We start from the raw sequence: 49,590 nt of genomic DNA, 5'->3' as shown, positions 1-49,590 counted from the left end.
GCGGCTGTCGCCGCGCCCCCTTGACTCAAGGGGGCTTGCAGATAGGTGGTTGGCTGGGGCGCTGCGCACTAAGTGATCAACTCCCTTCTACCGCTTGCAGCGGTAGGTGCTCGGCTCCCTTCCACCGCTTGCGGGGGAAGGTGCCCGAAGGGCGGATGGGGGCGAGCTTTTCGCTCTGGCGTCCTAGCGTCAAAAAAATCGGGCGTCACGCGCTGGGATGCTGGATCAGCCGATGCTTCAGCGTGCGCAACCTGCCGTGATCTGCGTCATGAGCGTCTCGCTCACGCTGCAGTTGCCAGCGTGCTACCTAACCGAACGAGCGGGTGAACAGCTCGTCCAGGGCGTCGACGATGCGTTGCCCTTCGTCCCTCAACGAGCCCGCCAGGTGGGTGAGTACCGAGAGCGGTACCGAGGTCATTTCCAGTGGTTGCAGCACGACGCGGTGGCCGGCGACGACGAATTCGGGGGTGAAGCGGGAGGGGGTCGGGGAGTGCGTGGAGGCGATGACCAACGGGACGACGACGCGGCGGGGGGAGGCGTCGAAGATTTTCGATTGGACGACCACAACATAAGGAATGTTCTTGTTGCGTCCGACGTTGGCGTACACATCGAACTGGTCGGTCACAGGGTGGAGAACTCGTCGGCGAAGGCGCCGTGCGCGTCGGTGAAGGCCTTCCATTCGCTTGCGGCGCGTTGCAACGCCATTGCCCGGGCGCTGTGGCTGTCGCGCTCCTTCGTCACGTACTCGGCCAGCAGTTCCTCCACCTTTGCCGACAGGTTGCCGGTCATGGCGCGGGCCTGGGCGGCCAGGTCGGCATTGATGGTCAGGTTGAGGGGCTTTTTTGGTGCGGAGCTATCGTAATAACGGCTCATGACGGGCCTCCTGCGGTCATGCGCACGCTATGCGCATGATTCCGGCTTGTCAATGCGTGCCAGAGATGTCCAGCCGTGTTTCGCCTTGGAAGATGCCGTTCGGGCCGAAGCGGCGTTCGTGGATGAGGCCGCGGCCTTGGTGGTCCACGGCAACGATCGTGCTGGCGCGGGTGCCGTAGGCGACGCCACTGATAAAGGCCGCCGAGAGCAGGCCTCGGTGGCCAGGTCCACGCCGGTGTGGGGAAGGGCGCGGTCGGGCGCAGTGTCCGGGTTGCCCAGGGCCGTCCACAGCGGCTGCAGATCGCCGCTGGCGTCGTCGCACCAAGCGCGCAAGGCATCGGTCAGGGCGTTGGTCTTGGGCCAGTGCGCGTCCAGCGGCCCGTTGGACATGCCGTGGATACCGGGTGCCAGGTGGCGCGCCAGCGGCGGATGGTTGCTGAGGTGCTCGCAGTGCTCGGCATCGCACAGCAGCAGGTTGAACGGTGGGAACTCGTGCGCCGCGGCGGCCAGGTCGCCCGCGTAGGCGCGGGCATCCAGGGTACCGCCCAGGTAGTCGGCAATCAGATGTCCGCGCGAGCGTCCCGAACTGCTGGCCAGCGGGTCGCGCACATTGGTCACCACCGCGACACGGCCGTCGCTGCCCAGCCCGACCCAGCTGCCGCCCGAGCGCAGATCGCGACCGGCCAGCACGCCGTCGGCCGGTGCGGCCCAGCGCGCCAGGGCCGCAGTGGGACGCTCATGGAATTCGTCGCGGTTGCCGGCCAGCAGCAGGCGCCAGCGCGGGTGGATTTTCCAGGCGAGAGCGACCAGGCACATGGCGCCAATTGTTCTCTGTTTGCGCAGTCGAGATATGCAGCTGGCGCGATGTGAAGTGAGACGAGGGTCGGGTTTACATGCCCTTCACGCCCCTGAATTTTTGTTCAATCTCAAAATCTGAGACGAAACAGCAACTTGTGGATAAGCTTTGAACAAGTCTCTAAAGAGTGCTGCAACTCATTGATGCGACTGGCGATTTGTGACCCGGAAAACTGTTGACAACCTTTGACGCGCTGCTAAGGTGGGCATCGGAGGGAAAACCAGGTGTTTTGTGGTTTTTCGTGGTTCAATGATCCCCCAGCGGGTATTCGAGGTTGCATTCGGTGTTTCAGGGCGAGACTGCCATCACGGTGGACGACAAGGGACGCATGGCGGTGCCAACCGCATATCGCGACTTGGTCGCGCGCGTGAGCGGCAACCGCCTGGTACTCACCTACAACCCGTTCGAAGCCGGTTGCCTGTGGCTGTACGCGGAGAAGGAGTGGGAGCGGGTGCGCGACGATGTGATGTCCAAGCCCAACACCCAGCGCGTGGTCCGCACGCTGCAGCAGAAACTGGTGGGTTCCTCGGCCGTGCTGGAGTTGGACGCCAATGGACGTCTGAGCATCCCGGCCAGCCACCGCAACGCGGTCGGCATCGAAAAAAAGGCCGTGCTGTTGGGCATGGGCGACAAGTTCGAACTCTGGAGCGAGCAGGCACATCGCGCACTGATCCAGCAGACATTGTCTGACGGGGATCTGGGCGATGAATTGCTCGATCTCAGGTTGTGAGCCGGGGTGCCCGGATGCGCGGTGAAGCGCAGCCCGGTCACCCGGTGTCGCAGCCGCCGGCGGCCCATGTGCCGGTGCTGTACACGCAGGTTCTGGATGGCCTGCAGGTGACCGAAGGCGGAACCTATCTCGATGGCACGTTCGGGCGTGGCGGACACGCACGCGGCGTGCTGGAACACCTTGGCCCGGGAGGTCGACTGCTGGTGATGGACAAGGACCCTGAAGCGATCGCAGTGGCCGAACAGGCGTTCGGTGGCGATGCGCGCGTGTCCATCCATCGCGGCAGCTTTGCCGGCCTCGGCCAGGTGGTTGCCGCAGCGACCGTCGACGGCATCCTGCTGGACCTGGGCGTGTCCTCGCCGCAGCTGGACGTGGCCGGGCGCGGTTTCAGTTTCGGCAAGGACGGCCCGCTGGATATGCGCATGGACCCGGACAGCGGCCAGAGCGCAGCCGAGTGGCTGGCCCACGCCAGCGACCGCGAGATCGCCGACGTGCTGTGGACCTATGGCGAAGAACGCCAGAGCCGCCGCATTGCGCGCGCTATCGTCGCGCGTCGTGCCGAACAGCCGCTACTGCGTACCGCGCAGCTGGCCGACCTGATCGCCTCGGTGATGCCGCGCGGCGACAGCAAGACCCACCCGGCCACACGCAGCTTCCAGGCGATCCGCATCCACATCAATCGTGAGCTGGCCGACCTGGAAGCCGGCCTGGACGCTGCGCTGGGCGCGCTCAAGCCGGGCGGCCGGCTGGCGGTGATCAGCTTCCATTCGCTGGAAGACCGCATCGTCAAGCAGTTCATGGCCCGCTACGCCAAGGCCCCACCAAGCAATCGCCGCCTGCCCGAAGCGCAACCCTTCGTACCGACGCTGCAACTGGTCAGCGGCGCGATCAAGGCCGACGATGCCGAACTGAGCATCAACCCGCGCGCGCGCAGCGCGGTGTTGCGGGTAGCCGAGAAGCTGGGAGTCGGGAGTCGTGATTCGGGATTGGAGGAGCGCTCTGCGCGAATCCCCAATCCCCAATCCCCAATCCCGGCGTCTCAAGGAGACGCCGCATGAGCCGCTTGCTGCTCATCGTGCTGCTGGCCTGCAGCATCGCCTCGGCGATCGGGGTGGTGTACATGCGCCACATGCATCGCAAGCTGTTCGTGCAGTTGTCCAAGCTCGAACACACGCGCGATGAATTGAACATCGAATTCGGCCGGCTGCAGCTGGAGCAGGCCACCTGGGCGGAAAGCAATCGTGTCGATCAGGTCGCGCGTGCGCGCATCGGGATGAAGTTCCCGGAGACCAACGACATCGTGGTGGTGCGCCCATGACGAATTCGCGCGACAGCCGTTTTGCACGGCCGAGCTGCCTGCGGGGAGGTGCGCGGTGAAGGCCGGTCGCAACCGCCCCCGCAGCAATTTCAACCTGCGCGGCCGCCTCACCTTGGTGGGCGTGGCGCTGGGGCTGTGCTCGGTCACCCTGATCGGCCGGGCAGCCTATGTGCAGCTGGTCAACCGCGATTTCTATCAGCGCCAGGGCGAAGCGCGTTACCTGCGCGAGCTGCCCATCGCCACTTCGCGCGGCATGATCACCGACCGCAACGGCGAGCCGCTGGCGGTGTCCACGCCGGTGGAATCGATCTGGGTCAATCCGCAGGAACTGCTGCGCAACCCGGACCGCATTCCCGAGCTGGCCAAGGCACTGGGCCAACCGCTCGATGAGCTGAACGCCAAGCTGGCCCAGAAGGCCGGCAAGGAGTTCATGTACCTGCAGCGCCGGATCAATCCGGACAAGGCGCATGCGATCGTCGATCTGAAGATCCCGGGCGTGTTTTCGCAGCGCGAGTTCCGTCGCTTCTATCCGCAAGGCGAAGCGATGGCCCACGTGCTGGGCTTCACCAACATCGACGACCGCGGCCAGGAAGGACTGGAGCTGGCGTTCGACGAATGGTTGCGCGGCAAGCCCGGCTCCAAGAAGGTGGTGCGCGATGCGCGCGGCGCCATCGTGGAGAGCGTGGATCTGGTGCGTCCGGCGCAGCCGGGCAAGGACCTGACCCTGAGCATCGACCGGCGCATCCAGTTCCTGGCCTACAAGGAACTGCGCAACGCGCTGGTCGAAAACAATGCGGCCGGCGGGTCGATGGTGGTGATGGACGTGGCCACCGGCGAAGTGCTGGCCATGGTCAACCTGCCGACCTACAACCCCAATTCGGTGACCGGGATCAACCCGTCGGCGCGGCGCAATCGCGCCGTCACCGACCTGGTGGAGCCGGGCTCGACGATGAAGCCGCTGACCGTGGCCACCGCACTGACCGCCGGCGTGGTGACCAAGGACACCGTCATCGACACCAACCCCGGCTTCATGTCGGTGGGGCGCTTCACCATCCGCGATGTGCCGCGCAACAACGGCGTGCTCAACGTCACCGGCGTGATCACCCGCAGCTCCAACATCGGTGCGGCCAAGATTGCCGCCAAGGTGCCGGACCAGACCTTCTACCAGTCGATCCGCAACTTCGGGTATGGCAGCGCACCGCACAGCGGGTTCCCCGGCGAATCGTCCGGTGTGGTGCTGCAGCCGGCACGCTGGAGCGGCCCGTCCAAGACCACGATGTCGTACGGCTACGGCCTGTCGGTGACGCCGCTGCAGATCGCGCAGGCCTACGCCACGCTGGGCAACGGCGGCAAGCTGACACCGCCGACCTTCGTGCGCGGCCAGCACAACGAAACCCGCCAGGTGGTGACGCCGGAAGTAGCGCGCCAGGTCATCGACATGATGGAAACCGTGGTCACCCAGGGCGGCGCCAAGGGCGCGGCGATCCTGGGCTACCACGTGGCCGGCAAGACCGGTACGGCACGCAAGAACGGCGCCAACGGCTACGAACGCGGGCATTACAACGCGCTGTTTGCCGGCCTGGTGCCGGCCACGCGCCCGCGCTTTGCCACGGTGATCGTGATCAACGATCCGCAGGGCAAGGTGTATTACGGCGGCCTGGTCTCCGCGCCGGTCTTCCATCGCGTGATGGAAGGTGCGCTGCGCCTGATGGACGTGCCGCCGGACGATATCCAGTCGTGGCTGGCCGCGCAGGCCGCCGGCAAGACCGGCCAGCCGATCGTCAAACCGCAGCCGGTCGATCTGGATCCGGCGCTGGTGCCTGATCCGGTGGATGAAGTCTCGGCCGGTATTCCGACCGCCGTCGCGCCGCCGCCGGCAGCGCCTGCATCCGCGCAACCCGCGCCGCTGCAGGAGAGCCGCCAGTGAGCCGCTCGCTGCCGCTGTCGCAGCTGTTGCCGGACCTGACGCTGGCGCACGACGTGCAGGTGTCGGGCCTGGTGATGGACAGCCGCGCGGTCCGTCCGGGCGATGCCTTCGTGGCCATCGCCGGTTTCGGCGCACACGGGTTGGGCTTTGTCGAACAGGCGCGTGCCAATGGCGCGGTGGCGGTGTTGTTCGAGCCGCCCGCACCGGCCGATCTGCCGGCGCCGGCCGATGCGATCGCCGTGCCGGGCCTGCGCGCGCGGCTGGGCCGCATGGCCGACCAGTTCCATGGCCATCCGTCGCGCGCGCTGCGCATGCTCGGCGTCACCGGCACCAACGGCAAGACCTCCACCGTGCAGCTGCTGGCGCAGGCGCTGACCCTGCTCGGCACACCCACAGGCACGCTCGGTACGCTGGGCGTCGGCCTGTACGGCGCTGCCGTGCCCACCGGCTTCACCACGCCGCTGGTGCTGTCCACGCATGCGCTGCTGGCGCAGCTGCGCGATGAGGGTGCGCAGGCGGTGGCCATGGAAGTCAGCTCGCACGCGCTCGACCAGGGCCGCGTGGATGCGGTGCATTTCGACGTGGCGGTGTTCACCAATCTCACCCGCGACCATCTCGATTACCACGGCGACATGGCGCAGTACGGCGCCGCCAAGGCCAGGCTGTTCACCCGTGCCGGGCTGAAGGCGGCGGTGGTGAATCTGGACGATGGCTTCGGCCGCACGCTGTTTGCCTCGCTCGATCCTGCGCTGCGCGCGATCGGTGTGAGTTCACGCGGGCAGGCCGATGCCGGCGTAAGCGCCAGCGATCTGCAGCTGGACCACACCGGCATCAATTTCGCGCTGCACATCGCCGGTGGGGCGCATGCGGTGCGCTCACCGTTGCTGGGGCGCTTCAATGTGGACAACCTGCTGGCAGTGGCTGGCGCGTTGTCTGCGCTGGACCATGCGCCAGCGCGGATCGCCGATGTGCTTGGGCAGCTGCAGCCGATCCACGGCCGCATGAACCGGCTCGGCGGCGCCCACGGCGCGCCGCTGGTGGTGGTGGATTACGCGCACACCCCCGATGCGCTGGAACAGGCCTTGGCCAGCCTGCGTTCGCATGCGCAGGACCGGTTGATCTGCGTCCTTGGTTGCGGTGGCGAACGCGACACCGGCAAGCGCCCGCAGATGGCGGCGATTGCCGAGCTCAATGCCGATGTGGCGATCGTCACCGACGACAACCCGCGCGGCGAAGACGGCGATGCGATCGTGGCCGACATCCTGCGCGGCTTTGCGCACCCGGACGCGGTCATCGTGCAGCGCGATCGCGCCGCCGCGATCCATCAGGCCATCGGCATGGCCAGCGCCGCCGACATCGTCTTGATCGCCGGCAAGGGCCACGAGCCTTACCAGGAAGTCTCTGGCGTGCGGCATGCGTTCGACGATGCCGCCGTGGCCGCGCAGGCCTTGCTGCCGCGCACCACGCTGGGAGTGCGCGCATGAAGCTCACCCCGTTGTCGTTGATTGCGCACTGGGCGGGCGGCGAGCTGCAGGGCGACGACGCCATGATCGATGCGGTGAGCAACGACACGCGCACGCTGTCCAACGGCAGCCTGTACGTGGCGCTGCGTGGCGAGCGTTTCGATGGGCACGACTTTGCCGCAGAGGCAGTGGCGCACGGCGCCAGCGGGTTGCTGGTGGAGCGCCTGTTGCCGGCGCTGCGCGTGCCGCAGGTGGTGGTGGAAAATGCCGAGCTGGCGTTGGCGCGGATCGCCGCCGGGATGCAGCGCGACCGCGCCACCCGCGTGGTCGCGCTGACCGGTTCCAACGGCAAGACCAGCGTCAAGGCCTTGCTGCTGTCGATCCTGACCGAAGCCGGGCGCGTGGACGGCACCACCGTCTATGCCACGCCGGGCAACCGCAACAACGAAATCGGCCTGCCGCTGGCGGTGATCGCCGCGCCGGACGATGCCGACGTGGCGATCTACGAAATGGGTGCCGGCAAGCCGGGCGATATCGCCTATCTCACCGACATCGCGCGGCCGCAGGTCGCCCTGGTCAACAATATCGCGCCAGCGCATCTGGAGCGCCTGGGCAGCCTGCTCGGCGTGGCGCAGACCAAGGGCGCCATCTACGCCGCGCTGCCGGCCGATGGCGTGGCGGTCATCAACGCCGACGACGCCTTCGGCGCCTGGTTCGAGCAGCAACTGCTGGCGCAGCCGCTGCAGGGCCGTCGCGTGTTGCGCTATGGCCTGCAGGCCAGCGCCGACATCAGTGCACGCCAGCTGCGGCTGCAGGCCGACGGTGCACACTTCACGCTGGTGACGCCGCAGGGCGAGGCGCAGATTGCGCTGCCGCTGCCCGGTCGCCACAACGTACTCAACGCCCTGGCGGCGACCGGCCTGGCGCTCGGCGCCGGCATCGCGTTGCCGGTCATTGCCGCCGGCCTGGCGCAGGCGCGCCCGGTGGCCGGCCGGCAGATCACGCATCGGCTGCCCGGCGGCGCGTTGTTGATCGACGACAGTTACAACGCCAACCCCGGCTCGCTGGACGCGGCCATCGATGCACTGGCTGCCGCGCCGGGCGATGGCTGGCTGGTGCTGGGCGACATGCGCGAACTCGGCCCGGAAGGCGCCGCGCTGCATGCCGCTGCCGGCCGGCGCGCACGCGCGGCCAAGTTGCAGCGTCTGTATGCATTGGGCGAACTCAGTGCAGCCGCCGCGCAGGCGTTCGGTGAAGGTGGCCGGGTGTTTGCCACGCATGCGGAACTGATCGAGGCGTTGCGGGCGGATCTTGCCGAAGCCGGGACCGGGGACCCGGGACCGGGGACCCAGGAACAGCAACAGCAACAGCAACAGCACGACGCATCAGAAAATGCGCAGGAACACGCTTTGATAGAACAACAACAGTCGCAGCCCGCGCCCGCTTCTACGGGTCCCGGGTCCCGGGTCCCGGGTCCCCGCGCCATCACGCTGCTGGTAAAGGGGTCGCGCGGCAGCGCCATGGACCGCATCGTCACCGCGTTGCTCGCACCGGCGGAGGATGCCTCCCATGCTGCTTGAGTTGGCGCGCTGGCTGCAGCAACTGGAGAGCCTGTTCGGGCTGTTCAACTATCTGACCTTCCGCGGCATCCTGGCTGCGCTGACCGCGCTGTTCCTGTCGTTGTGGATGGGCCCTGCGGTGATCCGCAAGCTGGCCCAGTTCAAGGGTGGCCAGCCGATCCGCCAGGACGGCCCGCAGACGCATTTCTCCAAGGCCGGCACGCCGACCATGGGCGGCTCGCTGATCCTGCTCACCGTCACCTTGTCGGTGCTGCTGTGGGGCGACCTGCGCAACCGTTATGTGTGGCTGGTGCTGGCGGTGATGATCTGCTTCGGCGCGATCGGCTGGTACGACGACTGGATCAAGATCGTCCGCCGCGACCCCAATGGTCTGAAATCGCGCTGGAAATACCTGCTGCAGTCGATCTTCGGCCTGGCGGCCGGCCTGTTCCTGTACTACACCGCCGACGTGCCGGCGGCGATCACCTTCTACATTCCGATGTTCAAGTCGATTGCGTTGCCGCTGGCCGGCGTGAGCTTCGTGGTGATCGCCTATTTCTGGATCGTGGGCTTCTCCAACGCGGTGAACCTCACCGACGGCCTGGACGGCCTGGCGATCATGCCGACCGTGCTGGTGGCCTGCGCGCTGGGCGTGTTCGCCTATGCCTCGGGCAACGTGGTGTTTGCCGAATACCTGAAGATCCCCCTGATTCCCGGTGCCGGCGAGCTGATCATCATCTGCTCGGCGATCGCCGGGGCAGGGCTGGGCTTTCTGTGGTTCAACACCTATCCGGCCATGGTGTTCATGGGTGATATCGGCGCGCTGTCGCTGGGCGCGGTGCTCGGCACCATCGCGGTGATCGTGCGCCAGGAAATGGTGCTGGTGATCATGGGCGGCGTGTTCGTGATCGAAACCCTGTCGGTGATGATCCAGGTGGCCAGCTTCAAGCTGACCGGCAAGCGCGTGTTCCGCATGGCGCCGATCCATCACCACTTCGAACTCAAGGGTTGGCCGGAGCCGCGGGTGATCGTGCGCTTCTGGATCATTTCGGTGGTGCTGGTGCTGATCGGCCTTGCCACGTTGAAGGTGCGCTGATGAACGACATGTCCCGCCAGGCCACGCGACTGGACGCCATCGGCGGTCGTTACGACCCGTGGTTGCTCGGCGCGGCCGCCACGCTCGCCTCGCTGGGCGTGGTGATGGTGGCCTCCAGCTCGATCGAGTTGTCGGATAACCCGTTCTATTACCTGACCCGTCACCTGCTGTTCCTGGGCATCGGCATCGGGCTGGCGTTCTGGGCGATGCGCACCGAGCTCAAGACCATCGAGCAATACAACCAGGTGTTGCTGCTGGCCTGCTTCGGCCTGCTGATGGTGGTGTTCGTACCGGGGTTGGGCAGCAGCGTCAACGGCGCCAAGCGCTGGATCAACCTGGGCGTGTCCAAGTTCCAGACCGTCGAGGCGGTCAAGGTGCTCTACATCGTGTGGCTGTCCAGCTACCTGGTGCGCTTCCGCGATGAAGTCAACGCCACCTGGCCGGCCATGCTCAAGCCGCTGGGCGTGGCCATCGCGCTGGTTGGCCTGCTGCTGATGCAGCCGGACTTCGGCTCGTCCACGCTGCTGCTGGCGATCACCGCCGGCATGCTGGTGCTGGGCGGGGTGAACCTGCCGCGCATGTCGATGCCGATCGTGTTCGGCCTGCCGGTGTTCGCCTTCATCGCGATCCTGGAGCCGTACCGCCTGCGTCGCATCACCTCGTTCCTGGACCCGTGGGCCGACCAGCTTGGCTCCGGCTATCAGCTGTCCAACGCCTTGATGGCAGTCGGCCGTGGCCAGTGGACCGGCGCGGGCCTGGGCGCCTCGGTGCAGAAGCTCAACTATCTGCCCGAGGCGCATACCGACTTCATCTTCTCGGTGATCGCCGAAGAGCTGGGTTTCGTCGGCGTCTGCGGTGTCATTGCGCTGTACGCGCTGCTGGTCGGCCGCGCGTTCTGGCTGGGCATGCGCTGCGTGGAAATGAAGCGCCACTTCTCCGGCTATATCGCGTTCGGCATCGGCCTGTGGATCAGCCTGCAGAGTTTTGTGTCGGTGGGCGTCAACCTGGGCATCCTGCCGACCAAGGGCCTGACCCTGCCGCTGATTTCCTCCGGCGGTTCGTCGGTGCTGATGACCTGCGTGGCGATGGGCCTGTTGCTGCGCGTGTCCTATGAAATGGATCGCGCCGAGCGCCTGCGCAGCAAGTTGTCGCCGCAGGGTGCGGGCACTGCGGCTGCCGAGCCGGCCGAACCTATCGCCGACGCGGCGGCGCCGACGTATTCGCCAGCGCGCAAGCCGCAGCGCGAGACCGCTGCGGCCGCCGCACCGGTCGCTGCCGCCTCGGTGGCACCGGCATCGGCGATCTTGCGCGGCACCAGCCGTATGCAGCCGCGTGTGGAACCGACGTTCGGGAGGATCGCATGAGTGTTGATGCGACTGCCTCGCAAGCATCCGCAGCGTCTGCCGGAGCTCGGCCTGTGATGATTCTGGCTGGCGGCACCGGCGGGCATATCTTCCCGGGGTTGGCCGTGGCCAAGGTATTGCGCGCGCGCGGCGTGCGGGTGACCTGGCTGGGCGCCGATGGCGCAATGGAAACCCGTCTGGTGCCGCAGCACGACATCCAGATCGACACCCTGGCCATCAGCGGCCTGCGTGGCAAGGGCGTGGTGAAGTTGCTGGGTGCACCGGTGCGGGTGATGCGCGCGGTGCGCGCCGCCGGCTTCGTGCTGCGCAAGCGCCAGCCGCGTGCGGTGATCAGCTTTGGCGGCTTTGCGGCCGGCCCGGGCGGCCTGGCCGCGCGCCTGCTCGGCACGCCGCTGCTGGTGCACGAACAGAACCGCGCGCCCGGCATGACCAACAAGGTGCTGTCGCGTTTTGCGCGCCGCGTGCTGACCGGTTTCCCGGGCAGCTTCGCCGGCGAGGAAGCGGTCGGCAACCCGGTGCGTGCCGACATTGCCGCACTGCCTGCGCCGGCTGCACGTCTGGTGGGTCGCGATGGCCCGGTGCGCCTGCTGGTGCTTGGCGGCAGCCAGGGCGCACGGGCATTGAATCAGGCCGTACCGGCCGCGCTGGCTACACTCGGTCACCCGGATGTCGAGGTGCGCCATCAGTGCGGCGAAAAGCTGCGCGCCGAAGCCGAAGCGTCGTACGCACAGGCAGGGGTCAACGCCAGTGTCGAACCCTTCATCGCCGACATGGCGGCTGCTTATGCCTGGGCCGATCTGGTCGTGTGCCGTGCCGGTGCATCCACGTTGGCCGAACTGTGCGCCGCCGGCATCGGCAGCGTGCTGGTGCCATTCGCCGCAGCGGTGGACGACCATCAAACCCGCAATGCCGAATACCTGGTCAGCGCCGATGCCGCCGTGCTGCTCAAGCAGGACGACAGCCTCGCGGTGCGTCTGCAACAGCTCCTGCAGACCTTGCTCAACGACCCGGCCCGTCGCCTGTCGATGGCGCAAGCCGCCCGCACCCTGGCCAAGCCGGACGCCGCCGAGCGGATCGCCGACATCATTCTCCAGGAGGCCGGGAGTGGGGATTCGGGATTGGGGATTCGTAAAGAGCAACAGCACAAGCAGGACAGCATGCAGAAATCCGTTAATGGCGACCGCTCCGCGCAGTTGATCGCCACCAATCCCGAATCCCCAATCCCCAATCCCGGCACCTCCGCAGGAGGTGCCCTGTGATCCGCCGTCTGCAGGACAGTGGCGACCTGGTGCGCGCATTTCCGCGCGTGCATTTCGTCGGCATCGGCGGCACCGGCATGAGCGGTATTGCCGAGGTCATGCTGACGCTGGGTTACGAAGTCTCCGGTTCGGATAACTCCGATAACGCGGCGACGCGGCGGCTGGCCAAGCTGGGTGCGCGCGTGATGCGCGGCCACTCCGCCGCCAACGTGCTCGGCACCGATTGCGTGGTGGTGTCCAGCGCCATCCGCGAAGACAACCCCGAGCTGATGGAAGCGCGCAGCCAGCGCATTCCGATCATGCCGCGCGCAGCGATGCTGGCCGAGCTGATGCGCTTCCGCCGCGGTATCGCCGTGGCCGGCACGCATGGCAAGACCACCACCACCAGCCTGGCGGCAGCCGTGCTGAGCGAAGGTGGCCTGGACCCGACCTTCGTCATCGGCGGGCAGCTGCTGGCCGCCGGAGCCAACGCAAAGCTCGGTGGCGGCCAGTGGCTGGTGGCCGAAGCCGACGAGAGCGATGGCAGCTTCCTGCGCCTGAATCCGTTGATGGCGGTGATCACCAACATCGATTCGGATCACCTGGAAAACTACGGCAACGACTTCGCCCGCGTGCAGGCCGCATTCGCCGAATTCCTGCAGCGCCTGCCGTTCTATGGCCTGGCGCTGTTGTGCATCGACGACCCGGAAGTGGCTGCACTGGCCGGCAAGACGCCGCGCCACGTGATGAGCTACGGCATGAGCGAAAGCGCCGATGTGCGCGCCGAGGACGTGGTGCAGGACGGCCCGCGCATGCGCTTTACGCTGCGTCTGCCCGAAGGCACCACCACGCCGGTCACCCTGGCGCTGCCGGGCCGTCACAACGTGCTCAACGCCCTGGCCGCCGCCGCAATCGGTTGGCAGCTGGGCGTGGAGCCGCAGACCATTGCGCGCGCGCTGGAAAACTTCGCCGGCATCGGCCGTCGTTTCAACGATCTGGGCGAAGTCACCACCAGCACCGGCGCACGTGTGCGCGTGGTCGACGATTACGGCCATCACCCGCGCGAACTGGAAGCGGTGTTTGCGGCAGCGCGTGGCGGCTGGCCGGACAAGCGTCTGGTCGTGGCCTTCCAGCCGCACCGCTACAGCCGCACCCGTGACCAGTTCGACGCCTTCGCCGCAGTGCTCAGCACGGTCGATGCACTGGTGTTGAGCGAGGTCTACCCGGCCGGCGAAGCGCCGATCCCCGGCGCCGATTCGCGTGCACTGGCACGCGCCATCCGTGCGCGCGGCCGCAGCGAGCCGGTGGTCGTGGGCCAGATTTCCGGCCTGGCCGAAGTGTTGCCCGACGTGCTGCAGGACGGCGACCTGCTGTTGATGATGGGTGCCGGCGATATCGGCTATGTGGCCCAGCACATCATCAACAACGGGTTTGTCGGGGGTGCGGCGTGAGCATGTCTTCTATCGGGACCCGGGACCCGGGACCCGGGACCGGGGAACAGCAGGGCAATCAGCGCATGCATGCCGCTGTAACGGGTCCCGAGTCCCGGGTCCCGGGTCCCGGCCTTCACAAACGCTCCAGCGACCCGGCCGCATTCGGCCGCGTTGCGGTGCTGCTCGGCGGCACCTCGTCCGAGCGTGAAGTCTCGTTGAACTCCGGCAGCAATGTGCTGGAAGCGCTGCGCGCACGCGGTGTGGATGCACAGCCGGTCGATGGCATTCCGGCGTTGGCCAAGGCATTGGTCGCACAGCAGTTCGATCGCGTCTTCAACGTGCTGCACGGCCATAACGGCGGTGGCGAAGACGGCATCGTGCAGGGCCTGATGGAAGCGTTCGGCGTGCCGTACACCGGCTCGGATGTGCTCGGCTCGGCGCTGAGCATGGACAAGATCCGCACCAAGCAGGTGTGGCTGTCGCTGGGCCTGAGCACGCCGCGCTACGCGCGTCTGGCCGCCGGCGCCAGCGCCGACGACATCCATGCCGCGGCCCGGCAGATCGGCTTGCCGGTCATCGTCAAGCCGGCCAACGAAGGCTCCAGCGTCGGCGTCAGCCGCGTGTTCGACCAGGCGCAACTCGAAGAGGCGGTGACCCTGGCTGCCCGCTACGACGGTGCGCTGTTGATGGAGCAATTGATCGAAGGCGATGAACTGACCGTTGCCGTGCTCGGCGATACCGCGTTGCCGTCGATCCGCATCGTGCCCAAGGGCCAGTGGTACGACTACAACGCCAAATACCTGGCCGACGATACGCAATACCTGTGCCCGGGTCTGGAGGGCGAAGCCGAAGTGCAGATCCGCCAGCTCGCCCTGGACGCCTTCCGCGCTGCCGGCTGCCGCGGCTGGGGCCGCGTGGACGTGATGCGCGATGGCAGCAGCGGCCAGCTCTATCTGCTTGAGGTCAACACCGCCCCGGGCATGACCAGCCACTCGCTGGTGCCCAAGGCCGCCCACCAGCTCGGCATCGACTTCGAAGAACTGGTCTGGCGCGTGCTGGAGCAGACGCTATGACGCAGGGATTGGGGATTCGGCATTCGGGATTGGTGAACGGCGGCGCCATGCGCGTTGTTGCTGTCGCCGTTGCCATGACGAATCCCCAATCCCCAATGCCGAATCCCGTGTGCGGAGCACACCCATGAACGCCACCCTGCGCATCCTGGCGTGGTTGCTCGCAGTGGCGCTGGTCGCCTTGCCGGTGGTGGCCGTGCTCAATGGCTGGGTCGGCGCCGAGCGCTGGCCGCTGGCGCGATTGCGGGTGTCGGGCGATTTCAAGCGGGTGCCGGCCGAGCAGTTGCGTGCGGTGGTCCTGCCATATGCGCGCGCGGGCTTTTTCGCGGTGAAGTTGCAGAGTGCGCAAGACGCCATCGCGCGCTTGCCGTGGGTGGAAAGTGCGCAGGTGCGCAAGCGTTGGCCGGACGTGCTGGAAGTGCATGTGACCGAGCACAAGCCGTTCGCGCGCTGGGGCACCGACCGCATGTTGTCCGAGCAGGGCCGCTTGTTCCGCACCCCGCCGCTGTTGAAGGATTTCAAGTTGCCGCAACTCGGTGGCCCGGACAGCAAGACCCAGGACGTGGTGGCGCTCTACAACGAGTCGCGCGCGTTGTTCGCACCGACCGGGCTGGATGTGGAGCGTCTTGAAATGGATGCGCGCGGCAGCTGGTCGCTGGGCTTGAGCAACGGCGTGCAGATCGTGATCGGCCGCGACGATGCCCGTGCCCGCCTGCAACGCTTCGCGCGCGTGCTGCCGCAGCTGGCCGACCCGCAGCGCCCGATCGCTCGCGCCGACCTGCGCTACACCAATGGCTTCACGGTCGAAAGGCAGGGATTAGAGAGTGGGGATTCGGGATTGGAAAAAGCGCAGCCCCGGCATCGCGCAACACCTTCCGTACCTCCCGTCGCCCTGGCATTTCCGCGTTTCCCCAATCCCGTATCCCGAATCCCGAATCCCGGCTTTAAGACATGAACCGCAAAGGCGACAAATCCCTCATCGTTGGACTGGACATCGGCACCTCCAAGGTCGTTGCGCTGGTCGGCGAGTATTCGCCCGGCAATCCGATCGAAGTGATCGGCATCGGTTCGCATGAATCGCGCGGTCTCAAGCGCGGCGTGGTGGTGGATATCGAATCCACCGTGCAGTCGATCCAGCGTGCGGTGGAAGAAGCCGAGCTGATGGCCGGCTGTGAAATCCGCTCGGTGTATGCCTCGATCTCCGGCAACCACGTGCAGTGCAAGAACTCGCCCGGCATCGTGCCGATCCGCGATGGCGAAGTGACCTGGAGCGATCTGGAACGCGTGCTCGATGCGGCCAAGGCCGTGGCCATTCCGGCCGATCAGCGCATCCTGCATGCGATTCCACGCGAGTACGTGCTGGACGATTCGCAGGAAGGCATCCGCAACCCGGTCGGCATGACCGGCGTGCGCCTGGAGGTGCACGCGCACCTGGTGGTGTGCGCGCAGTCGGCCGCGGCCAACATCACCAAGTGCGTGCAGAAGTGCGGCCTGCAGGTGGACGATCTGGTGCTGTCGTCGTTGGCCTCCTCGGTGGCCGTGCTGACCGCCGACGAGCGCGAGCTGGGCGTGGTGCTGGTGGACATCGGCGCCGGCACCACCGATCTGGCGGTGTACGTGCAAGGCGCGATCTGCCACACCGCCTCGCTGCCGATCGCCGGCGACCACGTCACCAACGACATCGCGCACATGCTGCGCACGCCCACACCGGAAGCCGAACAGATCAAGGTGCGCTATGCCTGCGCTCTGGCGCAGCTGGCCACCGCCGAAGAAAGCATCCAGGTGCCGTCGGTGGGCGACCGCCCGCCGCGCCGCATGCCACGGCATGCGCTGGCGCAGGCGGTGCAAGGCCGGTACGAAGAAATCTTCGAGATGGTGCAGGCCGAACTGCGCCGTTCGGGTTTTGAAGAAATGGTGCGCGCCGGCATGGTGCTCACCGGCGGCGCCTCGAAGATGGAAGGCGTGGTCGAGCTGGCCGAAGAAATGCTGCAGATGCCGGTGCGTGTGGGCATTCCGCAGCACGTCACCGGCCTGGGCGAAGTCGTCGGCAACCCGGTGCACGCTTCCGGCGTGGGCCTGCTGCTGATGGGCAGCCAGATCGAACATCCGCGCCGTCCGTCGATCCCGACCGGGCGCGCGGGCAGCTTGTTCAAGAAATTGAAGAACTGGTATCGCGGCGAATTTTGAGGGCCGGGATTCGGGATTTGAGATTCGGGATTGGAAAGAGCGAAAGAAAAGCAGGGCGGCGGCGAAGATAAGTAGAGAGCGGCGAGCAGGTAGGCGGTAAACTTTTTTGCAGGCATTGCGTCGAGGAGCAGGTGTGGTGAGTCGTTGAGCGCATAGCGCATCGATGACCGCGCAACCGAGGCCCGACTTTCAAACAACAACACTCGCCGTGATGCGGAGTGGGCAGGGACCAACGCTGTTGCGAATCCCCGATCCCCACCCCCCAATTCCGGCTCAAGAGGACACTGACATGGCACATTTCGAACTGATTGAAAAAATGGCTCCCAACGCGGTCATCAAGGTCGTTGGCGTCGGCGGCGGTGGCGGCAATGCCGTCGCGCACATGGTCAACACCAATGTCGATGGCGTGGAATTCATCACCGCCAACACCGACTCGCAGGCGATCAAGAACTGCGGGGCCAAGTTGCAGCTGCAGCTCGGCACCAACGTCACCAAGGGCCTGGGTGCGGGCGCCAATCCGGAGGTCGGCCGTCAGGCCGCGCTGGAAGACCGCGAGCGCATCATGGACGCGCTGCAGGGTGCGGACATGGTCTTCATCACCGCCGGCATGGGCGGCGGTACCGGCACCGGTGCGGCACCGGTCGTCGCACAGCTGGCCAAGGAAATGGGCATCCTGACCGTGGCCGTGGTCACCAAGCCGTTCCCGTTCGAAGGCCGTCGCCGCATGCAGGTTGCGCTGAAGGGCATCGAAGAGTTGAGCCAGCATTGCGATTCGCTGATCACCATCCCCAATGAAAAGCTGATCACCGTGCTGGGCCGCAACGCCACCATGATCCAGGCGTTCCGTGCCGCCAACGACGTGCTGCAGGGTGCCGTGCAGGGCATCGCCGACCTGATCGTGCGTCCGGGCCTGATCAACGTCGACTTCGCCGACGTGCGCACCGTGATGTCGGAAATGGGTCTGGCCATGATGGGCACCGGCTCGGCACGTGGCGATGACCGCGCGCAGGCCGCCGCCGAAGCCGCCATCCAGAACCCGCTGCTGGACGATGTGAACCTGGCCGGTGCCAACGGCATCCTGGTGAACATCACCGCCGGCCCGGATTTCACCATGTCCGAGTTCGACGAGATCGGCCGCACCATCGAAGCGTTCGCTTCCGAAGATGCGACCGTGGTCGTGGGCACCGTGCTCGACCCGGACATGCAGGACGAAGTGCGCGTGACCGTGGTCGCCACCGGCCTGAACCGTGCGGTTGCCCGTCAGACCCAGCGTCCGGACCAGCGCGCCCCGATCAAGCTGGTGCGCAACGCCACCACCGGCCAGCCGGAGTTCGGCGACTTCGACGCCTCCAGCGGCGATGCGGTGTCCAAGGCCGTCGGCGGCAGCATGGGTCTGGGCCTGCGTCGTCCGAGCAGCGATTCGGTCGGCAGCAGCCACAGCACCGGCAATTCCGCACCGCCGGCCGCAGACCTGCCCAACGATTACCTGGACATTCCGGCGTTCCTGCGCCGCCAGGCCGACTGAGGGGCGCCGGCGGCGCCGCCACGGCGGCGTCGCCCGTCCCACCCGGGGGTTGCCTCGGGGCTGTAATGCCATGTCCTTTCTGCCGGATCGGTGACGGTCCGGCAGCTTTTGCACTGGCGTGACCGCAGGATTACAGCGCCCGTCACGCGCAACTTGTTAAAATTCGGATAACCTCACCGGATTAGACAGCCGGTTCAGCGTCTGTCTGCATTGTTCCCCCAGACTTCGCATATGACCCAGCAACGCACCCTCAAGAACACCATTCGCGCCACCGGCGTCGGCCTCCACAGCGGCGACAAGGTCTATATGACGCTGCGACCGGCCCCGGTCGACCATGGCGTGGTGTTCCGACGTGTGGACCTGGAACCGGTGGTCGAAGTGCCGGCCGATGCGGAGCTGGTCACCGAGACCACGCTGTGTACCGGTCTGACCTGCAACGGCGCCAAGATCCAGACCGTCGAGCACCTGATGTCGGCGCTGGCCGGGCTGGGCGTGGACAATGTCATCGTCGAACTGTCGTCGGCCGAGTTGCCGATCATGGATGGCTCGTCCGGCCCGTTCGTGTTCCTGCTGCAGTCGGCAGGCATCGTCGAGCAGGACAAGCCCAAGCGTTTCATCCGCATCAAACAGCCGGTGGAAGTGCGCGAGGGCGACAAGGTCGCGCGCTTCGAGCCGTATGACGGCTACAAGCTGGGCTTCACCATCGAATTCAACCACCCGATGATCCCGGCCAAGCAGTCACGCCAGGAAATCGAGTTCTCCACCTCGGCCTACGTCAAGGAAATCTCGCGCGCCCGTACCTTCGGCTTCATGCGCGACCTGGAGTACATGCGCGAGCGCAACCTGGGCCTGGGCGGCTCGATGGACAACGCCATCGTGCTGGACGAGTTCCGCGTGCTCAACGAGGATGGCCTGCGCTACACCAACGAATTCGTCCGCCACAAGATCCTGGACGCCATTGGCGACCTGTATCTGGCTGGCGGCGCCATCCTGGGCGCCTATGAGGGCTTCAAGTCCGGCCACGCGCTCAACAACAAGCTGGTGCGCGCCCTGCTGGCGGATCAGGCTGCCTGGGAATGGGTGAGTTACCCGCAAGGGTCCCAGCAGCCGCCGGTCACCTACGCCAGCCCTGTCTACGCCTGAAGGCGCTGATCGAACCCCGCGCAGCGGGCGACGGGCGCGGCCAAGGCCCAGCGTTGCAGCGCCCGGCATCCGCTGGTCGTGTCACGCGTGCCATCTACCCTGACGCACCCGAGTATTCGGCAGCGTTTGTGTCAGGGAATGCCGCAATCGGCATTCAAAGTGTGAACTCTGTCGGATTTCAGGCCGGCTCTTAACCTTTATTTAAGACTTCTCTAACTCCTGCGGCCTCCACGCCCGCTAGGATGCGTCGAGTCGTGCGTGGTCTTCGCAGTCTTTTCACGCACGGGTGGTCGCTTCGAGAAGGCGGCCAGGACGTCACCGCTTGGTCGGTAAGACGTCCTGCAAGGACGCCAGCGCTTCGCGCAGACCTTTGTGCGTGGCTTCGGATACCGGCCGTGGACGGTTGCGGTTCTGCTGTATTGGGGAATGCAGCGGAGTGCTTGCTGTCTTGACGGTCACTGCGGTGGCCTTCAATCCGAGGGATCGGGCGGCATCAAGGAGTTGGGTCTCGGCAAGCCGCACCTTGGCATGCCAGATCGGTGAATCAACCAGAAAAACGAGCTGTTCGCCTCGGACATTGGCCAACCGGCAACGGCTGGCCAGATGGGGCGGTAACAGGGGACGCAACTGCCGGTCCAGCGCATCGAGCCACAAGGCCCGGCGCAACGGGTCGCCAGCCTTTTCCCCCAGCGCGGCCTCGATGGCCGGTTGTGGTGTGGAGGGGTTGCGTGCGTTGGACTTGGGCTTGGACATGACACTCATATGGCGTTGAAAAAAGTTGTAATCAAATCCCGTCAGACACGGGCAGAACGATTGACCCGGCAGATCCAGGGCTTTGCCGCAGATCGGCCGATGCTCGTCCTGGGCGCGGTACTGGGCCTGGGCATGCTGATGGGCGTCGGCGCGAGTACCGCGACCGGCATGGTGACCAATTCCGCGCTGCAGGCCAAGGTCGCGCAGCAGCAGGTCGAGCTGGCCCAGGCGCAGCGCGCCTCGCAGGCGCAGGTCAACGCGCTGGCGGCCCGCATGGGCGAGCTGCAGGCGCAGGCTACCCGCCTCAATGCACTGGGTGAGCGGTTGACCGAAATGGGCAAGCTGAAGGACGGCGAGTTCGACTTCGACGAGCCGGTCGGCGTCGGTGGCGGCGACGAGCCGGTCAGCGACATGCCGGTGAAGGAGCTCACCGAGACGTTGGGCCAGGTCGAACAGCAGTTTTCCGCCTCCGGGCAGCAACTGAACGTGCTGGCCTCGCTGATGTTCGATCATCAGCTCGAGCAGAACGCGGTGCCGTCGCGGATGCCGATCCGCAACACCTACATCACCTCCGGTTTTGGCGGCCGCGCCGACCCGTTCGATGGCGGCTCGGCCTTCCACAAGGGTGTGGATTTCCATGCCAACGTGGGCGACCCGGTGATGTCGGTCGCCGACGGCGTGGTCAGCTATGCCGGCGTGCGCGGCGGTTACGGCAATGTGGTCGAGGTGGACCACGGCAACGGCTACGTGACCCGCTATGCCCACAACTCGCGGCTGGTGGTGAAGGTGGGCGACCTGGTCCGTGCCGGCCAGCAGGTGGCCAGGGCCGGTTCCAGCGGCCGGTCCACCGGCGCACACGTGCATTTCGAGGTCTGGGCGGACGGGCGCGTGGTCAATCCGCGCAAGTTCCTGGGCGACACCAACACGCCGGTGGGGCGCCGAGGGCGCGGTTGACGAAGGCATGGCAGGCTCCCGCGGAGCTGCTTGATTCGTGAAGGCTCGCCCCAAGCTACAATAGGGTGTTGCCATGACAGGGCGCAGTGCGCCCTGTTTCGTTTACGGCGGTCGGGTCTTGGGGACCGGCGTCGGTCAAACCGTTCCTTTTCAACCGGTTTCTTCAATGATCAACAGTCTGCTTACCCGTGTCTTTGGCAGTCGTAACGAACGCCAGCTGCGCCAGCTCAACCGCCTCGTCACCCAGATCAATGCGCTGGAGCCGACGATCGAGAAGCTCTCCGACGCCGAGCTGCAAGCCAAGACCCCGGAGTTCAAGCAGCGGCTTGCCGCCGGCGAGTCCCTGGACAAGATCCTGCCCGAAGCCTTTGCGGTGTGCCGCGAGGCCAGCCGCCGCGTGCTGGGCATGCGCCATTACGATGTGCAGCTGATCGGCGGCATGGTGCTGCACCTGGGCAAGATCGCCGAGATGCGCACCGGCGAAGGCAAGACCCTGGTGGCGACCCTGCCGGTGTACCTCAACGCGCTGCAGGGCGAGGGCGTGCACGTGGTCACGGTCAACGACTACCTGGCGCGTCGCGACTCCGCGCAGATGGGCAAGTTGTACAACTGGCTGGGCCTGAGCGTGGGCGTGGTGTATCCGGGCATGCCGCATAGCGACAAGCATGCCGCCTACGCTGCCGACATCACCTACGGCACCAATAACGAGTTCGGCTTCGACTACCTGCGCGACAACATGGCGCTGTCGCGGGCCGACCGTTACCAGCGCAACCTGCATTACGCCATCGTCGACGAAGTCGACTCGATCCTGATCGACGAAGCGCGCACCCCGCTGATCATTTCCGGCCCGGCCGACGAGTCGCCGGAGCTGTACATCCGCGTCAACCGCATCGTGCCGCAGCTGACCAAGCAGGAAAGCGAGGAAGGCGAGGGCGATTACTGGATCGACGAGAAGGGCAAGCAGGTGCATCTGTCCGAGGCGGGCATGGGCCACGCCGAAGAACTGCTGATGCAGGCCGGCATCCTGGAAAATGCCGAAGACGGCCTGTATGCCGCGCAGAACCTGAGCGTGGTGCACCACCTCAACGCCGCGCTGCGTGCGCATGCGATCTATCAGCGCGATGTGGACTACATCGTGCGCGATGGCGAAGTGGTCATCGTCGACGAGTTCACCGGCCGTACCCTGTCCGGGCGGCGCTGGTCCGACGGCCTGCACCAGGCGGTCGAGGCCAAGGAAGGCGTGCCGGTCCAGCGCGAGAACCAGACGCTGGCCAGCATCACCTTCCAGAACCTGTTCCGCATGTACAAGAAGCTGTCCGGCATGACCGGTACGGCCGATACCGAAGCCTACGAATTCCAAAGCATCTACGGCCTGGAAGTGGTGGTGATCCCGACCAACCGCCCGACCGTGCGCAAGGATCATCCGGACCAGGTGTTCCTCAACCGCAAGGGCAAGTTCAATGCGGTGCTGGCCGATATCGAAGACTGCGCCAAGCGTGGCCAGCCGGTGCTGGTGGGTACCACCTCGATCGAAACCTCGGAGATGCTCTCCGAGCACCTGCGCAAGGCAGGCGTGAAGCACGAAGTGCTCAACGCCAAGCAGCATGAGCGCGAAGCCACCATCGTGGCCAACGCCGGCCAGCCGGGCGCGGTGACCATTGCCACCAACATGGCCGGTCGCGGTACCGACATCGTGCTGGGTGGGTCGCTCGAGTCCGAATACCACGCACTCGGCGAGGAGGCGACCGAAGAAGCGCGCTTCCAGGTCAAGACCGAATGGCAACGTCGGCACGACGCGGTCAAGGCGGCCGGCGGCCTGCACATCATCGGGACCGAGCGCCACGAATCGCGCCGTATCGACAACCAGCTGCGCGGCCGTGCCGGTCGTCAGGGCGACCCGGGGTCGTCGCGCTTCTATCTGTCGCTGGAAGACAACCTGATGCGCATCTTCGCCTCGGACTGGGTGCAGAAGGCGATGCGCATGATGGGCATGAAGGAAGACGACGTCATCGAAGATCGCCTGGTCAGCCGGCAGATCGAAAAGGCGCAGCGCAAGGTGGAAGCGCACAACTTCGACATCCGCAAGAACCTGCTGGATTTCGACGACGTCAACAACGACCAGCGCAAGGTGATCTACGCCCAGCGCGACGAGTTGCTGGATGCCGAATCGGTCAAGGACAACGTCGACGGCATCCGCGGCGATGTGATCTACGACCTGGTCGCACGCTTCGTGCCGCCCAACTCGGTGGACGAACAGTGGGACCTGCAGGGCCTGGAAGCCACGCTGGAATCGGAACTGGGCATGCCGCTTGCGCTGCGCGAAATGGCACGCACCCAGGAAGAACTGGACGCCGAACAGATTGCCGCCAAGGTGCAGGCAGCGGTGGACGCGCACTTTGCCGAGAAGGAAGCGGCCGTGGGCAACGACACCATGCGCGCACTGGAAAAGCACGTGATGCTGACCGTGCTCGACCAGGGCTGGAAGGAGCATCTGGCCAAGATGGATTACCTGCGCCAGGGCATCTACCTGCGTGGTTACGCGCAGAAGCAGCCCAAGCAGGAATACAAGAAGGAAGCCTTCGAGCTGTTCTCCGAAATGCTGGAGAACGTCAAGCGCGAGGTGATCAACCTGCTGGCACGCGTGCGTATCCGCAGCGAAGACGAAGTGGCCGAACTGGAAGAGCAGGAGCGTCGCCAGGCCGAAGCCCGCCTGATGGCTTCGCAGTTCCAGCACCAGGATGCCGGCGGCTATGGTGCCGACGAAGAAGTGGAACAGATGCAGGGCGCCAACGCCCCGGTGCCGGTCTCGCAGGTCACCCGCGACGAACCCAAGGTCGGCCGCAACGACCCATGCCCCTGCGGCAGCGGCAAGAAGTACAAGCATTGCCACGGTCAGCTCAGCTGAGCTGAGCTGCATTGATTGAAAAGCCCCGCCTAGTGCGGGGCTTTTTTTCGCTGTCACTCCTGGGGCGCGCACGGTCTTAACGAACGCCTCATCGAACGCCACGCGGCCCTGCAGATGGCCTGCATATCAGATATGCATTGCTAGGAAAAACCCCACACTGCCGTCAGGCGCATCCCCACGCTGCACCGGGTCAGTCGGCCTAGGTCGTGGCGCGATGACCATTTACCTTTGTGAGCCGCGTTGCCTGCACGACGCCGGGTCTCAGCTCACGACGAAAATCCGTGCAATGCGGCGTCATCGTGTCCTTGATCAATCTACAAAATGGAGCTTCATGAACAGGATCTATCGCCTGGTGCGTAACCGCGCCACCGGCTCGATGCAGGTTGCATCTGAATTGGCCACGTCTCACGGTTCCTCTGCCCGCGCCACCGGCAGCGTCAGCCATCGTTCGCCGCTGACTGCGGCGATGCTGGCTGCGCTCGGCCTGGTTGCAGCGCCTTCCGGGTTTGCCGCCGTATTCGATTTCAACAGCGATGACACCATCACCAGCTCGCGTGTATATGCCGAGGGCTTTCGCGTTGGCCCAAACGGCACCGTTGTCGTCGATGTCAGCGGCACCGCTGTAGTTACTTCCGAGGAGGATATCTCTCTCGGCAGCACCGCAGCCGGCAATGGCACCCTGCGCCTCACCGGCCCGGGGGCACGCCTTGCCATCAATAGCGGATTCTGGGACCTGCTCGTGGGCGATGCCGGCATCGGCAACATGACCCTGCAGGACGGCAGTCAGGCCACCACGGCGGGCTTGATGACCTTGGGCAACCAGCAGGGCAGTACCGGCAATGTGCTGGTCACTGGTGCTGGCTCGGCACTTACCGCCCGCAATATCATCGTCGGCCGCGGCGGCACCGGCATCATGGAGATCACCAACGGCGGCACCGTCACGACAACACGGCCCTACTCAGTGGTCAATGACTACGGCATGAGCCTTGGTCACAGCACCAATGGCGCCGGTACGGTCAATGTCAGCAACGGCGGTACTCTGGCCATCACCGACAATTTCTTGTTGGTCGGCATGGTCCGCGACGGCACTCTCAACGTCGGCAACGGCGGCACGGTCAACGCAGACCGCGGTGTGCATCTGGGCGGCACCCTCATCAACCTTACCAACAACGGCACCAGCAATGGCACCGTGAACGTGGCCGATGGCGGTGAGCTCAATACCGCAGAGCTGATGCTCGGTGTACAGAGCGATTCCAGCGGCGTGGTGACCGTGACCGGCACGGGCAGGATCAACGCAGACACGGTCTCGGTCGGCTCCAACGGAGATGGAAGTCTGACCCTGTCCGGCGGCGCTGTGCTCCGCGCAACCACCGACGTGCGCGCTGAGCGCCCGAACGGCATCAGTGACGACTTTGGCCAGACCGGCCGTATCGTGGTCAGCGGTGCCGGTTCGGCGATCGAAGCCCCTCGCGTGGATGTCAGCAATGAGCTGCTGGTTGAAAGCGGTGCGGCGATCCGTTCGACCACTGCCACCATCAAGGATTCCTACGCCAATACGCGGACCAACGCGACACTTACCGGTGCTGGTTCCAGCTGGACCAATAGTGGTGCGATGCGGACCTTCACCAACGTTGAGGTACTCGATGGCGCAGTCATCAATACGGATACCTTATCGATTTCCGGCGGACTTAACTCCTCGACGTTTGCGCCCCGGCTTGAGCACGATCAGGTTCGTGTCAGTGGTGTTGGATCAGCGATCGCAGCAGCCAACGGCCTTACCGTTGGAGGCACGGTGTTTGAACCGTATGGCGTGCTCAGCGCGAGCAGCGGCGGCCGCATCGATGGAGGCAGCGGGATTACGCTGGGCAGCGCAGGTTATCTGGCTTTAGGTGGGGGCATGGACCAGTGGTCGATCGCCAACACTGCGCCGGCCTGGCGCGCTGCCGAAGCGCCTGGGCAATTATCTGCATCGCCAATCTTGATGCAGGCGAACTCCGGTGGTTTGGTGTTCAATCACACTGGCGATGCCACCTTGCCGAACGCCATCAGCAGCGTGCCTAGCGGCAATTCGTGGGTTAGCGGGCAACTGCTACAACTCTCTGGCAACACTCGTCTGGATGGCAATCTGACCGCGTTCGGCGGTGAGATCAATGTCACCGGCGGCACGCTAATTATTAACTCGGATCTTTATACCGGTCAGGGTTACACAGATCCTAGCCGAGCATTTGTCCAGGAGATCCTTGTGTCCGGCGGCACTCTTGTGCTTAACGGTACGTCAGGTTTTCAACAACAGATCAATCTGGGTAGCACGGTCGAGACTGTACGCAGCTCGATTGCTGTGGTAGCTGGCGAAGGCATCCTGGCCGGTAACGCCAGGCTCGGGGACACCTTTCTTGGCGACGGTGGCACTTTGTCGCCGGGCCAGAACGGCATCGGCAAGATGACCTTCGATGGAGACCTATACCTTGCTGCAAATAATGGGTTGGGCGCCACGATTAGCGGCACCTCGTTCTATGACGTCGATGTGCTCGGCAACGGCCAGAGCGATCAGCTCGCCGTGAGCGGCACGGCCTATCTGGGCCGTACCTCCGGCTTGACCAACACCGCCGACGCCGCGTTGCGCGTGACTGCGCTGGACCCGTCTGTCAGTTATCAGAACGGCCAGACATATACGATTCTGGAGGCAGCTGGCGGGGTGCAGGGCCGCTTCGACCAAGTGACCTCGCGCTCTGCCTTTATCGACCCGAGCGTTGTCTATACCGCCAACCAGGTGCAGTTGACCCTCGCGGTGAAGGACACCACTCCGCCTGTCACTCCGGCCCCACCTGTCGATCCGGGTACTCCGGTCACCCCGGTCGATCCGGTTACGCCGGTGACACCTGCGCCGCCGATCGCTCCTGTCACCCCGGTTGCTCCCATTGCCCCGCCTTTGGTGTTCGGTACGGTCGCAATCAGCGGCAACCAGCGTGCTACCGCCGCGGCATTGGATACGCTGCGGCAATCCGGTGATGCACTGGCGCTCTATAACGGCCTGCTGATCATGGATGCCGATACTGCCCGTGCGGCATTCGATGACCTCTCGGGTGAAGTCCACGCCAGCAATCGGGCACTGCTATTGGAGGATCGCTTCCTGCGCGAAGGGATCAGCCAGCACCTGCGTCAGACCTCAAGCATCGCCGAAGACGGCGGTGCATCGGGTTGGGTCGCCGGCAGCGGCGCTTCCAATCGGCAGGATGGTGATGGCTCCGCTGCCCGTGCTCGCCAGAATCGCGACGGCCTGATGGCCGGTGTGGACTGGTCGTTTGGCGAGCGTTGGACGGTCGGGCTTGCCGCCGGTGCCGAGTCGCTACGTCAGCAGCTCCAGGCGCGTAACGCGTCCTCCGACGTCGATGCGGTGCATGCCGGGCTATACGCTGGCTATCGTGGCGAGGCTGTATGGATCGACGGCGGTGCCAGCTATGCGGACTACCAGATAGACACCGAACGCACTGTCGGCGTGGGAACCGGTATTGCCCAGCGCTTGGACGGTCGTTACGACGCCGACGCAGTGTCGGCTTTTGTTGAGGGCGGCTGGGACTTCGAGCTGGGGACGCTCACGTTGACCCCATACGTCGCCGCGGCTTACACGCGGTTGTCCACTGACGCGGGAGTGGAAGCTGGCGGCAGTGCGGCGCTGGCGATTGATGCCAGCAAGGATGAAGTGTGGACGTCCACCGCTGGCGTGCGAGCTTCTTGGGATATCAGTGGCGGTCTGCAAGATGGTGCACGCCTGGAAGCTGGCTTGGCCTGGCAGAATGCCGCCGGTGAACTACGCGCCGATTCCAGGCAACGCTTCGTTGCCGGCAGCAGCACATTTACTGTTGGCGGTGTACCGCTGGCACGCAATGTCGGCATCGCCGAGCTCGGCGTCTCCCTCAACACCTCCGCCAACAGTCGCCTGTCGCTAGTCGGACAGGGACGTGCCGGCGATGGTCAGCGTGAGGTGGGCGCGCAGTTGAACTGGAAGGTGGCGTTCTAAGCGGCATCGGTCTGCTTTTAACCTACATCGAATGGCTCCGTGAGGAGCCATTCGTCATTTCAGGACTTCGCGCGGGTTTTCAGCCAGCGGTCGCTAGTCTGGATCTCCATCGGCGCTTCCAACCACACAGACGCTGCCGACCATTGATGTTCCGATTCTGGGCGACGCCAAAGCCTCGCGCACGGACGGCCCTCAAGCACCCCGACCGGTACGTGACGATGCCTCCTGGCATAGGCTGCCAGCCATGTTGCTCTCGCGTCGTCAGTCGCCTCTTCTTGGGTTCTGGTCTCGCCTGCCCAGGCAAGGCGTATGCTCGCCGCTACGTCCGGCGTGGAGTGCGTCATGTCGCAACTGTCGAGCCAGCAACTGAAAGTGTTCGTGCCTGCGCGCGATTATGCGGTGTCGCAGCGGTTCTATCGTGCGCTGGGATTCGTGCAGGAAGACGAGGTCGGCAATGTGACCTGCTTTCGGCACGGTGCGCACTGTGCGTTCCTGCTGCAGGATTTCTATGTGCGCGAACTGGCCGAAAACCTGATGTTGCACCTGTGGGTGGACGATGCCGACGGGTGGTGGCAGCACGTGCACGACACCGAACTGGATGCGCAGTTTGGAGTGACCTGCAGCGCGCCGGAAGATCGGCCGTGGGGCGCACGCGATTTCACCTTGCACGATCCCAGCGGTGTGCTCTGGCGCATCGGGCATCCACTGTAGGCGTGAATCGGGAATCGGGAATGGGGAATTGCAAGGGCGGGCATGGTGCGTGCTTCAACCGATTCCCGATTCCCGATTCCCGATTCCCGAATCTCCAATCCCCGCCGCCAAGCGATTGCACTGAACGGCTCACTCGCGGCACTCTTGTGCCATGCCTGATTCTCTAAGATCCATCCACGTCGTTGCCGGCGTGATCACCGACGCCCGCGGCCGCATCCTGCTGACCCGCCGTACCGAAACCCGCGACATGCCCGGCCTGTGGGAGTTTCCGGGTGGCAAGCGCGAACCTGGCGAAACCTCCGAACAGGCGCTGGTGCGCGAACTCAACGAAGAGCTCGGTATCGAGGCGCAGGTCGGCGAGTGGCTGATGGACGTGCCGCAGTTGTACCCGGACAAGCGGCTGCGCCTGGAAGTGCGCCACATCACCGCATGGAAAGGCAGCCCGCGCGGCCGCGAAGGCCAGGCGATGACCTGGGTGGCCGCCGACAAGCTGACTCGTTATTCGATGCCGCCGGCCGATGTGCCGGTGGTCGGTGTGCTGCGCCAGCCCGACCGCTATCTGATCACGCCCGAGCCGGACGATGACGCGCTGTGGCTGGAAGGCCTGGAGCGTGCGCTGCAGGACGGCATCACGCGCATCCAGTTGCGTGCGCGGCAGGCCGAACCGGCGCGCTGGCAGGCCTTGCTGCAGCAGGTGATGCGCCTGCGCGGCCGTACGCGCGCGCAACTGCTGCTCAACCGTGACATCGCACTGGCCGGCGAACTCGGCATCGGCGTGCATCTGGGCTCGGAGCAACTGGCCAGCCTGCAGCAGCGCCCGTTGCCGGCCGAGCAGCCGGTCGCCGCCTCGTGTCACGGGCTGGAAGACCTGCGCCACGCCCAGCGTCTTGGCTGCGATTTTGCGGTGCTGGGCCCGGTGCAGGCAACCGCGTCGCATCCGGGTGCGACACCCTTGGGATGGGATGGGTTCGAACGCCTGCGCGAGCAGGTCTCCTTGCCGATCTACGCACTCGGTGGCATGCAGGTCGACGACCTGCGCGAAGCCCGTTCGCATGGCGCGCAAGGCATCGCGGCGATTCGCGCGCTGTGGCCGCAGTGACCCTGCAGTCAGCGATCTTGGTGGTATTCGGCGGATTGCCGGGCGTCGGCAAGAGTTCCATTGCCCAGGCGCTGCTCACGCAATGCACTGCGTTTTATTTGCGTATCGATACGATCGAGCAGTCACTACGCGAAAGTGGTGCGCTCGCCAACGACGTCGGAGCAGCCGGCTACATGACCGCCTACGCACTTGCCGAGGCCAATCTGCAACTGGGTCACGTGGTGGTCGCCGATTGTGTGAACCCATTGCCGGTCACCCGTGAAGCGTGGCGCGATGTAGCGCGTCGCACACGGAGCCGCTTGCTGGAGATCGAGGTAGTGTGCAGCGATCGCAACGTGCATCGGCAGCGCGTGGAATCGCGGCAGAGCGACGTGGTCGGATTGCGCGTGCCGGGGTGGGCCTCCGTGCTCGCGCATGATTACGTGGCCTGGACCGAGCCGCACTGGGTGATCGACAGCGCCGTGCTGAGCCCGCAGCAGGCGGTCACGCAGATCATGGGCCGGCTTGTCGCATAGCCTGCAGGCGTCACCTATGAGGCATGAGGCTCGGGGTCTCTGAGCCGATACGCTCACTGCCTCGCAGCCCACACCACCATCGTCACCATCACCGATTGCCGGGCAATGCGCCGTCGCATGTACTTGGCCGCTGCAATCCGCTCACGCCGGGCGCTGCGCTAAAACGTCACCCAGAAGCAGTTGTACTGCCGGCGCAGCCGCAACACGCTGCTTGCCGGCGCGCCGCTGGCGAGGTTCTGTTCCAGGCGCAGGCCCCAGGGCCGCGGGCGGCTTGGCGGTGCCGGGAGTGGGGCGTCGATGGCGCTGCCGTCCAGGGATGGCGCCGCTGCCGTGCCGGCATCGGCTTCCCAGGTCGGCGGATCGCGTTGCGGGTACATCGGCACGATGTCCAGCAATGGGCGTTGCACGATCGCTTCCAGCCGGCTCAGCACTTGGTTGGCAGCGGCGTCGGACTGGCCGCTCCACAGGTAGAGGCTGGAGAGCCGATTGACGTCGCGGCTGTCCACCGCCAGTTGCAGCAATGACACCAGCTCGCTCAGCCGGCGCGGGCAGCCGTAGCGATACAGGCCGGTGTTGCCCTGTGTGCGCGTGGGCGGCGGCGCGCGCTCCGCAGCGCCGACATCTTCGCAGCGGCGGTCGGTGAACATGGTCTGCCCGTCCGGCGTGACGCAGCGACGGATCTCCTGTGCCTGCACGCCGGTAGCGGCAGACAGGCCAAGCAGCAGCAACAGCATGGGCGGGATGCGAGGCATCCACGCAGCGTAGCCGGCCACGTGTGAGCTGGCGACAAACACCAGGATTCATGGCCCTCCAGGTCTGGTGCCGCCGGCCACGCCTGCGTGGTGGACTTGCTGACAGTCCCCGATGTGGCAGGTATGCGGGTTGCCGACTTGCGCCGTGCGCAGCAAGTGCGAGCCGGCGGTGAGGTAGCGCACGTGCGGCGCGTTGCCCGTGGCCAGGTGCGCTGCTGCGATCAGCGACCGAGCAGCTGCAGCACCTGGGTGGTCGGCTTGGCCAGGTTGAGCGTGTAGAAGTGCAGCGCCGGCGCGCCGCCGGCGATCAGGCGCTGGCACAACGTGGCCACCACTTCCGCACCGAAGGCACGCACCGCGTCGGCATCGTCGCCATAGGACTGCATCTTCTTGCCGATCCAGCGCGGAATCTCCGCGCCGCACTGCTCGGAAAAGCGCCGCAATTGCGAAAAATTGGAGATCGGCATGATGCCGGGAATGATCGGGATCGCCACGCCCATGCGCTGTACCGCATCGCGGAAATGGAAGTAGGCATCGGCGTTGTAGAAATACTGGGTGATGGCCGCATCCGCGCCGGCATCCACCTTGGCCTTGAAATAGCGCAGATCGCTCAGCGCATCGGCCGCCTGCGGATGGGTTTCCGGATAGGCGCCCACTTCGATCCGGAAGGCATCGCCGTGCTCGGCGCGGATGAAGGCGATCAGGTCCGAGGCGTAGCGCAGGTCGCCGGGATGGCCCATGCCCGAGGGCAGGTCGCCGCGCAGCGCCACGATGCGGGTGCAGCCGATGGCGCGATACAACTTGAGCAGTTCGCGGATCTCCTGGCGGCTGCCGCCGACGCAGGACAGGTGCGGCGCCGCTTCGAATCCGTGCTTCTGCTTGAGATGGCGCACCGTCTCGGAGGTGTAGCTGAGCGTGGAGCCGCCGGCACCGAAGGTGCACGAGACATATTCCGGCGCGTAGCCTTTCAACCTGGTCGCGGTGCGGTCCAGCTGCGCGCGCTGGTCGTCGGTCTTGGGCGGATAGAACTCGAAACTGAGATGCGTCATCGCGGCGGCTTCTGCGGATCGTGCCGGCATACTATCGCTTCATCGCGATGAATGCATATCTGGTGGCGCATGATGCTGGGCACCGCATCTGCGCGCCGTGCAGGCAGCCAAAAGGTGCAGCGGCTGGAAGGGCCGAGCCTGCTTCTGCGCGCTTGTCTCGATCTACGTTGCACGCGGTAAGCTCAGGCACCCCACGCCACTTGACCGGAGCGCAACATGCAAGAAGAAATGGACGTAATCGCCGAATCGTTGGGCCGCATCTGGGTTGCACTGGCGCGTAGCGTCGGCGATCTGGCGCTGGCGCTGGCCGAGCAGCCCGGCGTGGATGGCAACAAGTTGCTGAGCGACTTTGCCGCGCGTCTGCCGTCGGGCCAGGACGACGGTACTTCCAAGGTGTTCGAGGCGATCCGCCAGTACATCAATCAGGACGTGGTCCCCGGCGAGGAATGAACGCTGCCACGCGCGTCTGCTGCTGGCAGGCGCGCGATGCAACATGCGGCATCTGCGCCGCACGTTGACGTCTGCCTGCCTACACTGGGCGCCCCTCAACGGAGCGCCCGCATGAGCGACACCACGATGACCGCCATCGCCATCCGCGATGGCAAGGGCGACGCCGATGCGCTGTACGCCACCGAGCAACCGCGCCCGCGTGCGGCACCGGGGCAAGTGCTGATCCGCGTGCATGCCGCCGGCATCAACCGGCCCGACCTGCTGCAACGCGCCGGCCACTATCCGCCGCCGCCGGGCGCGCCGGAAACGCTGGGCCTGGAAGTTGCCGGCGAGATCGTGGAGCCCGCCGGTCGCTGGAAGGTCGGCGACCGTGTCTGCGCCTTGCTGGGCGGCGGCGGGTACGCGCAATACGCCGCGGTCGATGCGCGCCATGTGCTGCCGATTCCTTCAGGCATGGATCTGGTGCAGGCGGCCGCGCTGCCGGAGACCATCTTCACCGCCTACACCAACCTATTCGAACATGGTCAGCTGGCAGCCGGCCAATGGCTGCTGCTGCATGGGGCGACGTCCGGAATCGGCGTCACCGCCATCCAGATGGCCAAGGCTGCCGGTGCGCACGTGCTGGCCACCGCACGCTCGGCAGCCAAGGCGGCGCAGGCGCGCGAGCTGGGCGCCGATATCGCCATCGACTCCACCCGTGAGTCGTTCGTCGACGTGGCCAAGGCGCACGCCGGGGTGGATGTGGCGCTCGACATGGTGGGTGCGGCCGTCTTTGCGCAGACGCTCGACGCGCTCAACCCGCGCGGACGCATCGTCTATATCGCCTCGCAGGCCGGGTCCACCATCGAGGTGCCGATCCCGCAGCTGATGCGCAAGCAGGCCATCCTGACCGGCTCGACCCTGCGCCCGCGCAATGCCGATGAAAAGGCGCGGCTCGCAGCAGAGGTCGAACGCGTGGTGTGGCCCTGGATCGAACAGGGCAAGATCCGCGTGCTGATCGACAAGCGGTTCCCGCTCAGCGAGGCGGCCGCCGCGCACCGCTATCTGGAGCAGGGCAGCCACCTGGGCAAGGTGGTGCTGGAAATGTGAGCGCACGCGATCAGCAGCCTGGCGATGCGACGGTAGGCCAGGCTGCTGTGCTGGTGCTCATGCAACGACGCAGCGCCGGGCGGTTTATCGCGTGCCTGCTCGCACCGCTTCCAGATGGTGGCCGTCGGGGTCGATGACAAAGGCGGCGTAGTAGCTGCTGCCGTAATCCGGCCGCAGACCGGGTGCACCGTTGCAACGGCCGCCGTGTTGCAGCGCTGCCCGGTGAAAGGCATCCACCGCTGCTGCATCGATCGCGGCAAAGGCCAGGTGGAAGCCGTCCCCCGGCGCGCAGTGCGTGGCCGGGCGTTGTTTCAATGCCAGGCTGTCTTCGCCACCGGGTCTGCCGTAGCCCACGGCCTGGTCGAGCGTGCCCGGCTCCAGATCGGACCACACCCGCACGTGGCCCAGCGCCCCCAGAACGGCGTCGTAAAACACGACAGATGCCTCGATTGCGCGAACGCCCAGCGAAACATGATGCAACATCGAAGCGGCCTTCCGTGACGACGGCACATCGGCGTGCCGGCGGCGATGCTGGGCTGCTTCGACGGTGAGGTCAATCGCGGGACCGAGCCCTGGCGCTGGCTGGCGCGGGAATGCCGGCGCTTGCAGGTCGCCATCGCCGGATGGCAAGCACGCCGCCATCGCCGGACGTGGGCAGGTATAGCAAAACAAGCAGGAGCGATGTCTCGCGGTGGGCTGCGCGCTGACCGTACACTGCATCGCGCTGGCGGACGCGGCCTACCGCTGCGCTGCCCATGGTGCGCGATCAGTCGATCGTGTCGCCGCTCTCCTTATCAGCACGAAGGTTTCGATGAAGCATCCAGACGCATTGCGCATTGCCCTGGTGGGGATCGGCAAGATCGCCCGTGATCAACACGTGCCGACCATTGCCGCGCGCCCCGATGTGCAGTTGGTGGCCACGGTAAGCCGGCATGGCACGGTCGACGGCGTACCGGCGTATCAAACCCTGGATGAGGCGTTTGCCGCGCATCCGGAGCTGGAAGCGGTCGCGTTGTGCACGCCGCCGGTCGGGCGACATGCGTTGGCGCAAGCGGCGTTGGCGGCTGGCCGGCATGTCTTCCTGGAAAAGCCGCCGGCGGCCACGCTCGCCGAGATCAACGATCTGCGCACTGTGGCGCAGCATGCGCAGCGCAGCCTGTTCACCAGCTGGCATTCGCGCTACGCGGCCGGCGTGGAGCCTGCGCGTGCGTGGCTGGCCGACAAGCAGATCGTGCGGACGCACATCACCTGGAAGGAAGACATCCGCCACTGGCACCCTGGGCAGGACTGGATTCTTGAACCCGGCGGCATGGGCGTGTTCGATCCCGGCATCAACGCCTTGTCCATCGTCACGCATCTGCTGCCGCGCCCCTTCGCCCTGCGCGAGGCCGAACTGCAGACGCCGGAAAACCGCCAGGCACCGCTGTCTGCCCGGCTCGCCTTCGTCGATACCTCCGGCGTGCCGGTGACGGCGGAATTCGATTTCCTGCAGACCGGTCATCAGCGCTGGGACATCGAGGTGGAAACCACGCAGGGGCTGCTCATGCTCAGCGAAGGCGGCGCCAAGCTGAGCATCGACGGGCAGCCGCAGGCAGTGCCGGCATCCAGTGAATACGATGGGCTGTACCGGCGTTTTGTGCAGCTGGTGCGCGCGGGCGACTCGGACGTGGATGTCGCACCGTTCGTGCATGTGGCCGACGCGTTCCTGCTCGGTGCACGCAAGGTCACCGCGCCGTTCGCCTGGTAACTTCAGGCCGCAGCGATCCGCAACGATGCCGATGGCTGTCTTCATTGAACATGGCGCTCATCGTGATGACCGCCCCGGGCGCAGTGATCGCCGCGCCTGAGGCGGGCCGTGTCATCGGCCGTCCAGTGCGACGTCGCCTGGCGTGCCGGGCAGCGAAGCCGCCGTCGTGGCGCGCGCAGGGTGCTGCTGCAACGCCGGCTTGATCTGTGCACGGAAGCGCCGCACGACCCAGGTTTCATCCAGGAGCGCAAAGGCGAAGAAGCTCAGCAGCGTGCCGGCCACCAGCGTGGGCGCATGCGCGAAGGTGCCTGGCAGCAATAGGCTTAGCCACAGAAAGATGTTGGGCGATGTCTGCAGCAGATGGATATCGGAGCGGATCGCCGCGCCGATGCGCTTGCCGGTGACGCGCTGATGCAGGTACAGGGACGCCGCGCTGCCCAGCCGGCATGTCAGCAGCAGCGCAAACGGCAACAGCAGTGCGCCCCAGGACCGCCAGCCGCCATGCTCCAATGCATCCGCCAACGCGGGGCCACCGGCGCGTAGCGCGACCAGCAAGGCCATCGGCACCATCGTCAGTGAGCCGACCCAGCCCCAGTTGGTTGCCAGCTTGCCCGCAGCGATCGGACGCGCACGCCGCCAGCCCTGTGCCAGCAGGCAGGGCAAGGCCAGCGCAAGTAGCAGCACCACGAAATACCGCGCCAGTGCATGCGCATTGCCCAGGACCTCGCGGTGATCCAGGAACAGCAGCAACAGCACCACCGGCAACAGCATCGACAGCACCAGGGTATAGCGCGCGGCAAAGAAATAGTCGCCGCCGCGCGCCAGCGAAAAGGTCGGCACCGAAAGTGCCGGTGGCACGATCAGCAACAAGCCCAGGACGTGCATCCACGCGTTGTCGAACTGGGTAAGCAGCACCATCGCAATCAGTGCGCGCCCCACACTGATGACGCTGAGCGCGACGTTCTCCGGGCCGCGGGTCAGTCGCATCGCGTCAGGTTCGATACGCACCGACAGAAAAAACGCATTGGCGGCCAGCAGCGCCACAATGGCGGCGGAGCTGATGCCATGCGGGAGTGACACGCCCAGGCACGACAGCGCAAAGCCGGCCACTGCGGCAATCAGCATCCACTGCAGTAAATGGATTTCGGTTTGCTCGCCCAGGTAGTTCAAGCGCGAGGAGCTGCGCGCGGTCATGTGTTTGAGTTCGTCCCACGACAGCGGCCGCGAGTTGGGAAGCCGGAAGTCGATGTAGTCGGCAGGCGGTAGGCCGGAGGCGATCAGGGCGAACACCTCGACGATGTATTTGTGCGCCACCACCAGCACCTGCTTGCCCTGGCGGTCCAGCGGCGCCAGCACGGTGTCGTAGTACTGCTTGCAACGCGCGTACATGTCCATCCAGTGCTCGCCGTCGGGTGGCGCGCCTTGGGCGTCATGGAAGCAGGCGTCGTAGAGCCGGTGGCCGATCGACTTCTTGATCAGGGTCTTGTTCTTGCCGGCGAAGATGCCGAAATCGCGTTCCACCAATGCCGCGCTGGAGATGACCCGCGGCGTCCCGGGCACACCGTCGAGAATGATCGCCGCGGTCGCCTGCGCGCGCTCCAGCGTCGAGACGTGGACCTGGTCGAACTGCAGTCCACGGCGCCTGACCTCCTCGGCCGCCTGCCGCGCCTGGCGACGCCCCAGCGGGGTCAATGGCGAGTTCTGCGCGCCGGCAAAATAGTTCTGTTCGTTGGCGAGCGACTCGCCGTGACGCACGAAGTACAAAGGCATCGGCTTGCTCCGGTTCTGCTCCTCGGGTGCGAGATCGCGTGCGTTGCCACGGTGGCGCGCTCGCGTCGCGGTCGGCCGTCTGCACGCCGGGTGGGCAGATGAATCGGCATGCATCGGGCTGCGAGGTAGGTCCACCCGGCAGCGGGTTTTGTTGCGTCCGAAGACCTGGTCTTTTCGATCAATTCATGTTGCAGCGAAGTTCGTAGCGATCGTGACCTGGCGCATGTCTGACCAGACCGCTCATCGCATGACCGAGCGGAGCAAGCGTAGGCTGCAGAATGCAAAACGCCTCCGCGCGCGCAAGGCGGCGGAGGCGGTGTTTGCTTGCAACGGCCTGATGCACGCAACGATTTCCAGGTCTGCTTTACATAACCTGGGCGCGTTGTGGGAGCGGGCGCTGTGCGCGGTCTGCGGCTTGGCTCAGCGGCGCCACATCCGCGCGCCCCGCGCCGGCAGCGTGAACGTGTAGGAGCCGCTGGAGATACGCACCACGCTGCCCGAACCCAGGGCATCCACGTAGTCGGCATTCCAGTACAGCACGCTGTTGTTCATGCCGACCGTGGTGTTGACCGGGTTGCCGCACTTGTTGATGCCCACGATGCCGAGGCTGCCGCGGCGGAACAGGATGTGGCAGGCGCTGGACGACAGCACCTGCATGTCGGTGCCCTGTACGCCGTTGTGAAAGCCGATCATGCGACGCAGGTCATCGCGCTGATACGCGTTGACCCAGCGGTTGTCGCCACTTTCGTTGTTGTCGGTGTACACCATCGGCATGCCGCCATTGCGTCCGATCAGATAGGCATAGGCCAGGGTTTCGTCCACCGGGTCGAGAATGGCGTAGCGGAAGCCGGCGTTGTTGGGGATATCGTGGGTGATGGCGAAGGTGACCGCACGGTTGCCCGGCAACGCCTGCCCCGACGTGGCGGGGTCCACCAGCTGCTGCATGCTCGCACCGACCGCGAAGGCATTGCGCACCGCATTGAACAACGGGAAGTCGTAGGCCGCATGCGGTGTGGATTGCAGATACGGCGCCAGGAACTGGTCGTAATCGCCGTTGCCGCTGCCGCCGCCGGTGATGACCTCGCCAAACACGTACACGCCCGAGCGAATGCCTGCATCGAACACGCGGTTGAGATGATCGAAGGTCATGTGCTTGGCTGCATCCACGCGGAAGCCGCTCACCCCCAGGCCCTTGAGTGCCTGCAAATAGGCACGCTGCTGCTGCACCACCCAATCATTGCCGACCAGGTCCGGCAGACCCGGATCGCTGCCGCCGCCGCAGATGCGGTAATTGCGCACCTGGTAGGCATCGTTGTAATTGCTGATGCATTGCGCCGGGCCGAAGTCGCTGGCGCTCAGGAAATTGGACTGCAAGGTGCCGAACAGGCGCAGCGAATCGTAGCGGCCGGGATTGGCGGCGTACTGCGACAACACCGCGCTGCCGGGGTAGTTCAGATCCGGACGCGTGGCCGCTTCGTTGGCCATGTGGTTGAGCACCACGTCGGCATAGGTTTGCACACCGTTGTTGGCCAATGCCTGCACCATGCGCGAAAACGCCGCGGTGTCGCCGAGCGGCCCGTCGATCACGCGCAGATCCTGCGGCTGGTAGCGCGCCCACCAGGCACTGCCTTGCGAACGGTAGGCAGGGGCCACCAGCACCTTGCGATAGCCTGCATCGGCGATCTGCTTGGCGCGTGCTTCGACGGTGGCATATGGCCAGTTGAAGGCGTGCAGGATCACATCGGCCTGCACGTTGGCACTGGTCAGCAGCAGAACCAGTGCCGTCAGAAACAGGCGGGTGCATCGCTGCGTGAGCGAAGGCGGAGCAGGAGCAATGAGGGTGCGCATCGGGTGGATCTCCAGTCGGTAGGAGCGAGCATCCGCGCAGCTGGCGATGCCCACATTCAAGCCTCCGGCCCCTGTTCCGGAAAGCGCGCGCACGGCGTGCAGCGCGCGGTGATGCTAAGCGGGCATCGCGCCGCAACATTGGGGTTGTGCATACGTATTCAATGCGGTGAACCGCCGAATTGCGTGCAGGGTTCGACGGCAACGGGGTGCCGGGTCGCACAATTGCCAGCCCTCCGCGATCGCGCTGGTACGCGGTGGCGCGGCGCCTGCTTCAGCGACGAATGCATCTGCTGTGGCAGATCACCGGCTGGGTGACCGGCTCGACCAGCGCAGGTGTCGCCAGGCCCGGCGCCATCATCATCGGGGATGCAGGCCGTACGCGGGTCACGAGCGGGCATGCTTGCCGCAGGACTGCACGTGCGGTCAGCCACCCTTTCTGCGCAGTTGCTGACCAGTTGCCCAAGGCCGCGCATTGGTGAGTGGTGCCGTGAGCAGGCGATGCGGCATGACGTTGGGGCACGGCTTGTCGCCGGCAGCGGCAATGCCGTGGTGCGGCCGATGCTTTCATCGGGCGCAGCGGCCGGCTGGCGTGCTCGCCGGGAGGGGGCAGCAGGGGCTGCGACGGGAGCCTTCCGCGTGCCGCGCTAAACTGGCGGCCAATTCACTGCCGACGTCTCCCATGCGCAATCCACTGCAAGAACAGCTGCTCAAGGCCGGGCTGGTCAAAAAATCCCAGGTGGACAAGGTCGCGCGCGAGCAGGTCAAGCAGCGCCATGCCAAGGGTGGCGCGGTGGTGCCGGCGCAGACCGACAAGGTGGATGCAGCACGGCTGCAGGCCGAGCGTGCCGAGCGCGATCGCGCACTGGCCGAAGAGCGCAATGCGCAGCTGCGCAAACAGGAAGTGCTGGCCCAGGTGCGGCAGATCGTGGAGACCAGCAAGGTCAAGCGCGAGGGCGAGATCGACTATCGCTTCAACGATGGCAGCGTCATCCGCAGCGTGCTGGTCAATCCCGCCTTGCGCACCCAGCTTGCCAGTGGCGCCCTGGTGATCGTGCGACATGGCGAAGGCTTCGAGCTGATTCCGCGTGCGGCCGCCGAGAAGGTCTACAGCCGCGATGCGGCAACCGTGGTGCTGGATCACGGCCGCAATGGCAGCTCGCCGGCACCGGACAGCGACGATGACTATTACAGCCAGTTCAAGGTGCCGGACGATCTGATCTGGTGACGCCGCAGCGGGCGTCGACGCGGCCTGTCGCTCGACGCGCGCAACCGTGAGCCCGCTTCAACGGCAGCGACGCATGCCGTGCATCGCGGCCCGTTTGCCAGCGCCAGCCTGCGCGTGAGAACCGCATGCAGGGGTTACCCTTGACGGCCTTCCCGCTGCCCGCACTGCCATGTCCATCGTTCTGACCGCGTTTGCCCGTCCCCGTCTATTTCCGCGCGATGGCCGTCGCAATGCCATCCAGGACTGCACGCCCGAGCAGTTCATCCAGCATCTCAATGACGCCCCACCGTTGCGCGTGATCGAAGGCTACGCGCCGTTCTGCCAGCTGCATATTCACCGCAACTGGACCAGCACGCGCTGCCTGACAGTGCCGATCACCGCAGACAACCGGCACCTGCTGCGCTCGGGCTACGAAGCGCGCAACACGCAGGAACTTCCCGTGCTGGTGCGTTGGTTCGAAGGCGTCGAGTCGCCGGTTGCGCAGTACATGGTGCCGATCCTGTACAGCCGCGAGCAGCTGGCCAAGGAAGGCGCGCCGATCGATGCGGACTGGGGTGTGGTCGGCTGTCTGTACACCGCCGAGCCCGCAGACATCCCGATGGCGCCGATTACCATGTTGCGTAATGCATTGGGCGTGGATGAAGGAGGCTCCGGCGTGCCGCTGGATCGCGCGGCCTACCGGCGCAGCGTGGCGTTCTGGGAAGCCAATGCGAACTGGCGGCCGTGAGCCTGATCATGATCGCGCCGCGGCGTTTCGAGCATCGTGTGCATAGCACGCCTCGCGTTGCGCGCAGTTCGCGATCACGACACACCGTGTCGGTCACGTCCACGTAGCGATATAACGCAACATACCCGTGCGAGCCGCAGCCCATCACCGGTTCGCGCTTGTCTCCATGCACTGGGCGGCCGACCAACGGAATACCTGCCAGCATGTCGAACGCGCTGACGATCTCCTCGGCTCTCTCTTCTGCATGCTCGACCTCGTGCCAGGCGCTGCGTTGCGCGGCTTCCCTCGGTGCATGATTAGCCAGTAGCACCGTTCGAGGCGCGCTTACGCGCTGAGCACTTAAAAAAAAACGGGCGCCTCGCGGCGCCCGTTTACGCATGGCGATGGTTTGCCGATGGGTCAGTAGCGGTAATGATCCGGCTTGAACGGGCCTTCCACCGGCACGCCGAGGTAATCGGCCTGGTCCTTGGTCAGGGTGGTCAGCTTGACGCCGATCTTTTCCAGGTGCAGGCGGGCGACTTCTTCATCCAGGTGCTTGGGCAGGATGTAGACCTTCTTCTCGTAGCTGTCGCGCTTTTCCCACAGGTCGATCTGGGCCAGGGTCTGGTTGGCGAACGAGTTGGACATCACGAAGCTCGGGTGGCCGGTGGCGCAGCCCAGGTTGACCAGGCGGCCGTCGGCCAGCAGGAAGATCGCGTTGCCGTTGGGGAACACATACTTGTCCACCTGCGGCTTGATGTTGATCTTCTCCACGCCCTTGAGTGCATTCAGCGCATCGACCTGAATCTCGTTGTCGAAGTGGCCGATGTTGCACACGATGGCCTGGTCCTTCATGGCCTGCAGGTGCTCGACGGTGATGATGTCCTTGTTGCCGGTGGTGGTGACATAGATGTCGCCACGGCCCAGGGTGGATTCGATGGTGTTGACCTCGAAGCCTTCCATCGACGCCTGCAGGGCGCAGATCGGGTCGATTTCGGTGACCACCACGCGGGCGCCATAGGCGCGCAGCGAGGCGGCGCTGCCCTTGCCCACGTCGCCGTAGCCGCAGACCACGGCGACCTTGCCGGCCAGCATCACGTCCATCGCGCGCTTGAGGCCATCGGCCAGCGACTCGCGGCAACCGTACAGGTTGTCGAACTTGCTCTTGGTGACCGAGTCGTTGACGTTGATGGCCGGGATCAGCAGCTTGCCGGCTTCGGCGATCTGGTACAGGCGGTGCACGCCGGTGGTGGTCTCTTCGGAGACGCCCTTCCAGTCTTTGACCACGCGGCCCCAGTAACCCGGGCGCTCCACGGCCACGCGCTTGAGCAGCGCCTTGATCACGCTCTCTTCGTGCGAAGACGCCGGCTCGTCGACCCAGGTGCTGCCGTTTTCGAGCTCATAGCCCTTGTGGATCAGCAGGGTGACGTCGCCGCCGTCGTCCACTACCAGCTCCGGGCCGGTGAGGGTGCCGTCGGGCAGGGTGAAGGTCAGCGCGTCCAGGGTGCAGTCCCAATACTCTTCCAGCGTCTCGCCCTTCCAGGCGAACACGGGCGTGCCGGTGGCGGCGATCGCGGCGGCGGCATGGTCCTGGGTGGAGAAGATGTTGCACGAGGCCCAGCGCACGTTGGCGCCGATGTCCTTGAGCGTTTCGATCAGCACCGCGGTCTGGATGGTCATGTGCAGCGAGCCGGTGATGCGCACATCCTTCAGCGGCTTGGTCTGCGCATGCTTGCGGCGGATCGACATCAGGCCCGGCATTTCGTGCTCGGCGATGTCCAGTTCCTTGCGGCCCCAATCGGCCAGGGAGATGTCGGCAATCTTGTAATCGGCGTGCGGGGTAATCTTTGTGACAGCGTTCATGCAATGGCTCCGGTAGGCAAACGAATGTCTGCAATTCCGGGCGCCGTTGAACGGTAACTGCTGGTCGAGCCTGGCCGTATTGCCTGCACCTTGTGGTGCAGTGAGCGGATCAGTCCGCCCTACCGGTCGCAGCGCCCCTCGACGAGAGCGCTGATTATATCGGCAGCACCCCCCTCCGGCATGAATTGGCCGGTTTGAAGTGGCATGACCCCCAACCAACGGCAGGGGAGCGGCCGACAGGCGGCTGCTATGGTCGCAGGTCGATCATCACCGGGGACGGGCAATGCAGGAGAAACCGCATGCGCAAGGTTGGCGGCAGCACACATGGGCGCTGGCAGGGGCGCTGGCATTGAGCGCGCCGGTGTTGGCGATGGCGGCCGGCCTGGCGGCCGGCGCAACAGTGACGCAACCAGGCGCTGCAGCAGGCAGCGCGTACCAGCTGCCGTCCAAGGCGCTGCAGGCGGTGGTGGACGCACCGCGCCCACCGTTGCTGCAGCTCTCGCCCAAACGCGACCTGGCCGCGATGCTGCAGTTGCCGGCACTGCCGGACATCGCCGAGGTGGCCCAGCCCGAGTTGAAGCTGGCCGGCCTGCGCATCCACCCGAAGACCTTTGCCGCCAGCCGGTTCTCCTTTGCCAGCAAGTTGTGGCTGTTGTCGGTGGCCGATGGTGGTGAGCGGCAGATCGCCGGACTGCCGTCGCCGCTGTCGCTGGCCACGTTGAGCTGGTCGCCGGATCAGCGCTATCTGGCGTTCCGCCGCGAGGACGCGAGCAGTGGCGCCAACGAACTGTGGCTGGTGGACGTGGCCGCCGGGCAGGCGCGGCGTCTGGTCACCGGCCTGAATACCACCGTCGATGACGAACTGCGCTGGCTGCCCGATGGCAGCGGGCTGCTGCTGCAACAACAGGTGGCCGGGCAGGGCGCGCCGCCGACCCGCGATGCGACACCGGCCGGCCCGGCGATCCAGCAAACCAGCGCCGCTGCCGGGGTGCGCTCGCTACCCACCTATCAGGACCTGTTGCGCAACGAGGCCGATGCGCGCGTGTTCGAGTACTACGCCACTGGCCAGCCAATCATCGTCACGCTGAGCGGGCAGGTCCGCCCGATCGCCGCGCCCGGCATCCATCTCAACCTGTCGGTGTCGCCGGATGGCCGTTACATCCTGAGCGAACGCGCTGAGCGGCCGTTTTCGTATCTGGTGCCGGCCGACAATTTCCCGCGCCGCATCGAGGTGCTGGACCTGCAGGGCAAGCTGGTGCGCCAGATCGCGCAGCTGCCGTTGGTCGAAGGCCTGCCGACCGGCAATGACGCCGTGCCCACCGGCGTGCGCGACATCGCCTGGCGGCACGATGCGCCGGCCACCTTGGTGTGGGCCGAAGCGCAGGACGGCGGCGACCCGGCACGCGAGAGCACCATCCGCGATGCGGTGCGGATGCAGGCCGCACCGTTCAACCGTGCACCGGTGACGCTGGCACAGCTGGAGAGCCGTTTTGACGGCATTCAATGGGGCCGCGGCGATCTGGCGATCGTGAGCGAGAGCTGGTGGAAGACCCGCCGCACCAAGCAGTGGCGTATCGCACCGGATCAACCGCAACGCGCGCCCGACCTGCTGTGGGACCGCTCCTCGCAGGACCGCTACAAGGACCCGGGCACACCGGCGACAGCGCCCGATGGCAAGGGCCGCACCTTGCTGCAGACCAGTGCAGACGGCAACAGCCTGTTCCTGCTCGGCAAGGGCGCCTCGCCGGAAGGCGACCGTCCGTTCGTGGACCGGTTCGATCTGCGCAGCAAACAGGCCACGCGCCTGTTCCATTCGCAGGCGCCGACCTATTCCGCACCATTGGCGTTGCTGGACGCACAGGCCACCCAATTGCTGCTCAGCCGAGAATCGCCGGAGGAGCCGGCCAACTATGTCGTGCAGACGCTTGGCGATGGCGCAGCCGCACCGCGTGCATTGACGCATTTCGCGCACCCGCTGCCGCAGCTGCGTGGTGTGCAGAAGGAGCAGATCCGCTACAAGCGCGCCGATGGGGTGGACCTCACCGCCACGCTGTTGCTGCCGCCCGGCTATGACCCCAAGCGCGACGGCCCGCGGCCGCTGCTGATGTGGGCCTACCCGGGCGAATTCAAAAGCGCCGACACCGCCAGCCAGGTCACCGACTCGCCGTACCGCTTCAATGCCATCAGCTACTGGGGGCCTCAGGCATTTCTGGCGATCGGCTATGTGGTGCTCAATAACCCGACCATGCCGATCGTGGGCGAAGGCGATGCCGAACCCAACGACACCTATGTGCCGCAGCTCATCGCCGATGCGCAGGCGGCCGTGGACGAAGTGGTCCGACGTGGCGTCACCGACCGGCAGCACATCGCCATCGGCGGGCATTCCTATGGCGCCTTCATGACCGCCAACCTGCTCGCGCATACGCGCCTGTTCAAGGCCGGCATCGCGCGCAGCGGCGCCTACAACCGCACGCTCACCCCGTTCGGGTTCCAGGCCGAAGAGCGCAACTACTGGCAGGCGCAACCGGTGTACCAGGCGATGTCGCCGTTCAACTACGCCGACAAGATCAAGGACCCGCTGCTGCTGATCCACGGCCAGGACGACAACAACACCGGCACCTTCCCGATCCAGAGCGAGCGCATGTTCGCCGCGATCAAGGGCCTGGGCGGCAACGCGCGGCTGGTGCTGCTGCCCAACGAATCGCACGCCTACCGCGCACGGCAATCGATCATGCAGATGCTGGCCGAGAGCGAGCAGTGGTTGAAGACCAATGTCGGCGAGCCGGTGCAGGAGACCGGCGCTACGCGCACGCGGTGATCGGTGGTGCGCTGGCACCGGTAGGAGCGCGCTCGCGCGCGATGCGGCGTTCCCGATGAAGCTTCGTCGCGCCCGGGTGCGCTCCTACAGCAGATGAGGATGTGGCTGATGCGCTGCCGGCAACGGCTGCCGAGCCGCATAGATGGGTGCCGCAATCACCTGTAGGAGCGGGCCTGCCCGCGGTGGGGCATTACCGGGAACGCCGCATCACGCGCGAGCGCGCTCCTACGAGATTCATCGCCACGTGCGCCAGCACACGATGGTTGGTGTTGAAACCGTCGTGCCGGTCGCGATCATCTAATCCTTTTGGGTTAGTCTTCGACGACTTTGCGCTTGAAGAGGGTGTGCGTTTCCGATGAACGAGTACCGCAGCAGTCTTGTGTTCGCTACCCCCGATCTTCCCTTGCGCGACGACGTACGTCGGCTCGGCGCACTGGTGGGTGATCTGCTCGCCGAGCAGGTGTCTGCGGAATTCCTCGATGAAGTCGAACGCGTGCGCACCACGGCGATCTCGCGCCGCGAAAGCGATGCTCCGCCATCCACCTTGAGCGAACAACTCACCGGCCGCGAACCGCGTGAAGCTGAAGCGCTGGTGCGCGCCTTCAGCACCTATTTCCAGGTGGTCAACATCGCCGAGCGCGTGCATCGCATCCGCCGCCGCCGCGAATACCAGCGTAGCGGCACCGACACCCCGCAGCCCGATGGCCTGCACGATGCCATGCGCCGGCTCAAGGCGCAGGGCGTGACCCTGGAAGAGCTGAGCCAGTGGTTGCCACGCATCGATGTGGAGCCGGTGTTTACCGCGCACCCCACCGAGGCGGTGCGGCGCGCGCTGCTGGAAAAAGAACAGCTGATGGTCGCCAGCCTGGTCGACAACCTGGACGGCATGCGCACGCCCAACGAACGCGCCAGCGATGCCGCGCGCTTCCGCATGGCCTTGACTGCCTCGTGGCAGACCGCCGATTCCTCGCCGGTGCGCCCCACCGTGGACGACGAGCGCGAGCACGTGGGCTTTTACCTCACCCAGGTGCTCTACCGGGTGGTGCCGGTGATGTACGAAACGCTCGAACACGCCATCGAAGAAACCTACGGCAGTGTGCCAACGCTGCCGCGTCTGCTGCGCTTCGGTACCTGGGTGGGCGGCGACATGGATGGCAACCCGAACGTGGATGCCACCACCATTGCCGGCACCCTGGATGCGCAGCGCCGCGCGGTGCTGGACCGCTACCAGAAGGAACTCTGGCAACTGGCCAGCCTGCTCAGCCAGTCGACCACGCTGGTGCAGGTCAGCCCGGAACTCACTGCGCAGCTGGAACGCTACCGCGCGCTGCTCCCCGAAGACGCTGCACGTTCGCGCCCGCGCCACGGCGACATGCCGTACCGCCTGCTCAACGACCTGATGCGCGCGCGCCTGCAGGCAACGCTGGACGATGCCGCCGGCGCCTACACCGCGCCGTCGGAACTCGAACACGACCTGCAACTGATCCTGGACAGCCTGCAGGCCAACAAGGGCCTGCATGCCGGTTGGTTCGCCGTGCGGCGCCTGTTGTGGCGCGTACGCAGTTTCGGGTTTCATCTGGCGCGGCTGGATGTGCGCCAGGAATCGAGCGTGCATGCGCGCGCGGTGGCCGACGCCCTGGGCCAGGCAGAGTGGGACGAACAGGACGCCAGGCAGCGCGCTGGCTTGCTCGGCCCGTACGCGTCCGGCGAACAGGCATTGCCGCGCGTGGCCGACGAAGGCAATGCGCGTCTGGACGCAGTGTTTGCCGCGCTCGCCGATGCGCGCACGCGCCACGGCGCCGATGCGCTGGGCAGCTACATCATTTCGATGGCGCACAACCGCGCCGACGTGCTCACCGTGCTCGCATTGGCGCGCCGCGGCGGCCTGGTCGACGACGCGGGCGCGGTGCCGCTGGACATCGTGCCGCTGTTCGAAACCGTGGACGATCTGCGTGGCGGCACCGGCACCGTGCAGGACCTGCTGGCCGACCCGGTGTATCGCCAGCACCTGGCCGCGCGCGGCGATACGCAGATGGTGATGCTGGGCTATTCGGACAGCGGCAAGGATGGTGGCATCGCCGCCTCGCGCTGGGGTCTGCAGCGCGCGCAGGTGGAGCTGCTGGAAGCGGCCACCGAGCTGGGCGTCCGGCTGACCTTCTTCCACGGCCGCGGCGGTTCGATTGCCCGCGGTGGCGGCAAGACCAGCCGCGCGCTGGATGCCGCACCGCGCGGCAGCGTGGATGGCCGCCTGCGCGTCACCGAGCAGGGCGAGGTGATCCACCGCAAGTACGGCATCCGTGCATTGGCGCTGCGCTCGCTGGAACAGATGACCGGCGCGGTGTTGCTGTCCAGCCTGCGCCCGCGTGCGCCCGAGCCGCGCGAGGAGCGCTGGCGCCCGGTGATGGACCTGGTGGCCGAACGCAGCACCGTGGCCTATCGCGCCTTCGTCGGCGCGCCGGACTTCATGCAGTACTTCCGCCTGGCCACACCGATCGACGTGATCGAGCGCATGACGCTGGGCTCGCGTCCGTCGCGGCGGCTGGGCCAGGATGCGGCGTTGTCCAACCTGCGCGCGATTCCATGGGTGTTTGCCTGGAGCCAGGCGCGTGCGGTGATCCCGGGGTGGTACGGCGTGGGCAGCGGCCTGCAGGCGGCAGTGGATGCGGGGCATGAAGACAGCTTGCGCGAGATGGCGCAGGACTGGCCGTTCTTCCGCACCTTCCTGGACGACATCGCCATGGTGTTGTCCAAGGGCGATCTGAATATCGCCGAGTTGTTCTCGCGGCTGTCGGGTGATCTGCACGAGCGCTTTTTCCCGCAGATTCGCGACGAGCTGGCCCTGACCAAGGGCTGGGTCAAGGCGCTGCTGCAACAGCAATCGCTGTTGCAGCACGACCCCCGGCTGGCGCTGTCGATCCGCCTGCGCAACCCCTACATCGACCCGATCAGCGTGCTGCAGGTGGACCTGCTGCAACGCTGGCGGGCCACCGATGGCGAAGACGACGCATTGCTGCGCGCGCTGGTGGCCTGCGTCAACGGCGTCTCGCAAGGCGTACAGAACACCGGCTGATCCGGTTGGCCGAGTGGACCATCGGCTCCGATGGCCCACTCCGAAGACCCAAGCTGGCCGCCCACTGCGACCGTCGGTCGGGGAGGGCGGCGCTCAAGCAAGCGGGCTCTGGCATTACCGGACAAATCTGTCCGATAATGCCGGCATGATGACTTCCCGCCCTGATGCCGCGCTGCGCCGCCGGCAGATTCTCGATGCCGCCGACGAAGTGTTCAGCGAACACGGCGTCAATGCCCCGCTGGAGCTGGTGGTGGAGCGTGCCGGCCTTGGCCGCGCCACCCTGTACCGAAATTTCCCGGACCGCGTGGCGCTGATGACCGCGCTGATGGCGCGCGGGCTCGATGGCCTGGAGCGGCTGGCCGCCGACCTGGCCGACCGCCCGGACGGGTTGGCCGTGCTGCTGCACGACGTGGCCGAACACATCGCCCAGTCCGCACCGCTGGTGGACTTCTGGCGCTCGATCGAG

Annotated in this window: 38 protein-coding genes, 1 pseudogene and 1 riboswitch; of the genes and pseudogenes, 29 read left to right on the top strand and 10 right to left on the bottom strand. The window is 65.9% G+C overall.

The features are described 5' to 3' along the window. Window positions 1–307: 307 nt before the first annotated feature. From OZ10_RS10375 to OZ10_RS10365, 3 genes and pseudogenes are all read right to left on the bottom strand, one after another. Entirely contained in the window at window positions 308–625 is a 318-nt protein-coding gene (locus OZ10_RS10375; RefSeq protein WP_039564750.1) for a CcdB family protein, read from the bottom strand. Beyond that, window positions 622–873, bottom strand: coding sequence for a type II toxin-antitoxin system CcdA family antitoxin (locus OZ10_RS10370; protein WP_039404174.1), 252 nt, complete (start codon window positions 871–873; stop codon window positions 622–624). Before OZ10_RS10370 ends, OZ10_RS10375 begins: the two co-directional genes overlap by 4 nt. Before the next feature lie 49 nt (window positions 874–922). After that, window positions 923–1,689 (bottom strand): annotated as a pseudogene (locus OZ10_RS10365) (NRDE family protein). A 314-nt stretch (window positions 1,690–2,003) separates the two neighbouring features. Here OZ10_RS10365 and mraZ point away from each other — a divergent pair. The 15 genes from mraZ (at window position 2,004) to lpxC (ending at window position 19,782) form a co-directional block, all read left to right on the top strand. After that, window positions 2,004–2,459 carry a division/cell wall cluster transcriptional repressor MraZ gene (gene mraZ / locus OZ10_RS10360; RefSeq protein WP_005910933.1) on the top strand — a complete coding sequence of 152 codons (456 nt, stop codon included), beginning with the start codon at window positions 2,004–2,006 and terminating at the stop codon, window positions 2,457–2,459. A 14-nt stretch (window positions 2,460–2,473) separates the two neighbouring features. Continuing rightward, entirely contained in the window at window positions 2,474–3,517 is a 1,044-nt protein-coding gene (gene rsmH / locus OZ10_RS10355) for a 16S rRNA (cytosine(1402)-N(4))-methyltransferase RsmH (protein WP_039564748.1), read from the top strand. Continuing rightward, entirely contained in the window at window positions 3,514–3,777 is a 264-nt protein-coding gene (ftsL, locus tag OZ10_RS10350; RefSeq protein WP_005991913.1) for a cell division protein FtsL, read from the top strand. The genes rsmH and ftsL overlap by 4 nt, the downstream gene beginning before the upstream one ends. A 55-nt stretch (window positions 3,778–3,832) precedes the next feature. Continuing rightward, entirely contained in the window at window positions 3,833–5,704 is a 1,872-nt protein-coding gene (locus tag OZ10_RS10345) for a peptidoglycan D,D-transpeptidase FtsI family protein (protein WP_039404171.1), read from the top strand. An 8-nt stretch (window positions 5,705–5,712) separates the two neighbouring features. Next, window positions 5,713–7,188, top strand: a complete 1,476-nt coding sequence (locus OZ10_RS10340; protein WP_202902999.1) for a UDP-N-acetylmuramoyl-L-alanyl-D-glutamate--2,6-diaminopimelate ligase — start codon at window positions 5,713–5,715, stop codon at window positions 7,186–7,188. Continuing rightward, the gene (locus OZ10_RS10335) at window positions 7,185–8,747 is read left to right on the top strand and encodes a UDP-N-acetylmuramoyl-tripeptide--D-alanyl-D-alanine ligase (protein ID WP_039404169.1); all 1,563 of its coding nucleotides are present in this window, start codon (window positions 7,185–7,187) and stop codon (window positions 8,745–8,747) included. The genes OZ10_RS10340 and OZ10_RS10335 overlap by 4 nt, the downstream gene beginning before the upstream one ends. Next, entirely contained in the window at window positions 8,737–9,822 is a 1,086-nt protein-coding gene (gene mraY / locus OZ10_RS10330) for a phospho-N-acetylmuramoyl-pentapeptide-transferase (protein WP_010367638.1), read from the top strand. The genes OZ10_RS10335 and mraY overlap by 11 nt, the downstream gene beginning before the upstream one ends. Further along, entirely contained in the window at window positions 9,822–11,186 is a 1,365-nt protein-coding gene (ftsW, locus tag OZ10_RS10325) for a putative lipid II flippase FtsW (RefSeq protein ID WP_039404168.1), read from the top strand. The genes mraY and ftsW overlap by 1 nt, the downstream gene beginning before the upstream one ends. Then, window positions 11,183–12,445 (top strand): undecaprenyldiphospho-muramoylpentapeptide beta-N-acetylglucosaminyltransferase, encoded by a 1,263-nt coding sequence (gene murG / locus OZ10_RS10320; protein WP_039564745.1) that lies wholly within the window; start codon window positions 11,183–11,185, stop codon window positions 12,443–12,445. Before ftsW ends, murG begins: the two co-directional genes overlap by 4 nt. After that, the gene (gene murC, locus OZ10_RS10315; RefSeq protein ID WP_039404166.1) at window positions 12,442–13,875 is read left to right on the top strand and encodes a UDP-N-acetylmuramate--L-alanine ligase; all 1,434 of its coding nucleotides are present in this window, start codon (window positions 12,442–12,444) and stop codon (window positions 13,873–13,875) included. Before murG ends, murC begins: the two co-directional genes overlap by 4 nt. Before the next feature lie 65 nt (window positions 13,876–13,940). Then, the gene (locus tag OZ10_RS10310; RefSeq protein ID WP_039564744.1) at window positions 13,941–14,930 is read left to right on the top strand and encodes a D-alanine--D-alanine ligase; all 990 of its coding nucleotides are present in this window, start codon (window positions 13,941–13,943) and stop codon (window positions 14,928–14,930) included. A 124-nt stretch (window positions 14,931–15,054) separates the two neighbouring features. Next, complete coding sequence (locus tag OZ10_RS10305; RefSeq protein WP_039564743.1) at window positions 15,055–15,882, top strand: cell division protein FtsQ/DivIB; 828 nt, start codon at window positions 15,055–15,057, stop codon at window positions 15,880–15,882. After that, window positions 15,879–17,114, top strand: a complete 1,236-nt coding sequence (gene ftsA, locus OZ10_RS10300; RefSeq protein ID WP_003485272.1) for a cell division protein FtsA — start codon at window positions 15,879–15,881, stop codon at window positions 17,112–17,114. The genes OZ10_RS10305 and ftsA overlap by 4 nt, the downstream gene beginning before the upstream one ends. Before the next feature lie 289 nt (window positions 17,115–17,403). Next, window positions 17,404–18,639: a cell division protein FtsZ gene (gene ftsZ / locus OZ10_RS10295; RefSeq protein ID WP_039404161.1), complete on the top strand. Its 1,236-nt coding sequence runs from the start codon at window positions 17,404–17,406 to the stop codon at window positions 18,637–18,639. Window positions 18,640–18,870: 231 nt separating this feature from the next. Beyond that, entirely contained in the window at window positions 18,871–19,782 is a 912-nt protein-coding gene (gene lpxC / locus OZ10_RS10290) for a UDP-3-O-acyl-N-acetylglucosamine deacetylase (protein ID WP_039404158.1), read from the top strand. A 315-nt stretch (window positions 19,783–20,097) separates the two neighbouring features. Here the strand turns inward: lpxC and OZ10_RS10285 are convergent, their stop codons facing one another. Then, the gene (locus OZ10_RS10285; RefSeq protein WP_081419434.1) at window positions 20,098–20,544 is read right to left on the bottom strand and encodes a DciA family protein; all 447 of its coding nucleotides are present in this window, start codon (window positions 20,542–20,544) and stop codon (window positions 20,098–20,100) included. On the opposite strand from OZ10_RS10285, the gene OZ10_RS10280 reads away from it, so the two are divergent. The 6 genes from OZ10_RS10280 (at window position 20,545) to OZ10_RS10255 (ending at window position 30,737) form a co-directional block, all read left to right on the top strand. Next, a complete protein-coding gene (locus tag OZ10_RS10280; RefSeq protein WP_039564741.1) occupies window positions 20,545–21,489 on the top strand; it encodes a M23 family metallopeptidase in 945 nt (314 codons plus the stop codon). It begins immediately after the preceding gene. A 166-nt stretch (window positions 21,490–21,655) separates the two neighbouring features. Beyond that, entirely contained in the window at window positions 21,656–24,394 is a 2,739-nt protein-coding gene (gene secA, locus OZ10_RS10275; RefSeq protein WP_039404154.1) for a preprotein translocase subunit SecA, read from the top strand. A gap of 331 nt (window positions 24,395–24,725) precedes the next feature. Continuing rightward, window positions 24,726–28,412, top strand: coding sequence for an autotransporter domain-containing protein (locus OZ10_RS10270; protein ID WP_236726971.1), 3,687 nt, complete (start codon window positions 24,726–24,728; stop codon window positions 28,410–28,412). Between the two features lie 342 nt (window positions 28,413–28,754). After that, window positions 28,755–29,123: a VOC family protein gene (locus tag OZ10_RS10265; RefSeq protein WP_039564739.1), complete on the top strand. Its 369-nt coding sequence runs from the start codon at window positions 28,755–28,757 to the stop codon at window positions 29,121–29,123. Window positions 29,124–29,274: 151 nt separating this feature from the next. Continuing rightward, window positions 29,275–30,222, top strand: a complete 948-nt coding sequence (locus OZ10_RS10260; RefSeq protein ID WP_039564737.1) for a Nudix family hydrolase — start codon at window positions 29,275–29,277, stop codon at window positions 30,220–30,222. 2 nt (window positions 30,223–30,224) lie between these two features. After that, window positions 30,225–30,737, top strand: coding sequence for a P-loop nucleotide/nucleoside kinase family protein (locus OZ10_RS10255; RefSeq protein WP_039515898.1), 513 nt, complete (start codon window positions 30,225–30,227; stop codon window positions 30,735–30,737). A 158-nt stretch (window positions 30,738–30,895) separates the two neighbouring features. Here OZ10_RS10255 and OZ10_RS10250 read toward each other — a convergent pair whose 3' ends face one another. Continuing rightward, window positions 30,896–31,531 (bottom strand): hypothetical protein, encoded by a 636-nt coding sequence (locus OZ10_RS10250; RefSeq protein ID WP_039564736.1) that lies wholly within the window; start codon window positions 31,529–31,531, stop codon window positions 30,896–30,898. 179 nt (window positions 31,532–31,710) lie between these two features. Beyond that, window positions 31,711–32,538, bottom strand: a complete 828-nt coding sequence (metF, locus tag OZ10_RS10245) for a methylenetetrahydrofolate reductase [NAD(P)H] (protein WP_039564735.1) — start codon at window positions 32,536–32,538, stop codon at window positions 31,711–31,713. Window positions 32,539–32,754: 216 nt separating this feature from the next. Here metF and OZ10_RS10240 point away from each other — a divergent pair, with 216 nt between their 5' ends. Together OZ10_RS10240 and OZ10_RS10235 are read left to right on the top strand one after the other, a co-directional pair. Next, window positions 32,755–32,988, top strand: a complete 234-nt coding sequence (locus tag OZ10_RS10240) for a hypothetical protein (RefSeq protein WP_039404144.1) — start codon at window positions 32,755–32,757, stop codon at window positions 32,986–32,988. Window positions 32,989–33,099: 111 nt separating this feature from the next. Beyond that, entirely contained in the window at window positions 33,100–34,077 is a 978-nt protein-coding gene (locus OZ10_RS10235; protein ID WP_039564733.1) for an NAD(P)H-quinone oxidoreductase, read from the top strand. Window positions 34,078–34,161: 84 nt separating this feature from the next. On the opposite strand, the gene OZ10_RS10230 is transcribed toward OZ10_RS10235, so the two are convergent. Next, window positions 34,162–34,560 carry a VOC family protein gene (locus tag OZ10_RS10230; protein ID WP_039404181.1) on the bottom strand — a complete coding sequence of 133 codons (399 nt, stop codon included), beginning with the start codon at window positions 34,558–34,560 and terminating at the stop codon, window positions 34,162–34,164. Between the two features lie 328 nt (window positions 34,561–34,888). Between OZ10_RS10230 and OZ10_RS10225 the strand changes: the two genes are divergently transcribed. Next, the gene (locus OZ10_RS10225) at window positions 34,889–35,824 is read left to right on the top strand and encodes a Gfo/Idh/MocA family protein (protein ID WP_039564732.1); all 936 of its coding nucleotides are present in this window, start codon (window positions 34,889–34,891) and stop codon (window positions 35,822–35,824) included. Between the two features lie 111 nt (window positions 35,825–35,935). Here the strand turns inward: OZ10_RS10225 and OZ10_RS22855 are convergent, their stop codons facing one another. Together OZ10_RS22855 and OZ10_RS10210 are read right to left on the bottom strand one after the other, a co-directional pair. Beyond that, window positions 35,936–37,594 (bottom strand): histidine phosphatase family protein, encoded by a 1,659-nt coding sequence (locus OZ10_RS22855; RefSeq protein WP_236726970.1) that lies wholly within the window; start codon window positions 37,592–37,594, stop codon window positions 35,936–35,938. A gap of 420 nt (window positions 37,595–38,014) precedes the next feature. After that, on the bottom strand, window positions 38,015–39,442 hold the full coding sequence (locus OZ10_RS10210; RefSeq protein ID WP_039564752.1) for an alpha-amylase family protein: 1,428 nt from the start codon (window positions 39,440–39,442) through the stop codon (window positions 38,015–38,017). A gap of 679 nt (window positions 39,443–40,121) precedes the next feature. Here OZ10_RS10210 and OZ10_RS10200 point away from each other — a divergent pair. After that, window positions 40,122–40,667 carry a DUF2058 domain-containing protein gene (locus OZ10_RS10200; RefSeq protein WP_039564731.1) on the top strand — a complete coding sequence of 182 codons (546 nt, stop codon included), beginning with the start codon at window positions 40,122–40,124 and terminating at the stop codon, window positions 40,665–40,667. Between the two features lie 169 nt (window positions 40,668–40,836). Next, a complete protein-coding gene (locus OZ10_RS10195) occupies window positions 40,837–41,394 on the top strand; it encodes a DUF3228 family protein (protein ID WP_039564730.1) in 558 nt (185 codons plus the stop codon). Window positions 41,395–41,793: 399 nt separating this feature from the next. Here the strand turns inward: OZ10_RS10195 and ahcY are convergent, their stop codons facing one another. Next, complete coding sequence (ahcY, locus tag OZ10_RS10190; protein ID WP_039564728.1) at window positions 41,794–43,236, bottom strand: adenosylhomocysteinase; 1,443 nt, start codon at window positions 43,234–43,236, stop codon at window positions 41,794–41,796. Window positions 43,237–43,267: 31 nt separating this feature from the next. After that, window positions 43,268–43,382: riboswitch (S-adenosyl-L-homocysteine riboswitch) on the bottom strand. A 137-nt stretch (window positions 43,383–43,519) separates the two neighbouring features. Between ahcY and OZ10_RS10185 the strand changes: the two genes are divergently transcribed. The 3 genes from OZ10_RS10185 to OZ10_RS10175 form a co-directional block, all read left to right on the top strand. Beyond that, the gene (locus tag OZ10_RS10185; protein WP_052210012.1) at window positions 43,520–46,054 is read left to right on the top strand and encodes a S9 family peptidase; all 2,535 of its coding nucleotides are present in this window, start codon (window positions 43,520–43,522) and stop codon (window positions 46,052–46,054) included. Between the two features lie 355 nt (window positions 46,055–46,409). Further along, on the top strand, window positions 46,410–49,124 hold the full coding sequence (ppc, locus tag OZ10_RS10180) for a phosphoenolpyruvate carboxylase (protein ID WP_039404130.1): 2,715 nt from the start codon (window positions 46,410–46,412) through the stop codon (window positions 49,122–49,124). Between the two features lie 145 nt (window positions 49,125–49,269). Beyond that, on the top strand, window positions 49,270–49,590 hold a 321-nt coding region (locus OZ10_RS10175; protein ID WP_039564727.1), incomplete at its 3' end, for a TetR/AcrR family transcriptional regulator.

Origin of the sequence: Xanthomonas cannabis pv. cannabis (assembly GCF_000802365.1) — a bacterium.
Lineage (GTDB): Bacteria > Pseudomonadota > Gammaproteobacteria > Xanthomonadales > Xanthomonadaceae > Xanthomonas > Xanthomonas cannabis.
Note: the sequence above shows the minus strand (reverse complement) of the source record. Positions and strands in the feature narration are given on the sequence as shown.

Coding starts and splice junctions, on each gene's coding strand:
- OZ10_RS10335 (WP_039404169.1), top strand. CDS start 7,185: ATGAAGCTCACCCCGTTGTCGTTGATTGCGCACTGGGCGGGCGGCGAG.
- OZ10_RS10310 (WP_039564744.1), top strand. CDS start 13,941: ATGCATGCCGCTGTAACGGGTCCCGAGTCCCGGGTCCCGGGTCCCGGC.
- ahcY (WP_039564728.1), bottom strand. CDS start 43,236: ATGAACGCTGTCACAAAGATTACCCCGCACGCCGATTACAAGATTGCC.
- OZ10_RS10235 (WP_039564733.1), top strand. CDS start 33,100: ATGAGCGACACCACGATGACCGCCATCGCCATCCGCGATGGCAAGGGC.
- rsmH (WP_039564748.1), top strand. CDS start 2,474: ATGCGCGGTGAAGCGCAGCCCGGTCACCCGGTGTCGCAGCCGCCGGCG.
- OZ10_RS10200 (WP_039564731.1), top strand. CDS start 40,122: ATGCGCAATCCACTGCAAGAACAGCTGCTCAAGGCCGGGCTGGTCAAA.
- OZ10_RS22855 (WP_236726970.1), bottom strand. CDS start 37,594: ATGCCTTTGTACTTCGTGCGTCACGGCGAGTCGCTCGCCAACGAACAG.
- OZ10_RS10240 (WP_039404144.1), top strand. CDS start 32,755: ATGCAAGAAGAAATGGACGTAATCGCCGAATCGTTGGGCCGCATCTGG.
- ftsZ (WP_039404161.1), top strand. CDS start 17,404: ATGGCACATTTCGAACTGATTGAAAAAATGGCTCCCAACGCGGTCATC.
- OZ10_RS10285 (WP_081419434.1), bottom strand. CDS start 20,544: ATGAGTGTCATGTCCAAGCCCAAGTCCAACGCACGCAACCCCTCCACA.
- OZ10_RS10230 (WP_039404181.1), bottom strand. CDS start 34,560: ATGTTGCATCATGTTTCGCTGGGCGTTCGCGCAATCGAGGCATCTGTC.
- ftsA (WP_003485272.1), top strand. CDS start 15,879: ATGAACCGCAAAGGCGACAAATCCCTCATCGTTGGACTGGACATCGGC.
- ftsW (WP_039404168.1), top strand. CDS start 9,822: ATGAACGACATGTCCCGCCAGGCCACGCGACTGGACGCCATCGGCGGT.
- mraY (WP_010367638.1), top strand. CDS start 8,737: ATGCTGCTTGAGTTGGCGCGCTGGCTGCAGCAACTGGAGAGCCTGTTC.
- OZ10_RS10195 (WP_039564730.1), top strand. CDS start 40,837: ATGTCCATCGTTCTGACCGCGTTTGCCCGTCCCCGTCTATTTCCGCGC.
- OZ10_RS10370 (WP_039404174.1), bottom strand. CDS start 873: ATGAGCCGTTATTACGATAGCTCCGCACCAAAAAAGCCCCTCAACCTG.
- OZ10_RS10265 (WP_039564739.1), top strand. CDS start 28,755: ATGTCGCAACTGTCGAGCCAGCAACTGAAAGTGTTCGTGCCTGCGCGC.
- OZ10_RS10270 (WP_236726971.1), top strand. CDS start 24,726: ATGAACAGGATCTATCGCCTGGTGCGTAACCGCGCCACCGGCTCGATG.
- ppc (WP_039404130.1), top strand. CDS start 46,410: ATGAACGAGTACCGCAGCAGTCTTGTGTTCGCTACCCCCGATCTTCCC.
- ftsL (WP_005991913.1), top strand. CDS start 3,514: ATGAGCCGCTTGCTGCTCATCGTGCTGCTGGCCTGCAGCATCGCCTCG.
- murG (WP_039564745.1), top strand. CDS start 11,183: ATGAGTGTTGATGCGACTGCCTCGCAAGCATCCGCAGCGTCTGCCGGA.
- metF (WP_039564735.1), bottom strand. CDS start 32,538: ATGACGCATCTCAGTTTCGAGTTCTATCCGCCCAAGACCGACGACCAG.
- OZ10_RS10305 (WP_039564743.1), top strand. CDS start 15,055: ATGAACGCCACCCTGCGCATCCTGGCGTGGTTGCTCGCAGTGGCGCTG.
- OZ10_RS10260 (WP_039564737.1), top strand. CDS start 29,275: ATGCCTGATTCTCTAAGATCCATCCACGTCGTTGCCGGCGTGATCACC.
- OZ10_RS10210 (WP_039564752.1), bottom strand. CDS start 39,442: ATGCGCACCCTCATTGCTCCTGCTCCGCCTTCGCTCACGCAGCGATGC.
- OZ10_RS10225 (WP_039564732.1), top strand. CDS start 34,889: ATGAAGCATCCAGACGCATTGCGCATTGCCCTGGTGGGGATCGGCAAG.
- OZ10_RS10280 (WP_039564741.1), top strand. CDS start 20,545: ATGGCGTTGAAAAAAGTTGTAATCAAATCCCGTCAGACACGGGCAGAA.
- secA (WP_039404154.1), top strand. CDS start 21,656: ATGATCAACAGTCTGCTTACCCGTGTCTTTGGCAGTCGTAACGAACGC.
- OZ10_RS10185 (WP_052210012.1), top strand. CDS start 43,520: ATGCAGGAGAAACCGCATGCGCAAGGTTGGCGGCAGCACACATGGGCG.
- lpxC (WP_039404158.1), top strand. CDS start 18,871: ATGACCCAGCAACGCACCCTCAAGAACACCATTCGCGCCACCGGCGTC.